At 64.5% G+C, this 57,671-nt stretch carries 48 protein-coding genes (1 of these 48 only partly in view); 18 read left to right on the forward strand and 30 right to left on the reverse strand.

Annotation, left to right across the window (positions count from 1 at the left end; genetic code table 11):
- Nucleotides 1–81: the start of a cytochrome ubiquinol oxidase subunit I gene (locus tag C41B8_RS04455; RefSeq protein WP_037334678.1), read on the reverse strand. 1,356 nt of this gene lie to the left of the window's left edge; only the first 81 of its 1,437 coding nucleotides appear in the window; it begins with the start codon at nucleotides 79–81; its stop codon lies off the left edge, out of view.
- 117 nt (nucleotides 82–198) lie between these two features.
- A complete protein-coding gene (locus C41B8_RS04460) occupies nucleotides 199–1,068 on the reverse strand; it encodes an MBL fold metallo-hydrolase (protein ID WP_037334681.1) in 870 nt (289 codons plus the stop codon).
- A gap of 146 nt (nucleotides 1,069–1,214) precedes the next feature.
- Here C41B8_RS04460 and C41B8_RS04465 point away from each other — a divergent pair, with 146 nt between their 5' ends.
- Genes C41B8_RS04465 through C41B8_RS04475 form a run of 3 tightly spaced genes read left to right on the forward strand, consistent with a single transcriptional unit; the run spans nucleotide 1,215 to nucleotide 3,324 of the window.
- Complete coding sequence (locus C41B8_RS04465; protein ID WP_037334682.1) at nucleotides 1,215–2,462, forward strand: NAD(P)/FAD-dependent oxidoreductase; 1,248 nt, start codon at nucleotides 1,215–1,217, stop codon at nucleotides 2,460–2,462.
- Complete coding sequence (locus C41B8_RS04470) at nucleotides 2,381–2,917, forward strand: YeeE/YedE family protein (RefSeq protein ID WP_232225990.1); 537 nt, start codon at nucleotides 2,381–2,383, stop codon at nucleotides 2,915–2,917. Before C41B8_RS04465 ends, C41B8_RS04470 begins: the two co-directional genes overlap by 82 nt.
- Nucleotides 2,914–3,324 (forward strand): YeeE/YedE family protein, encoded by a 411-nt coding sequence (locus C41B8_RS04475; RefSeq protein ID WP_037334685.1) that lies wholly within the window; start codon nucleotides 2,914–2,916, stop codon nucleotides 3,322–3,324. The genes C41B8_RS04470 and C41B8_RS04475 overlap by 4 nt, the downstream gene beginning before the upstream one ends.
- Here C41B8_RS04475 and C41B8_RS21000 read toward each other — a convergent pair.
- The 3 genes from C41B8_RS21000 to C41B8_RS04490 form a co-directional block, all read right to left on the reverse strand.
- Nucleotides 3,321–3,620 (reverse strand): metal-sensitive transcriptional regulator, encoded by a 300-nt coding sequence (locus tag C41B8_RS21000; RefSeq protein ID WP_037334962.1) that lies wholly within the window; start codon nucleotides 3,618–3,620, stop codon nucleotides 3,321–3,323. The genes C41B8_RS04475 and C41B8_RS21000 overlap by 4 nt on opposite strands.
- A 72-nt stretch (nucleotides 3,621–3,692) precedes the next feature.
- The gene (gene ssb / locus C41B8_RS04485; RefSeq protein WP_037334687.1) at nucleotides 3,693–4,226 is read right to left on the reverse strand and encodes a single-stranded DNA-binding protein; all 534 of its coding nucleotides are present in this window, start codon (nucleotides 4,224–4,226) and stop codon (nucleotides 3,693–3,695) included.
- A 212-nt stretch (nucleotides 4,227–4,438) separates the two neighbouring features.
- Nucleotides 4,439–5,809, reverse strand: a complete 1,371-nt coding sequence (locus tag C41B8_RS04490; RefSeq protein ID WP_051883053.1) for an MFS transporter — start codon at nucleotides 5,807–5,809, stop codon at nucleotides 4,439–4,441.
- Between the two features lie 280 nt (nucleotides 5,810–6,089).
- Between C41B8_RS04490 and uvrA the strand changes: the two genes are divergently transcribed.
- Nucleotides 6,090–9,038: an excinuclease ABC subunit UvrA gene (uvrA, locus tag C41B8_RS04495; RefSeq protein ID WP_037334966.1), complete on the forward strand. Its 2,949-nt coding sequence runs from the start codon at nucleotides 6,090–6,092 to the stop codon at nucleotides 9,036–9,038.
- A 61-nt stretch (nucleotides 9,039–9,099) separates the two neighbouring features.
- Here the strand turns inward: uvrA and C41B8_RS04500 are convergent, their stop codons facing one another.
- The 3 genes from C41B8_RS04500 to rluD form a co-directional block, all read right to left on the reverse strand.
- A complete protein-coding gene (locus tag C41B8_RS04500) occupies nucleotides 9,100–11,040 on the reverse strand; it encodes a PKD domain-containing protein (RefSeq protein ID WP_156962406.1) in 1,941 nt (646 codons plus the stop codon).
- A gap of 140 nt (nucleotides 11,041–11,180) precedes the next feature.
- Nucleotides 11,181–11,927, reverse strand: coding sequence for a peptidoglycan editing factor PgeF (gene pgeF / locus C41B8_RS04510; RefSeq protein WP_037334694.1), 747 nt, complete (start codon nucleotides 11,925–11,927; stop codon nucleotides 11,181–11,183).
- The gene (gene rluD / locus C41B8_RS04515) at nucleotides 11,924–12,898 is read right to left on the reverse strand and encodes a 23S rRNA pseudouridine(1911/1915/1917) synthase RluD (protein WP_037334695.1); all 975 of its coding nucleotides are present in this window, start codon (nucleotides 12,896–12,898) and stop codon (nucleotides 11,924–11,926) included. The genes pgeF and rluD overlap by 4 nt, the downstream gene beginning before the upstream one ends.
- A gap of 144 nt (nucleotides 12,899–13,042) precedes the next feature.
- Between rluD and C41B8_RS04520 the strand changes: the two genes are divergently transcribed.
- Nucleotides 13,043–13,957, forward strand: a complete 915-nt coding sequence (locus tag C41B8_RS04520; protein ID WP_051883057.1) for an outer membrane protein assembly factor BamD — start codon at nucleotides 13,043–13,045, stop codon at nucleotides 13,955–13,957.
- Between the two features lie 80 nt (nucleotides 13,958–14,037).
- On the opposite strand, the gene C41B8_RS04525 is transcribed toward C41B8_RS04520, so the two are convergent.
- The 4 genes from C41B8_RS04525 to sucC form a co-directional block, all read right to left on the reverse strand.
- Nucleotides 14,038–15,654, reverse strand: coding sequence for an NAD+ synthase (locus C41B8_RS04525; RefSeq protein WP_037334698.1), 1,617 nt, complete (start codon nucleotides 15,652–15,654; stop codon nucleotides 14,038–14,040).
- 13 nt (nucleotides 15,655–15,667) lie between these two features.
- A complete protein-coding gene (locus tag C41B8_RS20625; protein WP_051883059.1) occupies nucleotides 15,668–16,117 on the reverse strand; it encodes a GFA family protein in 450 nt (149 codons plus the stop codon).
- 594 nt (nucleotides 16,118–16,711) lie between these two features.
- On the reverse strand, nucleotides 16,712–17,584 hold the full coding sequence (sucD, locus tag C41B8_RS04535) for a succinate--CoA ligase subunit alpha (RefSeq protein WP_037334700.1): 873 nt from the start codon (nucleotides 17,582–17,584) through the stop codon (nucleotides 16,712–16,714).
- Between the two features lie 49 nt (nucleotides 17,585–17,633).
- The gene (gene sucC, locus C41B8_RS04540) at nucleotides 17,634–18,797 is read right to left on the reverse strand and encodes an ADP-forming succinate--CoA ligase subunit beta (protein ID WP_037334702.1); all 1,164 of its coding nucleotides are present in this window, start codon (nucleotides 18,795–18,797) and stop codon (nucleotides 17,634–17,636) included.
- A gap of 197 nt (nucleotides 18,798–18,994) precedes the next feature.
- Here sucC and C41B8_RS04545 point away from each other — a divergent pair, with 197 nt between their 5' ends.
- The 8 genes from C41B8_RS04545 (at nucleotide 18,995) to C41B8_RS04580 (ending at nucleotide 26,221) form a co-directional block, all read left to right on the forward strand.
- A complete protein-coding gene (locus C41B8_RS04545) occupies nucleotides 18,995–19,210 on the forward strand; it encodes a hypothetical protein (RefSeq protein WP_037334705.1) in 216 nt (71 codons plus the stop codon).
- Entirely contained in the window at nucleotides 19,207–20,808 is a 1,602-nt protein-coding gene (locus tag C41B8_RS04550) for a sensor histidine kinase (protein WP_051883062.1), read from the forward strand. The genes C41B8_RS04545 and C41B8_RS04550 overlap by 4 nt, the downstream gene beginning before the upstream one ends.
- Nucleotides 20,805–22,184 carry a sigma-54-dependent transcriptional regulator gene (locus tag C41B8_RS04555; protein WP_037334707.1) on the forward strand — a complete coding sequence of 460 codons (1,380 nt, stop codon included), beginning with the start codon at nucleotides 20,805–20,807 and terminating at the stop codon, nucleotides 22,182–22,184. The genes C41B8_RS04550 and C41B8_RS04555 overlap by 4 nt, the downstream gene beginning before the upstream one ends.
- Before the next feature lie 33 nt (nucleotides 22,185–22,217).
- The gene (locus C41B8_RS04560; protein WP_037334710.1) at nucleotides 22,218–23,444 is read left to right on the forward strand and encodes a type II secretion system F family protein; all 1,227 of its coding nucleotides are present in this window, start codon (nucleotides 22,218–22,220) and stop codon (nucleotides 23,442–23,444) included.
- Entirely contained in the window at nucleotides 23,444–24,319 is an 876-nt protein-coding gene (locus C41B8_RS21005) for a prepilin peptidase (protein ID WP_037334712.1), read from the forward strand. Before C41B8_RS04560 ends, C41B8_RS21005 begins: the two co-directional genes overlap by 1 nt.
- Before the next feature lie 94 nt (nucleotides 24,320–24,413).
- On the forward strand, nucleotides 24,414–25,055 hold the full coding sequence (gene coaE / locus C41B8_RS04570) for a dephospho-CoA kinase (protein ID WP_037334715.1): 642 nt from the start codon (nucleotides 24,414–24,416) through the stop codon (nucleotides 25,053–25,055).
- Between the two features lie 95 nt (nucleotides 25,056–25,150).
- The gene (zapD, locus tag C41B8_RS04575; protein WP_037334717.1) at nucleotides 25,151–25,921 is read left to right on the forward strand and encodes a cell division protein ZapD; all 771 of its coding nucleotides are present in this window, start codon (nucleotides 25,151–25,153) and stop codon (nucleotides 25,919–25,921) included.
- An 84-nt stretch (nucleotides 25,922–26,005) separates the two neighbouring features.
- Nucleotides 26,006–26,221 (forward strand): DNA gyrase inhibitor YacG, encoded by a 216-nt coding sequence (locus C41B8_RS04580; RefSeq protein WP_037334720.1) that lies wholly within the window; start codon nucleotides 26,006–26,008, stop codon nucleotides 26,219–26,221.
- Between the two features lie 155 nt (nucleotides 26,222–26,376).
- Here the strand turns inward: C41B8_RS04580 and C41B8_RS04585 are convergent, their stop codons facing one another.
- From C41B8_RS04585 to secA, 3 genes are read right to left on the reverse strand one after another with little or no spacing between them, the layout of a single operon-like run.
- The gene (locus tag C41B8_RS04585) at nucleotides 26,377–27,348 is read right to left on the reverse strand and encodes a Nudix family hydrolase (protein ID WP_037334724.1); all 972 of its coding nucleotides are present in this window, start codon (nucleotides 27,346–27,348) and stop codon (nucleotides 26,377–26,379) included.
- A gap of 1 nt (nucleotide 27,349) precedes the next feature.
- Entirely contained in the window at nucleotides 27,350–28,561 is a 1,212-nt protein-coding gene (gene argJ, locus C41B8_RS04590; RefSeq protein WP_037334726.1) for a bifunctional glutamate N-acetyltransferase/amino-acid acetyltransferase ArgJ, read from the reverse strand.
- Nucleotides 28,562–28,609: 48 nt separating this feature from the next.
- Nucleotides 28,610–31,423, reverse strand: a complete 2,814-nt coding sequence (secA, locus tag C41B8_RS04595) for a preprotein translocase subunit SecA (protein ID WP_037334729.1) — start codon at nucleotides 31,421–31,423, stop codon at nucleotides 28,610–28,612.
- 267 nt (nucleotides 31,424–31,690) lie between these two features.
- Here secA and C41B8_RS04600 point away from each other — a divergent pair, with 267 nt between their 5' ends.
- Nucleotides 31,691–32,107, forward strand: a complete 417-nt coding sequence (locus C41B8_RS04600; RefSeq protein ID WP_232225991.1) for a DUF721 domain-containing protein — start codon at nucleotides 31,691–31,693, stop codon at nucleotides 32,105–32,107.
- Between the two features lie 27 nt (nucleotides 32,108–32,134).
- On the opposite strand, the gene C41B8_RS04605 is transcribed toward C41B8_RS04600, so the two are convergent.
- From C41B8_RS04605 to C41B8_RS04675, 15 genes are all read right to left on the reverse strand, one after another.
- Nucleotides 32,135–33,847 carry an ABC transporter ATP-binding protein gene (locus tag C41B8_RS04605; protein WP_037334731.1) on the reverse strand — a complete coding sequence of 571 codons (1,713 nt, stop codon included), beginning with the start codon at nucleotides 33,845–33,847 and terminating at the stop codon, nucleotides 32,135–32,137.
- Between the two features lie 494 nt (nucleotides 33,848–34,341).
- Nucleotides 34,342–35,418: a polysialyltransferase family glycosyltransferase gene (locus C41B8_RS04610; protein ID WP_037334733.1), complete on the reverse strand. Its 1,077-nt coding sequence runs from the start codon at nucleotides 35,416–35,418 to the stop codon at nucleotides 34,342–34,344.
- A gap of 53 nt (nucleotides 35,419–35,471) precedes the next feature.
- Entirely contained in the window at nucleotides 35,472–36,320 is an 849-nt protein-coding gene (locus C41B8_RS04615; RefSeq protein WP_037334736.1) for a glycosyltransferase family protein, read from the reverse strand.
- Between the two features lie 56 nt (nucleotides 36,321–36,376).
- Nucleotides 36,377–38,287, reverse strand: coding sequence for an asparagine synthase (glutamine-hydrolyzing) (gene asnB, locus C41B8_RS04620; protein WP_037334739.1), 1,911 nt, complete (start codon nucleotides 38,285–38,287; stop codon nucleotides 36,377–36,379).
- Between the two features lie 5 nt (nucleotides 38,288–38,292).
- Complete coding sequence (locus tag C41B8_RS04625) at nucleotides 38,293–39,576, reverse strand: glycosyltransferase (protein WP_051883065.1); 1,284 nt, start codon at nucleotides 39,574–39,576, stop codon at nucleotides 38,293–38,295.
- Nucleotide 39,577: 1 nt separating this feature from the next.
- Entirely contained in the window at nucleotides 39,578–40,810 is a 1,233-nt protein-coding gene (locus tag C41B8_RS04630; RefSeq protein ID WP_051883068.1) for a glycosyltransferase, read from the reverse strand.
- Nucleotides 40,811–40,865: 55 nt separating this feature from the next.
- Nucleotides 40,866–41,882, reverse strand: a complete 1,017-nt coding sequence (locus C41B8_RS04635) for a sulfotransferase family protein (protein ID WP_037334741.1) — start codon at nucleotides 41,880–41,882, stop codon at nucleotides 40,866–40,868.
- Nucleotides 41,875–42,597, reverse strand: coding sequence for a hypothetical protein (locus C41B8_RS04640; protein WP_037334743.1), 723 nt, complete (start codon nucleotides 42,595–42,597; stop codon nucleotides 41,875–41,877). Before C41B8_RS04640 ends, C41B8_RS04635 begins: the two co-directional genes overlap by 8 nt.
- Before the next feature lie 56 nt (nucleotides 42,598–42,653).
- The gene (locus C41B8_RS04645) at nucleotides 42,654–43,715 is read right to left on the reverse strand and encodes a mitochondrial fission ELM1 family protein (RefSeq protein ID WP_051883070.1); all 1,062 of its coding nucleotides are present in this window, start codon (nucleotides 43,713–43,715) and stop codon (nucleotides 42,654–42,656) included.
- Nucleotides 43,681–46,089, reverse strand: coding sequence for an ELM1/GtrOC1 family putative glycosyltransferase (locus C41B8_RS04650; RefSeq protein WP_232225992.1), 2,409 nt, complete (start codon nucleotides 46,087–46,089; stop codon nucleotides 43,681–43,683). Before C41B8_RS04650 ends, C41B8_RS04645 begins: the two co-directional genes overlap by 35 nt.
- 83 nt (nucleotides 46,090–46,172) lie before the next feature.
- Nucleotides 46,173–47,111 carry a lysophospholipid acyltransferase family protein gene (locus C41B8_RS04655; RefSeq protein WP_037334748.1) on the reverse strand — a complete coding sequence of 313 codons (939 nt, stop codon included), beginning with the start codon at nucleotides 47,109–47,111 and terminating at the stop codon, nucleotides 46,173–46,175.
- 62 nt (nucleotides 47,112–47,173) lie between these two features.
- Nucleotides 47,174–47,935 carry an aspartyl/asparaginyl beta-hydroxylase domain-containing protein gene (locus tag C41B8_RS04660; protein WP_037334750.1) on the reverse strand — a complete coding sequence of 254 codons (762 nt, stop codon included), beginning with the start codon at nucleotides 47,933–47,935 and terminating at the stop codon, nucleotides 47,174–47,176.
- 33 nt (nucleotides 47,936–47,968) lie between these two features.
- On the reverse strand, nucleotides 47,969–48,742 hold the full coding sequence (locus C41B8_RS04665) for an SDR family NAD(P)-dependent oxidoreductase (protein WP_037334752.1): 774 nt from the start codon (nucleotides 48,740–48,742) through the stop codon (nucleotides 47,969–47,971).
- A 50-nt stretch (nucleotides 48,743–48,792) separates the two neighbouring features.
- Nucleotides 48,793–51,177 (reverse strand): serine palmitoyltransferase, encoded by a 2,385-nt coding sequence (spt, locus tag C41B8_RS21235; protein ID WP_198025047.1) that lies wholly within the window; start codon nucleotides 51,175–51,177, stop codon nucleotides 48,793–48,795.
- Between the two features lie 7 nt (nucleotides 51,178–51,184).
- Complete coding sequence (locus C41B8_RS04675; RefSeq protein ID WP_051883073.1) at nucleotides 51,185–52,972, reverse strand: fatty acyl-AMP ligase; 1,788 nt, start codon at nucleotides 52,970–52,972, stop codon at nucleotides 51,185–51,187.
- Nucleotides 52,973–53,507: 535 nt separating this feature from the next.
- Between C41B8_RS04675 and C41B8_RS04680 the strand changes: the two genes are divergently transcribed.
- From C41B8_RS04680 to C41B8_RS04695, 4 genes are all read left to right on the forward strand, one after another.
- Nucleotides 53,508–54,659: a hypothetical protein gene (locus C41B8_RS04680; protein WP_051883075.1), complete on the forward strand. Its 1,152-nt coding sequence runs from the start codon at nucleotides 53,508–53,510 to the stop codon at nucleotides 54,657–54,659.
- Entirely contained in the window at nucleotides 54,656–55,462 is an 807-nt protein-coding gene (locus C41B8_RS04685) for a nucleotidyltransferase family protein (protein WP_037334754.1), read from the forward strand. Before C41B8_RS04680 ends, C41B8_RS04685 begins: the two co-directional genes overlap by 4 nt.
- A gap of 77 nt (nucleotides 55,463–55,539) precedes the next feature.
- On the forward strand, nucleotides 55,540–56,544 hold the full coding sequence (locus tag C41B8_RS04690; RefSeq protein ID WP_084188500.1) for a diacylglycerol/lipid kinase family protein: 1,005 nt from the start codon (nucleotides 55,540–55,542) through the stop codon (nucleotides 56,542–56,544).
- A 7-nt stretch (nucleotides 56,545–56,551) separates the two neighbouring features.
- Nucleotides 56,552–57,502 carry a hypothetical protein gene (locus tag C41B8_RS04695; protein ID WP_051883077.1) on the forward strand — a complete coding sequence of 317 codons (951 nt, stop codon included), beginning with the start codon at nucleotides 56,552–56,554 and terminating at the stop codon, nucleotides 57,500–57,502.
- The last annotated feature ends 169 nt before the right edge of the window (nucleotides 57,503–57,671 follow it).

Raw genomic sequence — 57,671 nt, forward strand, 5'->3', positions numbered from 1 at the left:
GAGCGGCGGGTAAAGAAAGTGCATGCTCGCTACCCATGCAAAATCCAGACGGGACAGCAGGATCGCGGTTGCACTTTCCATGTCGCACCAACCTTATTCAGTTCTTGGCGGGGCCAGATAATACCATCGTCTAATGTTCATTACGGTGCGACCTCGTGTCGCAGTTGCACACTACAACGAACTTCGCCCGATCGCCGATCAGAACTGGTTCAATGGGATCTTGAGATACGAGCGCCCGTTGTCTTCCGGTTCCGGCAAACGTCCACCGCGGGTATTGACCTGAAGCGCCGCCAACATGAGCGCCGGCAGAGGCAGCGTGGCATCGCGGGATTCGCGCATGGCGACGTATTCGTCCTCAGACGGATCGTCGCGCAGGTGGGTATTGGTCGCTCTCTGCTCCGCCACGGTGGATTCCCAGCGCGCTTCGCGCCCGTCCGGCCGATAATCATGCCCCACAAAAATGCGCGTGGCGTCCGGCAGCTCTAAAATACGTTGTATCGAGCGAAACAGGGTTCGCGCATCGCCGCCCGGGAAATCGGCACGTGCCGTGCCGCTATCGGGCATGAACAGCGTGTCGTGCACGAACGCGGCGTCGCCGATGACATAAGTGATCGACGCCAGCGTATGACCGGGGGACAACATGACATGGGCATCGAGATTGCCAAGCTGGAACGTCTCGCCATCGGCGAACAGCCGGTCCCATTGCCGCCCGTCGGTGGGATAGTCGTCACCGAAGTTGTAGATACGCTTCCAGAGCTTCTGCACTTCGACGACTTTCTCGCCGATCGCGCGCGGCGCGCCGTAGCGCTCGCCCAGCAATACGCCCGCCGAAAAATGATCGGCGTGCGGATGCGTATCGAGAATCCATTCAACCGTCAGGCCACGCGCGTCAATGAAGGCGGTTATGGCATCGAACGACTCGGTGGAGGTTCGCGCGGCCGTTTCGTCGTAGTTCCAGACGGGATCGATGATCGCGCAGCGCGCGGTCGACGGGTCGACCACCACGTACTGAACGCTACCGGTCTTGTCGTCGTAGAAGCCGGTGACTTCGGACGTGACTGCCGCCATGGACTATTCCTCGGGTTTACGGCGCGCGCGGCTATGACCAGAGCGACGAGCCTTATTAATACTCATATATGCAATCTGGTTATTTGCATATTCCATTTCTTTAATTTATACCCTAAGGGGTATCGTTTCAACTCAACGGAGCGATCATGAGCGACGCCAGTCAGACCCACTACAAACATCGCGTCGTCATCGCGGGTGGCGGCACGGCCGGCATTCCGGTGGCCGCCGCGCTGCTGCATGCCGACCCGGCGACCGACGTCGCCATCATCGAGCCGAGCGAAACGCACTACTACCAGCCGGGTTGGACGCTGGTTGGCGGCGGTGACATGCGCGCCAAGGACACCAAAACGGACACGGCGAGCGTGATGCCCGAGGGCGCGACCTGGATCAAGGATGCGGTGACCGGTTTCGACCCGGAGCACAATCGCGTCACGCTCGTCTCCGGCAACATCCTGGAATACGACTATCTCGTGGTCGCCATGGGTCTGCAGATCGACTGGGACGCCATCGAAGGGCTGACCGAAACGCTGGGCAAGAACGGCGTGACCTCGAACTATCGCTACGATCTGGCGCCCTACACGAACGAGCTCGCGCAAAGCCTGGGCAATGGTGCGAACGCGTTGTTCACTCAGCCGGCCATGCCGATCAAATGCGCGGGCGCGCCCCAGAAAGCGCTGTATCTCACCGCCGACACCCTGCGCCGTCGTGGCGTGAAGGCGCACATCGGCTTCTACAATCAGGGCGGTGCCATGTTCGGTGTGCCGGCCTATGCGCGCGAGCTCGACAAAGTGATCGCCGGCTACGGTGCCACACCCTACTTCGGCCATAATCTCGTGGCGGTCGACGGCACAAAGAAACAGGCCACGTTCGAAACCCAGGACGGCCGTGTTACGGTCGATTTCGACATGCTCCACGTGGTGCCGCCGCAGTCCGCGCCGGATGTGATCAAGCACAGCCCGCTGGCCGGCGAGGCCGGCTGGGTGACGGTCGACAAGAACCGCCTTACGCACACGCGCTATGCCAATATCTTCGGGCTTGGCGATTGCACGGACACCCCCAACGCCAAGACGATGGCCGCCGTACGCCGACAGTTTCCGGTCGTGGTTGCAGCGCTGCGGCGCGCCATGGGCACCTTGGGTGCCACAGCAGCGCCACTCGAGTACGACGGCTACGGCGCCTGCCCGCTGACCGTCGCCCACGGCAAGGTGCTGCTGGCCGAGTTCCGCTACAACGGCGAAGTGGTCTCGAGCTTTCCGCTCGATCCGACCCAGCCGCGTCGTATCCACTGGCCGCTCAAGAAATATTTTTTCCCGTGGCTGTACTGGCACGTGATGCTCAAGGGCAAGGCATGGTCCCTGCCCGCCCCGAAACCGCGGCCGACTTCGACCGCCTGAACCCTGAGGACGCGATCGTGAGCTACATCACCGACTTCACACCGGCCGTCGCGCTCGGCGGCGGCCTGCTGATCGGCGCCGCCGCCGTGCTGCTCATGGCCGGGATCGGCCGCATCGCCGGCATATCGGGGATGTTGCACGGCCTGGTGTCAGACGGCGGCAACCGTGGCTGGCGTGCCAGCTTTCTCATCGGCCTGGTGGCCGGCGCTGCGTTGTATGTCCTGATCTGGCCGGGCGACATCCCGGCCCGCCACGGCTTTCCGACGCTGGCGCTGATCGTGGCAGGCCTGCTGGTCGGCGCCGGCACTCGGCTGGGCTCCGGCTGCACCAGCGGTCATGGTGTCTGTGGCATTGCCCGTCAATCGCCCCGCTCGATGACGGCAACGGGCATTTTCATGGCCTGCGGCGTCGTCACCGCGATCGTCGTCCGCCATCTGCTGGGGATCGGATCATGAAACGCCATATCCTTGCTGCCGCCGCCGGGGTGATCTTCGGCTTCGGCCTGTGCCTGTCGCATATGGCCGATCCACAGAAAGTCCTGGCCTTTCTCGATCCGGTCGGCCATTGGGACCCGAGCCTGGCGCTCGTCATGGGCGGCGCCCTGCTCGTGACCTTCCCAGGTTTTCTGGTGCTGCGTCGCTGGCAACGCCCATGGGCCGACAAGATCATGCACTGGCCAAGCGCCACACAGATCGACCGGCCGCTGGTGATCGGCGCCGCGCTGTTCGGGATCGGTTGGGGGATCGGCGGTTATTGCCCCGGTCCGGCGCTTGCCGCGCTGACGTTCAATCCGCGCGAAGCGATTATCTTTCTGATCGCGCTGATCGTCGGCGGGCTGGCGGCCGACCGGCTCGCACGCTAACCGTAGCGCGCGAGCAGCTCGGTGGCGTATTTAAGGCGCTCGCGCGCGTCTTCCCCATTCAGCTGGCTACAGCTGAGCTCACGCTCGATCACGCAGGACAACATGTTGTAGAACGTGCGATCGAGCGCCTTGCGCGCGGCCGACATCTGAACCGCGATGTCCTCGCATTCCGCCTCGCGCTCGATCATCGCCTGCAGACCGCGCACCTGCCCTTCGATGCGCTTGAGCCGGCGCACCAGCGCGGCCTTGTTGGATTCCCAGTCCGGATCGTTCGAGGTCTGTGCGGTATCGGCCATGGCAAGCTCCGGCACGGAAGCGGCGAGGACACCGGCGCGCTTATCGGGCGTCAACCGGCGCTCGGCAGCCCGCTAGAAGGGAATGTCGTCGTCCAGATCGTCGTCGAAACCCGGATCGCCGCCCGCCGGCTGCGGCTGCTGATACTGCGGCTGCCCGCCGCCGCGCTGCTGCTGGCCACCGCCATAGTTCTGGCCGCCGCCCTGGCCGCCCGAACTGCGCTGCTGACCGCCGCCGCCGAACGGAGCACTGCCGCCCTGGCCGCCGCCGCGCGAATCCAGCATCTGCATCTCATTGGCCACGATTTCCGTGGTGTAGCGGTCCTGGCCATCCTGACCCTGCCATTTGCGGGTCTGGATGCGGCCTTCGACATACACCTTGGAGCCCTTGCGCAGGTACTCGCCTGCGACTTCGGCCAGACGGGCAAAAAACACCACCCGATGCCATTCCGTCTTTTCCTGCATCTCGCCGGAAGACTTGTCGCGCCAGGTTTCCGAGGTGGCGATATTGACATTGGTCACCGCCGTGCCACCCGCGGTATAGCGCGTTTCCGGATCGGCTCCGAGATTGCCGACGATGATGGCCTTGTTGACGCCTCGACTTGCCATGGCGGGACTCCGTGCGTGTGCGATGTAGCGCTTAGAAAGTATCGATCCGCACCGATTCTACATGGGAGCGCACGATCGTGATGGCAGGCCGTGCCAAAGCCGCGACAACGCGCGACTTTCGTACAGACGCCGTCACGAGCCTGCGCAACGCGGCCCGCGTGCGCGGTGCGGCCAACTCGGCCCGGGCCCAACCGGCCGAGCCGAACAGACGGCTAAGAAGCAGCCGCCGCGTGCTGCGTGCCGAACGGCGTGAACGCCTCAGTATCGACGACCTTGCCGTCGTACTTGATATAGGCTACGCCGTCGTCGGGCACCACAACGGCCTCGAACACGCCCTCGATGGCCTCGATCTCGCCGGCCAGACGGCGTGCCTCGTCGTCGTTCACGTCACCAACGTGCACCATGTAGGTTCGCGCGAAGCGGGGCTTGGGCATGGTCGCGGCGACGAACAGCCAGACCAGCGCCGCCAGGGCACAGAAGCCGAACACGCCGGAATAGCCACCCATGCTGTAGGCCCAGCCGCCGACCGCGCCGCCGACAAAGATGCCGAAGAACTGCGCGCTGGAATACACGCCGAGCGCGGTGCCCTTGGCGTCGGCCGGCGCGACCTTGGAGATCAGCGAGGGCAGCGTCGCTTCCATCACGTTAAAGGCGGTGAAGAACACCACCATCATCACGATCAGCTCGACGAGGCTGGCGTGATAGAACGTCAGGATGATCTGACTCACAAGCAGCGCGGCGATGGAACCGACAAACACCGGCTTCATCTGACGCTTGGCCTCGGCGACGATGATCACGGGCAGCATGGCTGCGACCGAAACCGCCAGCACCGGCAAATAGACCACCCACTGGTAGTCCTCGTGCACGCCACCGACGTTGTGCAGCAACCGCGGCAGCACGATGAAGCTGGCGGTGAGAATGGTGTGCAGGATAAAGATGGCGAAATCCAGCCGCAGCAACTCGCCGTTGGACAGCACGCGCTTGAACAGCGCCGGGACGGCCTCGGCGTCGCGATGCGAGCGGGCGGCCTTGGGCTCCGGCGTGGCGCCGTAGAGCACGAACAGCCCCAGCAGCGACAGCAACGCAGTGAACCAGAAGATGCCGGGCACGCCGACCCAGCCGCTGATCAACGGCCCGACCACCATCGCCACGGCAAAGGCCAGGCCGATGCTGATGCCGATCATGGCCATGGCCTTGGTGCGCGTTTCCTCGCGGGTGAGATCGGCATTGAGCGCCAGAATGGTCGAGCCGACCGCCCCGGAGCCCTGCAGAATACGCCCGAAGATGACGCCGTAAATCGAGGTCGACAACGCAGCCACCACGCTGCCGATGGCCAGAATCACCAGCCCGCCGGCGATGATGTGCTTGCGCCCGAAGCGATCCGAGGCAAAGCCCAGCGGGATCTGCAGCAGCGCCTGGGTCAGCCCGTAGGCGCCCAGCGCCAGACCGACCAGCACGGGCGTCGAGCCCGTGAGCTGCTTCGAATAGAAGGTGAACACCGGATAGATCATGAACAGGCCGAGCATCCGCAGGGAGAAGATGCTCGCCAGCGCCATGGCTGCGCGTTTTTCGAACTGGTTCATACGTCGCCCGTGGTTTGGCCACGGCGCCCGTTCCCGATCCCCCTCGGGGAGGCGTCGCAGCACGGTTTGCATTCGGACCGCGGCGCGTCGTGCCCAACGCGTCCGGCGACAAGGCGCGCAAGATTATCACAGCCTCCGGGTTGGCCACGGAACCTCTGCCAGCGGTCGTATTCGCCACCCCGGACTCGACGTCAAGGATTCAGACAGCGATTCTCCGGATTACGATGCGCTTGCCGCGCTGGGTATACTCAGCGGTTGACCTTTTCCGATGCAGCCATTCATGGAAAGTCATATCCGCATCCGCGGTGCGCGGACGCACAATCTCGCCAATATCAACGTCGACCTGCCCCGCGATCAACTGATCGTCATCACCGGCCTGTCCGGGTCGGGCAAGTCGAGCCTGGCTTTCGACACGATCTATGCCGAGGGCCAGCGGCGCTATGTGGAATCGCTGTCGGCGTATGCCCGGCAGTTCCTGTCGATGATGGAAAAGCCGGATCTCGATTCCATCGAGGGGCTGTCGCCCGCGATCTCCATCGAACAGAAATCGACCTCGCACAATCCGCGCTCGACAGTCGGCACGGTCACCGAGATCCACGATTACCTGCGTCTGTTGTTCGCGCGCGCGGGCACGCCCTACTGCCCGCACCACGACGAGCCGCTGGCGGCGCAGAGCGTGTCGGAAATGGTGGACCAGACGCTCACCAAGGAAGCCGAGTCGGCCTGGATGCTGCTCGCGCCGGTGATCCGCTCGCGCAAGGGCGAGCATCGGGAGATCTTCGAACAGATGCGCGGTCAGGGCTTCGTGCGCATGCGGGTCGACGGCGCGATCATCGAGCTCGACGAAGGCGTGCCCGAGCTCGACCCGAAGAAGAAACACGATCTGGAAGTCGTGGTCGATCGCTTCAAGGTCCGCGACGGCATCCAGCAGCGCCTGGCCGAGTCGTTCGAGACCGCGCTGCGGCTGTCGGAAGGCATCGCCTGGATCATGCCCTGGCGCGGCGACGGCGAGCCGGAGGTGTTCTCCTCGCAGTTCGCCTGCCCGGTCTGCGGTTATTCCATCAACGATATGGAACCGCGGATGTTCTCGTTCAACTCGCCGCACGGCGCCTGCCCGACCTGCGACGGTCTCGGCTCGCAGAGCGTGTTCGACGTCGATCGCGTGATCACCGACGACACACTCAGCCTGGCCGGCGGCGCGGTACGCGGCTGGGATCGGCGCAACCCGTATTTCTTCGGCCTGATCGAGTCGCTGGCCGAGACCTATGACTTTGATGTCGATACGCCCTGGCGCGACCTGCCGGAGAAGGCCCGCAAGGTCATTCTGAACGGCTCCGGCGGCAAGAAGATCGAGTTCCGCTATGTCAACGCGCGCGGCCGCACGCGGGTGCGCAAGCATGCCTTCGAAGGCGTGCTCGACAACATGCAACGCCGCTATGCCGAGACCGACTCGCTGGCGGTGCGCGAGGAACTGGCCAAGTATCTGTCGGACAAGGCCTGCCCGACCTGCGACGGCGCGCGTCTGAACGAGGCGGCGCGGCATGTCCGGGTGGCTGACAAGACGCTGCCGGAGATCAACGCCGCCAGTATTTCCGGCGCCTACGAGATCGCCGAGAATCTCGACATTCCGGGCCATCGCGCCGAAATCGCCGCGCCGATTCTCAAGGAGGTGAACCAGCGGCTGAAGTTCCTGCTGGACGTTGGCCTCAATTACCTGACGCTGTCGCGCTCCGCCGAGACGCTATCCGGTGGCGAAGCCCAGCGTATTCGCCTGGCCAGCCAGATCGGCGCCGGCCTGGTGGGCGTGATGTATGTACTGGACGAACCGTCCATCGGCCTGCACCAGCGCGATAACCGGCGCCTGCTGAATACGCTGGAGCGTCTGCGCGATCTCGGCAATACCGTGATCGTGGTCGAACACGACGAAGACGCGATCCGCGAGGCCGACTATGTGGTCGACATGGGCCCCGGCGCCGGCGATCACGGCGGCCAGCTCATCGCCCAGGGCACAGCAGCCGAAATCGCCGCGCACGAAGATTCGCTGACCGGCAAGTATCTGTCGTCGCGGCTGACCATCCCGATTCCGGCCGATCGCGTCGCCTACGATCACGATCGCCAGATCCAGATTCGCGGCGCCCGCGGCAACAACCTCAAGAACGTGGATGCCGCGTTCTCCATGGGCCAGCTGACCTGCGTGACCGGCGTGTCCGGCTCGGGCAAATCGACCCTGATCAACGAAACGCTGTTTCCCGCTGCCGCGCGCCAGGTGAACCGGGCCGTGGCTCGCGCCGCCCCGGTGAAGGCGATCGACGGCCTGGAGCATCTGGACAAGGTCATCGATATCAACCAGGCCCCGATCGGGCGTACGCCGCGTTCCAATCCGGCCACCTATACCGGCTTGTTCGGCACCATCCGCGAGCTGTTCGCGAACACGCCGGAAGCCCGGGCCCGCGGTTACAAGCCGGGCCGGTTCTCGTTCAACGTCAAGGGCGGGCGCTGCGAAACCTGTCAGGGCGACGGCGTAATCAAGGTGGAAATGCATTTCCTGCCGGATATCTACGTCACCTGCGAGACCTGCCACGGCGCGCGCTACAACCGCGAGACGCTCGAGGTGCACTACAAGGGCAAGACGATCGCCGAGGTGCTGGACATGCGGGTGGAGGCCGCGGCCGAATTCTTCGCGCCGGTGCCGAGTCTCAAGCGCAAGCTGGATACGCTGATCGACGTCGGGCTGTCCTACGTCAAGCTCGGCCAGAACGCGACCACGCTGTCCGGCGGCGAAGCCCAGCGCATCAAGCTCGCGCGCGAGCTGTCCAAGCGCGATACCGGGCGTACGCTGTATCTGCTGGACGAGCCCACGACCGGCCTGCACTTCCACGACATCAAGCATCTGCTGGAAGTGCTGCTGCGTCTGCGTGAGGCCGGCAACGCCGTGGTCGTGATCGAACACAATCTGGACGTGATCAAGAGCGCCGACTGGATCATCGATCTTGGCCCCGAGGGCGGCTCGGGCGGCGGCGAGATCATCGCCACCGGCACACCGGAAGACGTGGCCGAAGTCGAAGCCTCGCACACCGGTCGTTTCCTCAAACCCATGCTGGGCGATACACGCCCGGGTACGGGCCACAACACGGCGGGCGACAAGCGCGATCTGGCGCTGCCGCCGAAGAAGGAAAAGAAAACGAGAAAGGCCGCATCTCGTTCGAAGAAGAACGTCACGGCGAGCTGAGCCCGTCCGCCGCCGGCCAAAATGGCCGGCGGCGAATCCGATCAGACCGTCGGCCGGTCTGCTACTGAATGTTCACATTGTAGGTGAACCGATACGTCTTGCCGCTCGGGCTCACGGTGAACTGCAGCTTCACCTGATACTGCCCCGGCGCATTCGGCACCGAGGTCAGGCGCGTGGCGAAATCGAGCTGGTCGCCGGCGGCAATCGTGTCACCTGACTGCAACCCATCAAAACGCGGTGTGATCGTCTGTCCACCGGCCGTCGTGGCCGACGTCGCTTGTACGTTCGTCACGGTAAAGTCGCTGCTGAGCGCCTCGATACGGAATTGGTCCAGCAACACGTCCTGGCCTCCAACCGGCACCTGGATCGAGGCGGTATCGCTGCTGCCGCCAACACTCTGATAGCCGCTGCTGCTGCCGATATAGAGTGCGAGCGTCGGGCTGGCCGTAATCACGACCAGGTCCGGCGCGCTGTCGACCTGCCCATCGTTAACCTGCAACGCCAGCACATAGAAGCCCACGGTATCCGCGGTGAAACTCGGGGTTACCGTATCGGCACCGCTGAGCGTCGCCGAACTGCCGGCGGGGCGCGAAATCAGCGTCCATCGATAAGTCAACGCGTTATTATCGGCGTCCGAGCTGCCGCTACCATCCAGGGTGACCTGGCTTGTCACCGCAACATTCCGGTCGTTTCCGGCATTCGCAACCGGCGCGCTGTTGGCCGAGGCGGCGGTCACCACCACCGTATCCGCCGGGCTCTCGGCCTGACCGTCGTCCACGACCAGCTGCACGACATACTCGCCGGCCACGTCCGGCGTGAACGACGGCGTGGTCGTCGAAGAGCCCACCAGTGCTGTCTGGCTACCGACCGGCATGGAGACGAAGGTCCAGTGATAGCTCAGGGCGCGGCCTTCCGGATCGCGGCTTCCACTGCCATCCAGATTCACCAACACGCCGGCCTGGACGTTCTGGTCGACACCGGCGTCGGCCACCGGGCGCGCGTTGTTCGACGCCGTAACGATGACCGTATCGGGCTGGCTTTGGTTCTGGCCGTTATCGACTGTCAGCGACGCGACATAGGTGCCGGCCACATCCGGCTGGAATATCGGCCGCGCCGTATCCGCCCCGGTAATGCTGGCATTGCTCCCGGCTGGCTTGGACACGAAATGCCAGGCATAGGTGATCAGTCGGTTTTCGGGATCGCGGCTGGCCGAGCCATCAAGTCGGACGACCGAATTCACGTCGACCGACTGGTCCGGCCCGGCGTCGGCCACCGGCAGGGCCGCGTCGCCCGCAGCCGCCACAACGGTGACGTCGGCGCGCTCGCTCGTGGCTTGGCCATCGTTGACGCGCAGCCCGACAACATAAGTGCCGGCCTTGTCCGCCGTAAAGCTCGGCGACACCGTGTTGGCGTCAGTCAGCTGCGCGCTGCTGCCGCTCGGGCGCGAAACGAACTGCCAGGCATAGGTCAGCGTGTTGCCGTCCGGATCGTGGCTTTGCGCGCCGCTGAGCGTCACGCGCGTCCCGATGTTCACGCTCTGGGCCGTGCCGGCGTCAGCTGTAGGTACGGCATTGGCACCGGCGGTTGTCGCCGTGATCGTGACGCTATCCGTCTGCGCGGCGCAGTCGTTCTTGCCATTGATCACGAGCTTCACCACATATTGCCCGGCCTGATCCGCAGTGAACTGCGGGGCCGCACTCGTGCTGCTGCTCAATCGGGCATTACTGCCATTGGGACGCGCGGTGAACGACCATTGATAGCTGGTGGGGGCGGCGCCGCCGGCGCCGCGGCTGGCGGTGCCGTCGAGCTGGACGAGTGCGCCCGTCTTGACGTTCTGATCGGCCCCGGCATCGTCCTTGAAACCAGCGGGCACTGTGCAGGCCGTACCCGGCGAACTACTGCCTCCGCTGCCGTTGTCGCCACCCCCACCACCGCCGCAGCCGGCAAGCACGCAAAATAACCCGAGGCAGGCCACCCAGCCTGCGATTCGATTCCATGACATCGTTATTCCCCCAAATCGGTCGCGGTCGCGCGACGCATATCGTGGTCGGCGCCGTCATCGTTGACTGGCGCTTGTGTCCCATGCGATCCGGAATTCGGCCGTGGCCCCCATCACCCTGCCGGCACGAACGCCGAAACAGGTCAACGAGTCGACCAGATCAAGGTCGCCATCCGTCCGGTCGCGCCGTCACGTCGGTACGAGTAGAAACGCACCGGCTCCGCTACCGTACACAACCCGCCCCCAAAGACGCGCGTAACACCCGCCTGTTCCAGTCGCAGGCGCGCGAGCCCGTAGATATCTGCTTGATACTTACCTGGTTTGGTGCCCGACGTAAACAGCGGGGCGTATAGCGTATCGTGCGCGACAAAGGCCTCGCGGACATCATCCCCGACCTCGAAATTGTCGCGACCGATGGCCGGCCCCATCCAGGCCAGCAAATCGCCCGGCGCCACTGCCATTTCCGCGACCGTGGCCTCCAGCACACCGGCGGCCAACCCCCGCCAGCCGGCGTGCGCGGCCGCCCAACGGGTACCGGCACTGTCGCAGAACACCACCGGCAGACAATCCGCCGTCAACACGGCCGCAACCCGGTTGGCGCGAGACGCCACGGCCGCGTCGGCCGGGCCATCGACAAGTCCGTTATCCAGGCCGGCAACCCTCGTGCCGTGCACCTGATCGAGCCAGAGCGGTTCGGCCGGCAGTGCCAGCGCGTTGGCCAGGCGCGCGCGGTTGGCGTCGACGGCAGCCGGCTCATCCCCGGTATGCGCACCGAGATTCAGCTGCTCGAACGGCGCAGCGCTGATGCCCCCGGTACGCAACGTGGTGCCAGCCCGGATATGCCCGGGCGCGGGCCAGTCGGCTGGCAGAAAATCACATTTCGGGTTCATAGACCGTGGGTCTTGGCATCATCCGCCAGCGCGGCGAGTAGTTGTTCAAAATCCGCCGGGCGCGGCGCGCTCCACTGCATGGCTTCGCCGGTGGCCGGGTGGGTCAGGCCCAGCGTGGCTGCATGCAACGCTTGGCGTTTGAAACCACGCAACGCGCCGGCGAATGCCTCGCTCGAGTCCTTGGGCACGCTGAGTCGTCGACCGTAGACCGGATCGCCCAGCAGAGGGTAGCGCGCGTAGGCCATATGCACGCGAATCTGATGCGTCCGTCCGGTTTCGAGCTGACAACGAATATGCGTGTGCGCTCGATAGCGGCTGATCACGCGGTAATGCGTGACCGCCTCACGGCCTTCCTCGCGCACCGCCATCTTCTTGCGATCCACCGGGTGGCGATCGATCGGCGCGTCCACATGCCCGCCAGCGGTCATTACACCCACGGCTACGGCTTCGTATTCTCGTTTGACGGTGCGCTCAGCCAGATCCTCGACCAATTGCTTGTGTGCGGCAAAGGTCTTGGCCACTACGAGAATGCCCGAGGTGTCCTTATCCAGCCGATGCACAATACCAGCGCGCGGAAGCGCCGCCAGCGCAGGATCGTGCGCCACAAGCGCGTTTTGCAGGGTCCCGTCGCGGTTACCCGCGCCGGGGTGCATGACCAGCCCGGCCGGCTTGTCGAGCACCAGAATCGAATCGTCCTCGTAAATGACGTCGAGCGCAATGCGCTCGGGCTCGACCTCGGCATCATGCGGGGTCTCGGGCACCGACAAGCGCACGGCCTCGCCGCCGGCGACCGCGGTCTTGGGCGCGGGCGAGCCACCGTCGACGGTCAGGTCGCCATTCGTGAGCCATTGCTTGAGCCGCGAACGCGAGTAATCGGGCAATAGCTCGGCCAGGGTCTTGTCCAATCGTGTGCCGGCATATTCCGGCGGAATGGTGATCTCGATGCGCCTCTCCGTGGATTCGTCAATCATGGCGATACCCGTCGTGTGCGCTCAAGCGGACGCCGGCGCGGGGCCGCCGTCCACATTCGTATGACTCATTAGAGGGTTCATAGGTATACTTCGGCCTTGTTTTGCATATCAAAAACGCGCGGTACCACGCGCTTCGGGGCTCGCATGCGAAAAATCGTTCTCGCGCTGGGCGTGATCGTTACCTTGGTGATGGCCGGCTGCGCCTCCGACAAGGGGATCAACGAAACCGGTTACAGCAAGACACCGCTGACCGACCGTCAAGGACACAAGCTGAAATCGGCGGACGCCAAACGGCTGTACAAGTCGGCGCGCGATTTTCTCATGCATGGGCAGCCCAGCCAGGCGTTGCCATTGTACGCCGAGGTCAGCGCCCGATTCCCCTTCTCCAAGTATGCATCCCAATCCGAGCTGGAAACGGTCACGGCGCATTACGAAGCGCATGACTACGACCAGGCCGTGGATGCTGCCGACCGTTTCATCAAGCAGCATCCCCGCAATGCGCATGTGGACTACGTCTATTATATGCGCGGGCTATCAAACTACGCGCGCAATAACCCGAGTCTGCTCGGTTCGGATCCCGACAAGCGCAACGTGCAGTATCTCAAGCAGGCGTTCAACGACTTCAGCCTGCTCCTGAAGAACTACCCGAACAGCGATTACGCCAAGGATGCGCAATTGCACATGATCAACATCCGCAATCGGGTCGCCGCACACGAGCTGCATATTGCGGAGTACTACTACACGCGGCGTGCCTACGTGGCCGCCAGCCGCCGCGCCGCGGATATCGTCAAGCATTATCAGGGCTCGGATTCAGTGCCACGCGCGCTGGAGATCATGGAGCAGTCCTACGCCAAGCTGAACCTGCCGGATCTGGCCGAGGACACCCGCGCCATCTTGCAAGTTTCATATCCGAACTACCTGCTGCACCGCAAGGAATTCTATCGCCAGCAGGCCGGCGACAAGCCCGACTACACACTGCCGGATCTGGGCGCGCCGCCTTCGATCGGCTCGCCGGCCGGCGACAACAAGTCGTCGTCGAACGATAACGGCGGCGACTGAGGCAGATCGCCAGCCAAAAAAAGGCCGCGTCGGCTTTCCGGCGCGGCCTTTTTTTCGTGCCCGGCACGATCCTGGCGTCGTTACAGATCGCCGTAGACGGCCGTGATCGGGTAGCGGCGATCGCGGCCGAAGGCGCGATGCGTGACCTTGGGCCCGGGCGCAGCCTGCCGGCGCTTGTATTCGTTGCGCCGAATCAGCCCGGCGGCCTGGCGGACATCGTCTTCGGCGAACCCCCGGCCCACGATGTCCTCGATCGAAGCACCATCCTCGACGTAGGCCTCGATAATCGGGTCGAGCACATCGTATTCCGGCAGCGTATCGGTATCGGCCTGGTCGGCCCGCAGTTCTGCTGACGGCGGGCGCGTGATGACGCGTTCGGGGATCACCTCGCTGCGGGTATTGCGGAATTTGGCCAGTCGATAGACCCAGGTCTTGTAGACGTCCTTGAGCGGCGCGAAGCCGCCGCACATGTCGCCGTAGAGCGTGGCATAGCCAACCGCCATCTCGGATTTGTTGCCCGTGGCCAGCACGACATGACCGAACTTGTTGGACATCGACATCAACAGCGCGCCGCGGATACGCGACTGCAGGTTCTCTTCGGCCGTATCCGGCGCGCGGTCGCCAAAGATCGGGCCCAGCGTCTCCAGCAGCGCGGCGAAGCCTTTCTCGATCGGCACTTCGTCGTAGCGCGCGCCCATCCGCTTGGCCTGGTCCGCAGCGTCCACATTACTGATGTCGGCGGTATAGCGCGACGGCATCGAGACCGCCCACACCCGGTCGCCGCCAAGCGCGTCCGCAGCGACCGCCAACGCGAGCGCCGAGTCGATCCCGCCCGAGGAGCCGATCAAGGCGCCCGGGAAACCATTGCGATCGACGTAATCGCGCGTGGCGCGTACCAGCGCGTCGTAGATCAATGCTTCGGGGCACGGCAACTCGGCGATATCGCCCCGCGCCTGAGCGGGTGACCACTCGACCTGAAACACCCCAGCCTCGAACGCCGGCGCGCGCGCGATGATCCGCCCGGTTGCGTCGACGGCACAGGAGCGGCCGTCGAAAACCAGCTCGTCCTGGCCGCCCACGCTGTTGATGTAACAGATCGCGAGATGATGCGCCCGGGCGCGCTCGGCCAACAGCGTCTCGCGTTCGCTCTGCTTGTCGACATGAAACGGCGAGGCATTGAGATTGACCAGAATCTCGGCGCCGGCCGCGGCAGCCTGCGCCGTAGGCCCCTCTTCCCAGAGATCCTCGCAGATGGTGACACCGACTTGGCGGCCCGCCAGCTCGAACACACAGGCCGAATCGCCCGGCACGTAGTGACGTCGATCGTCGAACACCCCGTAGTTGGGCAGACACTGCTTGCGGTAATGGCCGATGCGCTCGCCGTCACGCACGACCAGCGCGGCATTGTAGATCGCGTCGCCCTCGTATTCCGGATAGCCGATCACGACCGTGATGCCGGACAATTCCCGGGTTAGATGCTCGAGTGCGGCATTGATCGCCGCCGGCAGCCCGCGTCGCAGCAGCAAATCGTCCGGCGGATACCCCAGCAGCGCCAACTCTGGCGTGACGACGATATCCGCGCCATCGCGATCGCGCGCCGTTTCGGCGGCTTCGATGATCTGTCGGGCGTTGCCGTCGATGTCGCCCACCCAGACGTTGAGCTGGGCCATGGCCACGCGTAGCGATTCATCGCTCATGCTTGTCGGTCCTCTATCCCTCGGGCGTATCCGCGGGCGTATCGCCGCGGTTGTCGGCGGCATGTTTGGGCAGATCGTCGCCGATATCAAGCACGCGCTGGTTATAGAACCAGTGCGCCGCCGGCGCGACCGCATCCGGCAGACGGCCGCCGGCGGCTTCGCGAAAGCGTTCGTTGGGGATCACGATATCGCCATCGCGGTTGCGGCCGTGCATCAGCCGACCGCACTCCGAGCAGTGATAACGCCACATCCGCCGTCCGGCGAGGCGATGGCCGATCAACGTCGCCTCGCCCGAAACGGTACGTTTCACCGCATCGTTCGGCCAGGCGCTGGCCGACAGTACCTCCACGCCGTAAAGCTCGCGGCAGCTCTCACAATGACAATACGTGCTGCGAATAGGCGCATCGCGCGCGGTCAAGCGGATCGCACCACAGTCGCAGGATAGTTCGTAGACGGTCGCCAACAGAAGCTCCGGAATGGCATCGGGCCCCGATACACCAAGGGCTGGCCCGGCGCCGCGCCGGGCCCATCGGCCCGTGCCGAAATGACAGGCCCGCCATTCTACCGATGCAAACGCGCCCGTTGCGCCAGGACGGCGGCCCGATCGCTCGAACCGGCCAGCGCGAGGCGCCAACGCTTTAGGGTTTCGTTCAGCGAAAAAACAATCCGCAGATGACACAGATTGCACAGATGCAGTGGCACCTTCGCGGCGTAGACGATCCGGGGCGCTAAATCGCGACGGCATCAAGCGAATCTTGCAATTCAGATGAGTGGGTTGGGAACGAAGCGCATGCAGCCGTTCGCGCCCCGATCGAACGCACACCGCTGGCGATTAACCGCCATCTGCGTATATCTGCGTTGATCTGCGGACAAATGCCTTAAGAAACGAAGCGAAAGGACGGGCGGCGCCCGCAAGCATCAATGTCGCAAGCCGAGTACAGCATTCGCGTTTATCGGCGGACTGGCCGTTTAGATTGCACCACTGAAACGGACAGACACAAAAAAGCCGACACCGCGAAAACGCGATGCCGGCTCGATGCACGAGGATGGTGGCGGGTTAGGCACCCAGCACTTCCTGCATCTTGGTGCCGATTTCGGCAGTCGAGCGCACGGTGGCGACACCCGCGGCTTCGAGCGCGGCGAACTTGTCGTCCGCGGTGCCCTTGCCGCCGGAGATGATCGCGCCGGCATGGCCCATGCGCTTGCCCGGAGGCGCGGTCACGCCCGCGATGTAGGCGACGACCGGCTTGGTCATGTGGTTCTTGATGAACTCGGCGGCTTCTTCCTCGGCGGTGCCGCCGATTTCGCCGACCATGACCACACCTTCGGTCTGCGGGTCGTTCTCGAACATTTCGAGCACGTCGTCGAAGTCCAGGCCGTGGATCGGGTCGCCGCCGATGCCGACACAGGTGGACTGACCGAGGCCGTTGTGGGTGGTCTGGAAGACGGCTTCGTAGGTGAGCGTGCCGGAGCGCGACACGATGCCGATCTTGCCCTTCTGGTGAATATGCGCCGGCATGATGCCGATCTTGCACTCGCCCGGGGTGATCACGCCGGGGCAGTTCGGGCCGATCAGCACGGAATCCGAATCATCCAGCGCGGCACGCACACGCAGCATGTCCAGCACCGGAATGTGCTCGGTGATGCAGATGATGGTCTTGATGCCGGCATCAGCCGCCTCGAGGATGGCGTCGGCCGCGAACGGGGCCGGCACGTAGATCATCGTGGCATTGGCGCCGGTCTCGGCGACCGCTTCCTTGCAGGTATTGAACACCGGGCGATCCAGGTGGGTCTCGCCGCCGCGGCCCGGGGTCACACCGCCGACGATATTGGTGCCGTATTCGATGCACTGCTGGGAATGGAAGGTGCCCTGGCTGCCGGTGAAGCCCTGGACGATGAGTTTGGTGTCTTTGTTGACGAGAATGCTCATGAGTCGATCCTGATCTTGAATTCTGTCGGGATAGGCAATCGGGCGGCGCTTACTTGGCAGCCTCGGCGACGACCTTCTTGGCCGCGTCGGTCAGGTCCTGCGCGGCGATGAGGTCGTAGTCGGACTCGTCCAGCAGCTTGCGGCCTTCCTCGGCGTTGGTGCCTTCGAGACGCACGACGACCGGCACCTTGATGCCGACATCCTTGGCCGCGGTGATGATGCCTTCGGCGATCAGATCACAGCGCACGATGCCCCCGAAGATGTTGACCAGAATGGCCTTGACGCCTTCGCCGGCGGTGATCAGCTTGAACGCCTCGGTAACGCGTTCGGTGGTGGCGCCGCCGCCGACATCCAGGAAGTTGGCCGGCTCGCCGCCGTGCAGCTTGACCAGGTCCATGGTGCCCATGGCCAGGCCCGCACCGTTGACCATGCAGCCGATGTTGCCGTCGAGCTGGATGTAGTTGAGATCGTGCTCGGCCGCCTGGGCCTCGCGCTCGTTCTCCTGGGTGACGTCGCGCATGTCGGCGAATTCCTTATGCCGGAACAGCGCGTTGTCGTCGAAGTTCAGCTTGCCGTCCAGCGCAACCAAACCACCGTCACCGGTGGTGACCAGCGGGTTGATCTCGACCAGCGAGGCGTCGGTTTCCATGAACATGTCGTACAGGCCTTTCATGACCTTGACGAATTCACCGACCTGTTTCTTGTCCAGCCCCAGGAAAAAACCGAGCTCCCGGCCCTGGTAGGCCTGGAAACCCGCCGCGGGATGAATCGCGATCTGGGTGATCTTCTCCGGCGTGGCCTCGGCGACTTCCTCGATGTCCATGCCGCCTTCGGGCGAGGCAATGAACGTGACCTTGCGGGTCGCACGATCGACCAACACCGACAGGTACAGCTCGGACTGGATGTCGGCCGGCTTTTCCACGTAAACCGAATTGATCGGCAGGGCCACACCGCCCGACTGATGGGTGGTCAGGGTCGAGCCGATCATCTCGGAGGCGACTTTCTTCACGTCGTCCAGGCTGTCGACCAGCTTCACGCCGCCGGCTTTGCCGCGCCCGCCGGCGTGCACCTGGGCCTTGACCACCCAGCGCTCGCCGCCGAGCTGTTTGGCCACTGCCTCGGCTTCATCGGCCGAACGGGCAACCTTGCCCTCGCCGGCCGGCACGCCGTAGCGTGCGAAGATTTCCTTGGCCTGATACTCGTGAACGTTCATGACATCGCCTCGGTTGCAAACGAACTGAAATAAAAAAGATGAAAGCGGCGCGCATTGTCGCGTCTTGCGGGCCTGATCACAACTTGGCACGAGTTCGGGCCCACCCATGGAAACGCGCTCCGACCGCTGTAAAACGACTCGTGGCACGCGCGCCGTTTGCGTATGCTCGACATAGGGAGAATAAATAACCACCCATCATGGCCCGCCTGATTCTGATCATCTGCGCTATCGGCCTCGTCTGGCTGTTGCTGCGTCGCGCGCTGCCGCGGCGTGAAGCCGACGACCGGCCGGGCAAGCGCGAGCAATACACGCCGACGGTGCGCTGTCATATCTGTGGGGCTTATCTGGACCGACGCCTGGCGCGCCGGGATCAGACTGGCTACTGCTGCCAGAGTCACGACGACAACGCATGACCCCCGACGCACTACGCGTCCCGGTCGTGCATACCGGCGCGACTTGGCGGGCCGCGCTGACGCTATCGCTCTATCGCAGTGCGATCGCCTTCGGCCTGGTCGCGACACTGAGCGCGGGCGGCGGTCAGGGTCTGTTTTCGCCGGACTTTCCTGGCCTGTTCCGGGCCATCTGTCTGGCGTATCTGGCCCTGGCAGCTTGTCTGGCCGGCGCGGCACTGGTTCGCCGCCCACCGCTGGCGATCCACGTATTCGTCCAGATCCTGGTCGATGTCGTACTGATCGTGCTCGCCAGCTACGCCGGCAACGGTGCCTCGGGCGGAATCGCCATGCTGCTGCTGGCCCCATTGGCCGCCGCCGGCATCCTGCTGCCAGCCCGCCTATCCGGTTTGCTCACAGCCCTAGCCGCGCTCGGCATGATCGGCCAGGAGATCATGCGGCACTGGCAACTGGCCGATGCGCATACCGATTTCGTGCAATCCGGTATTTTGGGCGCGTTATATTTCGCCACGGCCTTCATGGCCTACGGTCTAGCCCGTCGTATCCGCGTCAGCGATGCGTCGGCGGCCAGCCACGCCAGCCAAGCCCGGGATCTAGCCGAGCTCAATCGCCATATCATCGATCGCATGCAGACCGGTGCGATCGTCATCGACGCCGACGACCGCATCCAGATCCTCAATCATGCGGCGTTGGAACTACTCGATCACGATGACGGTGTCGCGCCCCCGGCCGCACTGGCGGAACTGCCCCCGGCGCTGGGCGAGGCACTCGCGGCCTGGCGCAGGCGACGCATCCTTCCCGATATGATCGAAGTGGCCGGACGGCGGCTCCAGCCCCAGTTCGCGGCACTGGGCAACGACCAAGCCCCAACCTTGATATTTCTGGACGACGCGCGTCGGGCAAGCGAACAGGCGCAGCAGATGAAACTGATGGCGCTCGGCCGGCTTACCGCCAGCATCGCGCACGAAATCCGCAACCCGCTGGGCGCGATCAGCCATGCCGAGCAGCTGCTCGCCGAATCATCCGCTTTCGGCACGGACGATTCGCGCCTGCTGGCCATGATCCATCGTCATTGCCAGCGTATCGACCGCATCATCTCGGACGTCCTCGGCCTGGCCCGGCGGGCCGCTCAGCGCCCCCGTACCCTTGAGTTGTCGGCCTGGGTCGCCGAAGCCGTGGCCGACTATCGTGAAACCCAGGATGACCCACCGCGGTTCATCCAGACCGGCGACTGGCCCGCCGGCCATCTGCGCTTCGACCCCGGCCAGCTGCGCCAAGTGCTGTTCAACCTCTGGGACAACAGCAACCGTCATGCCCGCGGCACGATCGCTCCTGGCATTGAGCTGCACGCCCACCTGGATGCCAACCGCAATCTGGTGCTGGATATCATCGATGACGGCCCGGGCATCGCGCCCGAGCTGCTCGATCGCATCGCGGAACCGTTCTTCACCACCGCGGCCGACGGAACCGGACTGGGCCTGCATATCGCACGCGAACTGTGCGAGGCCAACGGCGCTCGTCTTATCCCAATGAACCACGCCCAGGGCGCGTGCTTTCGTATATTGTTGCCTCGCATGACCGCCGAAGGCCCGAGTCCATGAACGCCGCTGTCCAGACCACCGCACGCGCCTTGATCGTCGACGACGAGGCCGATATCCGCGAGTTGCTGGAAATCACGCTCGGGCGCATGGGCATTGAGACGGTCGCGGTCAGCGATCTGGCCTCGGCCCGGCGTACGTTCGATGCCCAGCCCTTCGATCTGTGCCTGACCGACATGCGTCTGCCGGACGGCGAGGGCATCGCGCTGGTGCGCCATATCAATGATCGTTCGCCGGCCTGCCCGGTGGCCGTAATCACGGCTTACGGCAGCGCGGAGGCGGCGGTGGCCAGCCTGAAGGCCGGCGCCTTCGACTTCGTCTCCAAGCCGATCGACGTCGCCGGGTTGCGAACGTTGGTCGCGCAGGCGCTCAAACTCGCGGGACTGGATCACGACGCGCCGCCCCACCCGTCGCTGGATGTCTCGCCACGGTTGGTCGGGCAGACCGAGGCGATGGCCGCACTGCGACGGACCATCGCCAAGCTGGCCCGCAGTCAGGCCCCGGTCTACGTCACGGGCGAATCGGGGACCGGCAAGGAGCTGGTGGCCCGCATGATTCACGCCGAAGGGCCGCGGGTTAACGGCGCGTTCGTGCCGGTCAACTGTGGCGCGATACCCGCGGAACTGATGGAGTCGGAATTCTTCGGCTACCTCCGCGGTGCGTTCACGGGTGCCACGCGCGACACCGCCGGGCTGTTCGCACGCGCCGACGGGGGCACGCTGTTCCTCGACGAGATCGCGGATCTGCCGATGTCGATGCAAGTCAAACTGCTGCGTGCGATCCAGGAACGCTCCATCCGCCCGGTCGGTGCAACCATGGAGACGGCGGTCGACGTACGTATTGTCAGCGCGAGCCATCGCGATCTGTCGGTCGAGGTTGCGCGCGGGCGATTCCGTGAGGACCTGTACTATCGACTCAACGTGATCGAGGTGAAAGTACCGCCGTTGCGCGATCGCATCGCGGACATTCCGATGCTCGCCGAGCGCATTCTCGCCGGGCTGGCGCGCAAGATGCGCCTGGAACGCGCGCCCGTGCTCTCGGACGACGCTCGTTCGGCGCTCATGGACTACAACTTCCCCGGCAACATTCGCGAACTGGAAAATATCCTCGAGCGCGCGGTTACCCTGGCAGAATCGCCGGTCATCGAACGTGGCTATTTACGGCTGTATTCACCGCTCGCCGAGGCCGCGGCGGCGAATCCGGCCGATGCGCTGGTCGACGAGTCCACCGATCTCGAGAGTCAGCTCGAGGCCTTGGAGCGCGAACGCATTCAAAGCGCGCTCGAAGCCTGCCGTTATAACAAGACCAAAGCTGCGCAACGGCTCGGCATTACGTTCCGGGCGTTGCGGTATCGTCTGGCCAAGCTGGGGATGGAATAGACGGCGGCCCGCAGGCCGCCCGATCGACGAGACATGGCAGAAACACGCACCGACAACCATACGTTCTTCTGGATCGGCACCGACCGGAACGGCACTCGGGTCAAAGGCCAGACCGAAGGCCCGAACGAGGCCATGGTGCGCGCCATGCTGCGGCGCCAGAACATCAATCCGCTGCATGTACGCAAGCAAACGAGGCTGTTCGGCATTGGCGGCCCGCGCAAGAAAAAAATCCGGACCGGCGATATCGCCATCCTCTCGCGTCAGCTGGCGACCATGCTCGGCGCCGGCGTGCCGCTGGTTCAGTCGCTGGATATCGTGGCCAAGGGCGCCTCGAATCCGAGCCTGGCCCGGCTGGTCGATACCATCCGCGACGATATCGAGTCCGGCCTGCCGATGGCCGAGGCGCTCGGCGAGCACCCCCGCTATTTCGACGATCTGTTCGTCAACCTGGTCGCGGCCGGCGAGCGTTCGGGCACGCTCGAATCACTGCTCGACAAGATCGCGACGTACAAAGAAAAAACCGAAGCGATCAAGACCAAGGTACGCAAGGCACTGTTCTACCCGTCCGCGGTGATCATCGTGGCGATTATCGTGATGGGTATCCTGCTGTATTTCGTCGTGCCCCAGTTCCAGTCGCTGTTCCGCGGTTTCGGCGCCGATCTGCCGGCCTTCACGTTGATGGTAATCGGCCTGTCGGAAACCGTTCAGCACTGGTGGTGGCTGATCCTCGGCATCGTGATCGGGGCCGGCTACGGCTTCGTGATAGCGCGCCGACGCTCACGCCGTTTTCGGCGTGCACTGGATCGCGTCGTGCTACGCGTACCGGTGGTGGGTACGATCGTAGATAACGCGGCCGTGGCGCGCTTTGCCCGCACATTGTCGACTATGTTCGCGGCCGGTGTGCCGCTGGTCGAAGCACTCGATTCGGTGGCTCGCGCGGCCGGCAACGTAGCCTTCGAGGAAGCGATCGACCAAATGCGCGGCCAGGTTGAATCCGGCCAGCGGCTGGAACTGGCCATGGCCAATACCGGACGCTTCCCGAGCATGGCCCATCAAATGGTCAAGATCGGCGAGGAGGCCGGCGCGCTGGATTCCATGTGCGGCCGCGTTGCCGATTTCTACGAGTCCGAGGTCGATGCCCAGGTCGACGGCCTGTCGTCACTGCTCGAACCGATGATCATGGCCGTCATCGGGGTGCTCGTGGGCGGTCTGGTCATCGCCATGTATCTGCCGATTTTCAAACTCGGATCGGTGGTCTGATGACATTGATCGGCCTGCCCCCCGTGTTCGTCTACGGCGCGGCGATCGTCATTGGGCTAGTGATCGGCAGCTTCCTGAATGTCGTCATTTTGCGGCTGCCGGCCATGATGGAGACGCGCTGGCGCGAAGACGCCGCCGACATTCTCGACATGGCCGAGCCCGACGACACCGGGGCACGCTTCGATCTTGCCACGCCCGGTTCCCATTGCCCGCATTGCCGAGCCCCGATCAAGCCTTGGCATAACCTGCCCGTACTGGGATATTTTTTGTTGCGCGGACGCTGCGACGCCTGTGGCACGCGGATATCTCTTCAATACCCGGCCATCGAGATCGCCGCGGCCGCGCTTGCCGTGATCGCAATCGCGCGCTTCGGCGCGACCGGCTGGGGTCTTTGCATGGTGGGGGTATCCTGGCTGCTACTCACCCTGGCCGCGATCGATTTTCGCACCCAGCTCCTGCCCGATGCGCTGACGCTGCCCCTGCTCTGGGCCGGCCTCGTCGCCAGTCTTTTTCACTTGGCGCCGGGCGCGCCCACGCCCAGCGACGCCATCATCGGTGCGGCCGCGGGTTACGGGGTGTTATGGATCGTCTTTCAAGGCTTCCGGCTGGCGACTGGCAAGATCGGCATGGGTCACGGCGACTTCAAACTGGCCGCCGCACTGGGCGCGTGGATCGGCTGGGCGCAATTGCCGCTGGCGCTATTGGCGGCCTCGCTTGGCGGCGCGATTGTCGGCGGCCTGTTGATCGCCTCGGGGCGCCTGTCTCGCGGTACACCGATGCCTTTCGGCCCCTGGTTGGTGTTCGGCGGCTGGCTGGCACTGGTCGCAGGCGATACAATCCTGCACGCCTACTTGACGCTTTCGGGATTGCGCTAGTGCCTGTGCTTGACGCTATCGGTCATCGACGACAGTTTGATGACAGTGCGGCCCCCGGCCGCGAATCGTTTCGATTCGCCTGTGGAGGCGCCGTATGAGTCGGAAACTCTGTATCGGTCTGACCGGTGGTATCGCCAGCGGCAAATCGGTCGTCGCCTCTGCCTTCGAGCGTCTGGGGGTGGCCATCATCGACGCCGACACCGTGGCGCGACAGATCGTCGAACCGGGCCAACCGGCACTCGACGAGATCGTGACACGCTTCGGCGCCGACATCGTGGACGACGACGGGCGGCTCAAGCGGCGCGCGCTGCGCGGCATCGTATTCGATGACGACGGTGCCCGCGCCGATCTCGAGGCGATTACGCATCCGCGCATCCGTGACGAACTGGCGGCCCAGCGCGATGCCGCCGACTCGGATTACTGCATCCTCGTCGTGCCGTTGCTGGTGAAGTCGAGCATGATCGACTTGGTCGACCGCGTACTCGTCATCGATGCCCCCGAGCAGGTCCAGCTGGAACGCTTGAAGGGCCGCGACGAGATCGACGACACCCTGGCGCGGAAAATGATCGCCGCCCAGGAATCGCGCGCCGAGCGCCTGGAGCATGCGGACGACGTGCTGGTTAATACCGGCCCGCGCAAGGACATCGCCGATCTCGCCGCGGCCCTGCACGCCGGTTATCAGCGTCTCGCGCACGGCGAGATCGCCGATCTGCCGCCGCTTCATCTGCCGGGCTAGCCCGACCGGGCTGATCCGAAGTGACGGCCCGCGTGCTTTGACGGCCGACGCACGCGGCATAGACTGTCGCCGATGCTTGAACACGGGAGGCCAGCGTGGCCGATGACGGTGTGCTCTGTTACGAACAGCCGCTCAACGAGCGTATCCGTACGTTCCTGCGCGTCGAACATCTGACCGCCCGCCTGCATCACCATCGCCGCGATACTGCGCTCTGGGGCCGACGCGCGGCGATGGATGCCCTGCTGGATATCCTCAACGTGATGTCGCGTCACGATATCCGCGGCCAGGTCAGCAAGGAGCTCGAACTGCGGCGCGCTAGTCTGCACCACCTGAACGAACGGGACGACGTCGATCAGGAGGCCCTGACCGGCATCCTCAGCGAGCTCGACGCCATCGCAAGCGAGATGGCACAAATTCCGCCGCAGTTCGCGTCCTACCAGCTACGCGACAACGAACTGCTCAACAGCCTCAACAATCGCCATGCCATTCCGGGGGGCACCTGCAGCTTCGATCTTCCGGCTTATCATCACTGGCTGGCGCAAAGCGACACATCTATCGATGCCGACTTCGATCGTTGGTTCCGTCGGGTGGCGCCGGTCGAACGCGGCGTGCGCCTGCTGCTGCGTCTGCTTCGCGACAGCGCCGAACCGACCAGCGAGATCGCCGAGAATGGCGTGCTCGTGCACAACACCGCCACCGGCACGCAGATGATCCGGGTTTTACTGGACGACCCCAGCGTTTTTCCGGAAATCAGCGGCGGGCGCCACCGGGCGACGGTGCGTTTCATGCGCTACCAGGACCCGCAGATGCATCTGCGGCAAACGGAAAACAGCATCGTCTTTCGCATGGCCTGCTGTCGTTTCTAGGAACTGTCGTTGCGGCGTCTCCGTTTCGCCCCCGAATCGCAGAGGGACTTACGGCGCGCCAAATTTCTTCGTTACGCTTGTGCCATGAATTCGAAACAACACGTGCCTTGCCCGCAATGCGGCGAACCGGTCGACATGACGCCCAACAACGCGTATCGGCCGTTCTGCTCGCGTCGCTGCAAGCTCATCGACCTAGGCGACTGGCTGGACGAGTCGAATCGCATACCGGATCCGGACGGCTCCGCCGACCCGACGTCGATGCCGCCGGCGGGCTATGGGAACGATGAGCCGACGCACTGAAACACGACCACGCTATCTCGGACACTGGGCCGTAACAGGACGCGACACGGCTTGATGGGCGGGCCCGATAGCCACTGGCGGCCGATCATGCCGTCTTCACGGCGCTTAGCATGTCGCCGTGCCGCTCAGCGGTCGGTCGGCGACATCAGCGCGCGTCAGGCGTCGGCCGCGCCCGGCCACAGACCGCGAATCGCCGCGATGCCCTGGGCATTGTGCGCCAGCGCATCGCTCTCGTCGGCGACCTCCAACCCGCCGAGCGCATAAACCGGGAGCGCCCGATCGTCGCGCTGGCTTTCGAAGCCGGGCCAGCCAAGCGGCCCCGCTTTGGGGTGGCTCGCGGTTACGGCGACCGGCGAGACTGTGGCAAAGTCCGCGTCGACCGCAATCGCCGCGTCCAGCTCGCGAGCATCGTGGGCGGAAGCCGCGAACCAGCGCTCGCGCGGTAACGGGCGGCGGCGGGCAGCGGCGATGCGTTCGGCGCTCCAGTGCAAGCCATCGGCGCCAACGGTCTCGACCATGTCCGCGTCTCGGTCCAGAAGAACCGCCGCCCCGTGACGATGCGCCTGCTCGACGACGACCTCGGCCAAACGCGCATAGCGTGCATCGGATAGATCCGGATCGCGCAGGCGCAGCAGCCGTGTGCCCCGCCCTAGCGCTTCTTCGAGCGCACCGAACCAGGCCTTGCGATCAGCGCCGCTGAGTCGCGGCGTGATCAGATAACGGCGTGGCAATGCCAGCGCGGCGAGGATGACGTCCGTCGCCGGCAACAGCTCGACCTCGTCGAGCGCGTCTCGAGCGATCCAGCGCACCGTCTGGCCCTCGCGTCCGCCCGGCTCCCCGGTCCAGCCATCGATGCGCCAGACGTGCAGCCGCACCGGGCGCGGCCCGCGATCGTGAGCGAACCGGATCAACGGCGCGCCGCGCAGATCGGTGACCCCGATCTCTTCGGCCAATTCGCGCCCCAGACAATCGAAGATGGCTTCGCCATCCTCGCGCTTGCCGCCGGGAAACTCCCAGAAGCCGGCGCCCGGCGTATCCGGCCGGCGCTGCGCGATCAAAAGACGCCCCTCGGCGTCGACCAGCACACCGACAGCAATATCCAGCACATCGTCCACATCGACGGTCATGTCAGCTTCGATATTCGGCGTTGATACGAACGTATTCGTAGGACAGATCCGATGTCCATATCGTGGCTGCGGCATCGCCGCGCCCCAGGCGAATATGCACCGTGAATTCGGGCTGGGCCATGACGGCGGCGGCATCCGCTTCCCGATAATCCGCGCGCGGCTGGCCGCCGGCGACGATGGGCACCGCGTCGAGCGCGATATCGACGCCGTCGATCGTCAGATCGGTGACGGGCGCGCGGCCCACCGCGGCCAGTATGCGGCCCCAGTTGGGGTCGCCCGCAAAAGCCGCGGTCTTGAACAACGGGGAATGCGCAACGGTGAAGGCGACGGCACGCGCCTCATCAACACTGGCCGCGCCTTCGACCGCCAGGGTGATAAAGCGGGTCGCGCCCTCGGCATCGCGCACGATGGCACAGGCCAGCGTCACCATAACGTCGCGAAGCGCGTCGACGAACGCCGACCAACCCGGCCGATCCGGGGCCAGCACCACACCGGCGCCGGTCGCGCAGAGCATGGCGGCGTCGTTGGTCGAAGTATCGCCATCGACGGTAATGCTGTTGAACGAGGTATTCACGGCCTCGCGCAAGGCATGATCCAGATCGGACGCCGCCACGGAGGCATCGGTCGCCACGAACGACAGCATGGTCGCCATGTCGGGCCGGATCATGCCCGAGCCTTTTGAAATGCCGGTGAGGGTTACCGGCGCGCCGTCGATCTCGATGCAACGCGTCACGCCCTTGGGCACGGTATCGGTGGTCATGATGGCGCGGGCAGCGCCAAGCCACGCGTCCTCGGCCAGCGCCCGAGCCAGATCGGGAAGCACCGGCTCGATCCGTGCCATCGGCAGCCGCTGGCCAATCACGCCGGTCGAAAACGGCAGGACCTGCTCGGTCTGAAGCCCCAGCGCCTCGGCTACTCGCCGGCAGCAGGTCAGCGCATCGGCCTCGCCTTCGACGCCGGTACCCGCATTGGCGTTACCACTGTTGATCAGCAGCGCCCGCGGCGCAGCCGTGGCCAAGTGACGCCGCGCCAGCACCACCGGCGCGGCAGCGAACACGTTGCGGGTAAATACGCCGGCCGCGGTCGCGCCCTCGTCGAGCACGAGCAGAGCCATGTCGTCGCCGCCGGGCTTCTTGATGGCGGCGTCCGCACTCGCCCAGCGGGCGCCGGCGATCGGGGCCAGCGCCCCGGGCTCGCGAAGATTGACCGGCATGTTCAGTGCTCGCAGTTCAGAAAGCGCCCGACCAGCGGGCCCGTGGACTCACGCATCGCGACCGTGGCAATGCTTGTATTTCTTGCCGGAGCCACAGGGACACGGCTCGTTGCGCCCGATCTTGCGCCCGTCGCGAACGAACGTGTCGGGGCGCAGTTCTTCGTCCTCGCCGACAGCCGGGCCAGAACCGGCTGGCTGGCCAGCACCCGGCAAATTGGCCTGAGCGGCCGCTTCGGGCGCGATCTCCGGCTGGGCGGCTGCATCGGCCTCGGCCTGAGCCTGAGCAACGGCCTGCTCGGCAGCCGAGGCGGCATCCTCGTGCTGGAACTGCAGGTCCGCCATCTGGCGCCGCCGGTCCTCGCGGGCCTCCTCGGTAATCTGGCTATCGATCCGGCCGCGGGCAAGCACGGTGACGGCTTCGTGTTTAAGGCGCGAGAGCATGTTGTTGAACATCTCGAACGCTTCGCGCTTGTACTCGTTCTTCGGGTCCTTCTGAGCATAGCCGCGCAGGTGAATGCCCTTGCGCAGGTAGTCCATCGCCGCGAGATGCTCGCGCCAGAGTGAATCCAGCACCTGAAGCACCACGGCCTTCTCGATCTGGGCCATGTTCTCGGCGCCGGCGGCCTGGCGTTTTTCCTCGTAGGCCGACTTCAGGTGCTCGCTGATGCGCTCGCGCAGACCTTCCTCGTCGAGATGGTCTTCGTCGTCGAGCCACTTCTGGATTGGCAGTTCGGCGCCGAAATCGCGCTCGATGGCCTGCTCCAGACCCTCGACGTCCCACTGCTCCTCGAGGCTGGCCGGCGGGATGTATTCCGATATCGCCTCGTCCACCACGTCGACCCAGATGTTCTCGACCAGGTCCGAGATGTCCTCGGCATCCATGATCTCGTTGCGCTGTTCATAGACGACCTGGCGCTGGTCGTTGGCGACGTTGTCGTATTCGAGCAACTGCTTGCGAATATCGAAATGGTGGCGCTCGACCTTCTGCTGGGCGTTCTCGATCGCCCGCGTGACCCATTTGTGCTCGATCGCCTCGCCGTCTTCCAGCCCGAGGTTCTGCAACATCGAGCGCAGCCGCGGCGGCGTGAAGATGCGCATGAGGCTGTCTTCGAGCGACAGATAGAACCGCGACGCGCCGGGGTCGCCCTGACGGCCGGAACGACCGCGCAGCTGGTTGTCCACGCGCCGCGATTCGTGGCGCTCCGAGCCGATCACATACAGCCCGCCGGCTTCGAGCACGGCTTCGTGAGTTTTCTGCCATTCGTCGCGCAGCCGCTGACGAGACGCCTCATCGTCTGCCTCGAGAGCCTCCAGCGCCTCCTCGATATTGCCGCCCAGCACGATGTCAGTACCGCGACCGGCCATGTTGGTGGCGATGGTTACCGCCCCCGGGCGGCCGGCCTGGGCGATGATCTCGGCCTCGCGCTCGTGCTGCTTGGCGTTGAGCACTTCGTGCCGGATGCCGCGCTGCTTCAGCAGCTGCGAGAGCACTTCGGAGGCATCGATCGACGCCGTACCGATGAGCACCGGCTGGCCGGTCTGGCTGGCCGAGACCGCTTCGTCGGCGATCGCTTCGAACTTCTCGCGGCCAGTCATGTAGATCTGATCAGGCAGATCCTTGCGCTGCAGCGGCCGGTTGGTGGGAATGACCACCACTTCCAGATCGTAGATCGACTGGAACTCGAAGGCCTCGGTATCGGCCGTGCCGGTCATACCCGCGAGCTTGTCGTAGAGCCGGAAGAAGTTCTGGAAGGTGATCGAGGCGAGCGTCTGGTTCTCTTTCTGGATCGGCACGCCTTCCTTAGCCTCGATGGCCTGATGCAGACCGTCCGACCAGCGCCGGCCGGGCATGGTGCGCCCGGTAAACTCGTCGACGATGACCACTTCACCGTCGGCGATGATGTATTCGATGTTCTTGGTATAGAGCGCGTGGGCACGCAACGCGGCGTTCATGTGGTGCATGAGCGCGACGTTGTTCGCGTCGTAGAGCGACTCGTCCTCGGCCAGCAGCCCGGCTTCGCGCATCAGCGCCTCGACCTTCTGATGCCCCTCCTCGGTGAGATGCACCTGCTTGTTCTTTTCTTCCTTGGAATAATCGCCGGGGCCGTCTTCTTCTTCCTGCTCGGTCAGATGCTTGACCAGCTTGTCGACACGCTGGGAGGTTTCCGGATCGTCGTCGGTCGGCCCGGAGATGATCAGCGGCGTGCGGGCTTCGTCGATCAGGATCGAGTCGACTTCGTCGATGATGCAGTAGTTGAGCTTGCGCTGGACCCGGTCCTCCGGCGTGAAGGCCATGTTGTCGCGCAGATAGTCGAAGCCGAATTCGTTGTTCGTCCCGTAGGTGATGTCGCAGGCGTAAGCCGCCCGCTTGGCCTCGGTATCCTGGCCCGAAAAGATCACGCCGACCGTCAGCCCGAGGAAGCGATACAGCCGCCCCATCCAATCGGCGTCGCGCGCGGCCAGATAATCGTTGACCGTGATGATGTGCACGCCCTTCTGTTCCAGGGCATTGAGATAGGTCGTGAGCGTGGCGACCAGCGTCTTGCCCTCACCGGTCTTCATCTCGGCGATCTTGCCCTGATGCAACACCTGGCCGCCGACCAACTGCACGTCGAAGTGGCGCATGCCGAGCACGCGCTTGGCGCCCTCGCGCACCACCGCGAACGCCTCCCCGAGCAGATCATCCAGGCTTTCGCCCTGGGCAAGCCGCTCGCGGAACTCGTCGGTCTTGGCCGTCAGCTGTTCGTCCGACAACCCTTCCAGGTCGGCCTCGCGGGCATTGATGGCGTCGACAGACTTGCGCATGCGCTTGACCACACGCTGGTTGCGACTGCCGATCAGTTTGGTCAGAAAATTGCTCATGAACCCTCGTGGTCTGGCCCGGGCCGGTGGCCGACGGATGGCCGGCAAAAGCCGGATGATAACGCAGCCGGTGCATTGCTTTAAGACACGGCGGCGCGCCGCGTCGTTCCAGCCGCTTTCTTGATGGACGTCTTATGCGTCGCCCCGGCGGGCTTGGCCCTTCGACGCGGCGCTCGCACAACGCCTCAACACGCCCTAACATTGCGCTGAAACGATCACTACAAGTGTCAAGACATGGGGTCGGCACCGCAATCAATCCAGTCCCTGTTGCATATTGCCGCACCGGATATGGCCGACATCCTGGGGCGGGCGCGTTTTCTCGCCCGCATCCGGGCGGCGCTGCTGGAGATTCTGCCGGACGCCGCGGCCCCGCATATCCAGGTCGCCGGCTACGACGATTATCAGCTGCGGCTCCATGTCGCCAGCGCCGCCTGGGCGACACGGCTGCGCTACATGGAAAAACAACTCACCCGCGCCTTGGCGCAGCGCATGCGCCTGCAGGTGGACGGAATCCGCATCAAGGTACGCCCCGTCAACCTCGGGCCGTTTCAGCCGGTACAGCGCGCTCGCTATCTGTCGATCGATACACGGCGCCACCTGGAGCAGACCGCGGCTTATATCGATGATCGATCGCTGGCGGACGCGCTGCGTCGTCTGGCGGCCGCCGGACGCGACAGCGAGTAGCGCCGCCGCGCCGATCGGGTACCCGAATCAGGCACTGGCGCGCGCCGGCACCTCGGTGAGGCGCGCCGTTCCCTGATCCAGCCGATAGACGCGGCTGGAGCGCTCGGTCAGCGCCGTTCGATGCGACACGGCCAGGACCGTGTAATCTTTGCCGAGATCCGCCAGCGTGGCGCTGACAGCGGCCTCGGTCTCGGGGTCCAGCGCGCTCGTCGCTTCGTCGAGAATGAGAAGCCGGGGCCGATGCACGAGCGCGCGCGCGATGACCACGCGCTGACGCTGGCCGCCGGACAACCGCCCGCCATGCTCTCCGACGTTGGTATGAATGCCCTGGGTCAGGCCGCTAATGAAGTCCCAGGCGCCGGCGCGCTTGAGCGCATCGATCGCCGCATCCTCGGACAGGTTTTCATCGCCCACCACGACGTTGTTGTAGATGCTGTCGTTCAACAGGATCGTATCCTGCGGCACGTAGCCAATCATCGAACGCCAGGCGCGGATATCGATATCGTCGATCGGCACGCCGTCGATCAGAATCCGTCCCTGCTCGGTGCGCAGCAGGCCGATGATCAAATCGATCAACGTGGTTTTGCCAGCGCCGGAGAAGCCGATCAACGTCGTGAACTCGCCGGCCGGAATCTCGATGTTCACGTCGCGCAGGACCGAGCGCCCTTCGTAACCGAAGCTCATGTGTTCGACGGTCACGCCCTTCTCGAGGGTGGGCTTGCGTTCGCCGAATTCCGCCTCGCGCGCGGCCCGGGCGTTCTGGATCTGCTCTTTCATCGCCCAGTAGAAGGCCTCGCGCGACGCCAGCTTCTGGTATTCCTGCTGCACCTTGCTCAGTCGCGTCAGCATACGCGCCAGCACGATCGTCAAGACCATGATTTCCGACAGCTGCAGGTTCCAGACCAGCAGCGAAGCCGCGACACCGACAATCAGCACGATGCCGATCAGCAGCTCCTGCAGTGCTTTCAGCGACTCCTGTGCGAGGACCCGCATGCGCAGCGCGCTGTTGAGTTCGCGCGTCTGACGCTCAAGCATGCGATCGATCTGCCCTTCCCGGGCCATGGATTTCAGCGGCTTGAGCGAGGAGAGCGAATCGGTCAGCAGGGCCATGAGCTGCTGAAAAGCGTTGCTTTGCCGACCGCCCGCCTCCCGCGAGATCGATACCATGATCTTGAGCACGCCGAACACAAGGCTGCCGACGACCATGGCCAACGCCGCGATCTTCCAGTTGATAAGTAGTGCGACGATCAGAAAAACCGTCGCCTGGGAGATCAGCGCGGCGAAATTCGCCATGCTCTGAAAAGCCTCGGCACTGTTGGTCGCCTCGGTCGAAATCGTGTTCGACAGCCGGCCAGTGCGCTGGCTCAGAAAATATTCCCAGCGGGAAGACGACAGCGCCCGCAGGAAGTTCAGCCGCCCGTCCGTCGCAATGGCTGCGACGGTGTAGCCCACCTGCCGATAGGCAAACAGGGTCAGCCCCGCCTTCAGCACCAGACCGACCGCCACGATGCTGATCATCGTGCCGATGGTCGGACTGATGGATAACCAATGCAGCCCTTCGCTGAGGAAATCCGAGGTCTTGTGGCTGACCAGGCTGGAACTACCGTTGGTGGCGATGGTCAGAAGCGGCAATAGCGTCGATATGCTGAGGCCTTCCGCAACGCTGGCCACCGTGAGGCTCACGCACACAAGCAGGCACTGCAACGGATATTGGTTGATGAACTCTTTGATCAGCCGCACGATATCAACTCTCGGCCAGGACGCCGCCTTTTATAACTAGCGACAAATTCTACCTTCCCGCATCCCGTTTTCATAAGCTGGTCACAACTCCCGCCGCGATCCCGAATGGGTGAACACGACACTGCGGCGATCTTCTGAACTCATATCGCACTATTCACGCCCCTCCCGGCCGGCGCACCATAACAGCGGATGCCGTCCCGGACGCCAGTCATTACATACTGACGTCGATTCATGAACGAACGCGCTTTCCGGGCGTTCGCGACCGGTATGCGAGTGGCACGCCACCAACCATGGAAGCCACAAGCCCGACATCCCACCCGTGAAGACACTCGGCTACGGAACGGACGACAACAGGCGCGGGGATTCGGCCTTCTGCCAACACGGCATCACACACGGTGCGCTCGGCTCGGGGCTGGCGACCCGTGCGGGATTCAATAACTGCATTATACCTACGTCTATATCACGATGCCGGATGCCGGCTTGTCTCGATAGATTCAACGCCGCTCGATATCGAGTGATTCGAACAATCCGGCCAGCTTGTCATCATGGATATCGAGAGAGCGCATGAGCGATACGGCGGGCGTATCGGGCAATATCCATTTCGCGGTGATCAGCGCGGTGCCGATATCCCCGTACACGCGCCGGATCGAACCGCGACCGGCGAGATACACGAGTTCCGACGGTACCGCATGCGGAATCAGCTTGGCGCCCAGCGCGGTCAGATCGAGCCAATCGGCCTCGCGCTCGCGCGGATGATAGCTCACGGCCACTTCATCCCCGGCCGCCGCATGCTCGGCGACCGCTTGTCTGATAACGCGGGCGTATCCGTCATGCCCTTTAAAATTGTTGCGATGAGCCAGCATGAACAGCACGTCGGCGCTCAGATCCTCGAGCGTCGCGCCGACTCGCTGCACATAGTCGGCCGGCCAGGCCATGGTATTGAAGAAATCCAGATCGGACGCCGGCAGACCGACAACGTGGCGTCGTAGTTCCGGCCGTACCCGCGCCGGGAACCGCGCATAGAAACGATCGATGTTCGACGACGCGCCCTCGACCTCGACGGCTTTTGTACGCGGGCCGAACAGCAACCGGCTTTTGAAGCGTTCGCTGGGGCTCGACGTCATGCGCTGGTCGATATAGGCAATGGCGCCGTCCTCGACCGCAATGATTTCGGCCTGGCGCCGACGCAGAATCCGCGCAGCGTATTGGTTCAGGTCGTCTTCGTTGAAGATGAAAAGCCGTCGAGGGCTCACGCCCTTCGCCACCCGTCGCATGCCGGCGGCGCGCGTCTTGTCGATCAGAGCGCGCCAGCGGCGCTTGTATTTCCGGCCCGGTCGGTCCAGGAAATACACCGCCTGAAACGGCACGCCGGGATCGGCCTGCACCGCGTCGTAGAGCTCGGGGAAGCTCGTCACCGGCTGATGCTTCATCAACAGCGCGCTGGTGCCCGGCGCGACTGCCGTATCGCGCGCCAGCAGATGCGCCAGGATCAGGTGATAGGCCGATGCCACCACGAACAGGTTATCGGCCTGAATCGGCCGACAACCTCTCGGATAAAGAAAAGCCGTCAAGTACTCTTCGCTCGCGTCGAGTGCCGCAGGGCCAGTCGAATTACCCTGCCCGACTAGGCGGGCCGCTCAGCTGATTCCGGCGCCGTTCGATATTCGCCGGGCACGTTGTTGTATTCACGCTGAGCGCAAGCCTCGATAAAGGCTTCGTCTGTCTTTTTGACGCTGTCCGGCAGACGGCGCGCATCGGCCAGGCGCTTTTCCAGCTGGTAATTCAGCGACGGACGCACCAACTCGGCCTGCACCGCCTGGTCGACCTCGTCCCCGGTGATATAGCCGTTGTCCACCGCTTGGAACAGATACTCGAACCAAAGCTTCGACAGCTTGTGGCGATGATGAATCCACGGCTGCGTCGACTTGCCCGTATAGTGAAGCATGCCGGTGAACGGCCAGCGATAGCGGTCGAGCGAATTCCATGTTCGCGGCAGATTCGGCGAGTAATCCTCGAGAGAGAACAACCGCTGATAGCTGTAGCGCTCTGCGTCCAGATCGCTCACGATCTGCGACATGCGCCAGTCCATGCGTTCGCAATCCAGCAGCATGAAGCTCGAGCGTAGCATCGGCCGCGCCTTGCGCCCCTTGTGCGTATCGCAGAAGGCCAGTGGCTGCTTGTCGAGCGGATGATCAAAAACCCGTGCAATATCCTTGAACACGATTTGATCGCAGTCCATGTAGATACCGCGACCCTTGAAGCCTGCGATTTCCGGAATCATGAAACGCTGGAAGGAAAACGGCGTCCCCGGGCGGTTCTGCGGCTTACTCGGCATCCGGAAGTCCACCGCGTGCGCATGCAGGTGATAGAACTGCACTGCACGGCTGGCATGCTTGCGCACGGACCACTCGAGAACCTTGGCGACCAGGGTCTGCGCCGGAGAACAACCGATATATATTTGGATATCCTGCATAGCTCATTCGTCTCCGAAGCGACGGGAATCATTTGAGCTGGCTTTCAATTGGCCGCTCAAGGGGATTGCGTGTGCTCGGTCATCCACGCCTGCAGCATGAGCAGCGCCCATATCTGTTTCTGCCAGGCCCGTTGATCCGTGTGCTGAGCCCGCCATGCCTGCTGCACGAGCTCCGGATCGAGCAACCCCTGGCGCGACAGGCGCTCCCGGCTCAGCAGGTCGCTGGCCCATTCCTTGAGCGGGCCGGCCAGCCATTGTCCGATCGGCGCCCCGAACCCTTGTTTGGGACGCTCGTACAGCGCACGCGGCATGTATTGAGCCAATAGTTCGCGCATCAGCCACTTGCCCTGGCCATCGCGATATTTCATCCGCATGGGCAGGCGCCACGATAATTCGGCCACATTAAAATCCAGTAGCGGGCTGCGCACTTCCAAACCACAGGCCATGCTGGTGCGATCCACTTTAGCGAGTATAACGTCCGGCAGATGCGTCGTCTGGTCAGCCAGTAGCAGACGTTCAATCGGGTCGGCCAACCCGGGCCACTGAGCGGTGGCCACGTAATACGCGCCGCGCTCGATACGGCCGTCTGCCAATAACGGGCTGTCGTACAGCCAGTGGCAAAATTCATAGTAATAAAGCTCATCGAGCGAGCCGGCACGCCGACGGGCGATCGATATGGGGTGACGACGCCCGCGCGGCAAGCGCTCTTGCACGGCCGCCGACATACGCCGCAGGCGATGCGGCACGCGCGCGAGTTTGCGCCAGCGCCGCGGCACACGATGAAATCGCGAGTAGCCGCAGAAGAACTCGTCTCCGCCATCGCCCGTCAGGGCCACCTTGATATGCGGCCTGGCCTGCTTTGCGATCAGATAATTGGGCACCTGCGCAAAATCCGCCGATGGCTCGTCGACGATCTCCGGCATGCGCGGCACCGTATCGATCGCTTCCTGATCGGTGATGTGCAGCTCCGTGTGCCGGGTGCCGAGGTGCTCGGCAATCGCCCGGGCATACTCGGTTTCGCCCTTGCCGTGCGCACCGAAGCCCAGGGCGTAGGAATGCACGGGCTGCGCGCTTTGCTGCTGCATGATGGCAAGAACCAAGGAGGAATCGATCCCGCCCGAAAGAAATGCCCCCAGGGGCACCTCCGATACCATGCGGTAATGGGTCGCACGATGCAGCGCTTCGTCGAGCGCCTGGACGGCCTGAGCATCGGTCCAGTCTGTACGCTGTGCCGCGGCGCGTTGTGCGACGTCGGCCATCGACCAATAAGCGACTGCGAGCGCCATCGGATCCTGCGGCCGGCGCGCGTCACGTGCATCGAGCGTGATGAAATGGCCGGCGGGCAACTTGTAGATGCCCTCATAGATGCTGTTCGGGCACGGCACGTGCCCGAGCTGGAGATAGCGCTGTATGGCCGTCGAATCGATTCGGGCCTCGAAATCGGGCAGGCTGTTCAAGGCCCGTAGCTCCGAGGCAAAGACGAACCCCGACCGGGTCCAGCCGAAAAACAGCGGTTTCTGCCCGATCCGATCCCGCGCCAGACTCAATCGGCGCTCGGCCCGATCCCAGAGGGCGATCGCGAACATGCCGTTCAGCCGGTCGAGGGTGGCCGACAGGCCCCAGCAGCCGATCGCGGCCAGCAACACTTCGGTATCCGAATGTCCCTTGAAGGGATAACCGCAAGGCTCGATTTCCGCCCGCAGCTCGGCAAAATTATAGATCTCGCCGTTGAAGACGATTACATATCGGTCGTCGGCGGACACCATCGGCTGGTGGCCCTGTGGCGACAGGTCGACGATCGACAACCGTCGATGGCTCAGGGCCAGACCGGTGTCGCTATCGGCCCAGACGCCGGCATCATCGGGGCCGCGGTGACGCAAGCGGTCCGCCATGCGCCGTGCGCAGGCCGCGATACCGTCGTCGCGAACCGTATCGCCCACTCGCCATAGCCCCGCAATTCCACACATTCGTCTTACTCCCGCTCCAGCCGGCCATCCGGCCACGTCTCGTAGTCCGAATCCGGCGCCAACAGTTCCGCCACGCAGGACAGATAACGCCGCACACTGGTCTCCACCGAAAAATCGCGGGCACGTGCGACAAGCTCGGCGCGCGGCGTCGGCGCATCGAGCATCTGATCGATCGCGGCGCTCAGGCCGGCCTCGTCGCCGACCTCGGCCAACGGTCCGAAACGACCGTCCGCCAGGATCTCGCGAGAACCACTCGGACAATCGGTCGAAACCACTGCGCAGCCGCTGCCCATCGCTTCGATCAGCGCGGTGCTCAATCCTTCCCAGGCCGAAGACAGCACGAATACCGCCGAGTACTGCATGTAGTCGTAAGGATTGTCTACCCAGCCCGGCAAACGTACGTCCTCGGCTACGCCCGATCGAACGGCCTCGGCTTCCAGATCATGACGAAGACCGCCTTCACCCAGGATGATCAAGCGAGCCAGGCGTTTTTTTCGTACCCGGGCAAAGGCCCGGATAAGCGTGGTGAAATCTTTCTGCGCTTCCAGCCGGCCCACGCCGAGAACGACCGGCGGCGCGCCCGTGGCGAACCAGTCGTCGGCCGGTGGCGCGCCCTCTCGATCCAGAACCTCCGGCGTACAGGACGGGTTGTAGAGCGTGATGACGCGATCGCGCGGCAACCCGGTCGTACGTGCCAAGTCATCGGCGGCGCCATCGGACACGGCCGCCACCCGATCCGCACTCATGTAAGCGCGCTTGAGCAATGCCGGCAAATGACGCCAGCGCCAGCCTTCGCCGCGCCTGGCCTGGCCATCTGCAATCAGCTGCGACACGCTGTTGTGCTGCGTCACGATCAGCCGGGTCTCGACCCCGGCCAGTCGCCGCGCCCAGATTGCACCGAGGTTGGCGTAGAACAGGGCGGAAATCAGTAAAGCGGGCCGTTCGCGGCGCAGATAGTCGGCCAGCGACGATACATAACGCAGCCCCATGATCGGCATTGGCGCTAGGAGTACCGGCCGCAACAGGACACCGATATCGCCGGGATTGGCGCGGGCGATGGACAGACGCGCCGCCCATTTATTCTGTCGGTTCAGTACGACCACCGACCGCAGATGCGGTGATATCGCCCCTGCATAGGCGCCCTGCTCGCGATTGACCACCAGATCGACCCGATGGCCACGGCGGGCGAACTCATCCGCCAGACGCAGCATGACGCGCTCCGCCCCGCCACCGGCGAGGGTCGGAATATAGAACGCGATATGGGTGGGCGGCAATTCGTCTGGCGGCATGTCAACCGGGCCCGACGCATAATTGCCGATAGCGTTGCATGCTCGACTCCAGCGAAAAGACATCGGCGCGTTGGCGCTGGCGCCCGGCATCCGCCGGCGTGGCGATCGCGTCGAGAATCCCCTCGGCCAGCGCTTCGACATCGCCGCACGGGACCAGCCGCCCGTACCGGCCGTCGTCGAGAATTTCACGAGGCCCACTCGGGCAGTCGGTGGAGACCACAGTGGCCCCGCAGGCCAGCGCCTCGATGAGCACGGTCGGCAGCCCTTCGTAATCGGAGGACAGCACAAAGACCGCGGCGCGTGCGAGATAGGCATACGGATTGCGGGCGAAGCCGGGCATGCGGACGTCTTGCGTCAGCCCGAGCCGGGCAATCTGCGCCTCAAGCTCGCCGCGATCACGCCCGTCGCCGAGCAACAGTAGACGCGCCGGACGATTACGACGCACTCGGGCGAAAGCCTCGATCAACAGATCGAAGCGTTTGGCTTTCGCGAATCGCCCCACGCCGACGATCAACGGCGGGCCGTCGTCGTCGATCCAGGGGTCGGACACGTCGGCCGCCGCCTGTGCATACAACTCCGGCGTCACCACCGGGTTGTACACGGTTTCGATGCACGCCGGAGACAGCCCGGTCGTAGCCGCTACGTCATGCGCCACACCGTGTGATACCGCAAGCACATGATCGGCGCACGGATACGCCGCTCGCAGCACCGCCGGCAGATGGCGCCAGCGCCACTTCGCGCCGGCCCGTTCCAGCGTCTTCGACAGCGTGTTGTGCTCAACCACGATGACCCGCGTATCCACCCCGGACAGGGTCCGCGCCCAGAGGGCCACCAGATTCGGATAGGACATGCCCGCCACCAGTGCCGCTGGCCGATGGCCGCGCAGATATTCGGCCAACGGCTCGATGTGACGCAAAATCCGGGACGCACGGAGCGGCGCCATTACAGGCCTCAGCAGTGTATTCCAACGCAAGCCCGAGCATTGGTGGGCAAGACGGCGTGCTGCAATCAACCCGCCGGGCTTGAGTACGTGCAATGTCACCCCCGGCGGCAGCGCGTCGGCATAGTCGCCACCCGACCGGGTCACCAGCAAATCTACCGGATGGCCTTCGCGGGCGAACGCGCCGGCCAGAACCAAGGCGATTCGCTGCACGCCGCCACCGGTCAGCGAAGGGACGAAAAACGCGATCCGCTCACGTTCCTCCGCTCGATCATGCTCGAACTGTTGCGACAAAGCCGTCTCGTTGTATTGATTCAGGATCGCCGGCTGGCGCGACGCCGGTCTGGTGCTAACGACTGCGCAGATCGCGCCAGACCTGGCGTACCTGATCGACCGGGCTGGCAGGGTTCCAGCCCGCGCTGACCAACTCGCCGCGCAGGTAGTCGAACTCGGCCAGCAACGGGCCGAGATCGGCGACGGCGGTCGCTACCTGCGCCCAGCGCTCGGTGAATTCGGGATCAGTCAGCCGCAGTTCGTCGCTCGCGACCCGATCCAGCAGCGTATAGCCTTCAGCCGTCCAGCGATTGACCTGCGGATCGGCCCACAGATCGTCCCGCGTGAAGCGCGTGCTCGGCTTGTCCTTCTGCAGGAAACGATGAGCGTACTCATCGACACCGGCGCGCCGCTCGGGCCCCATGGGCAGACCGAGATCACGGGCGACCCGCGACAGCTGGGCCTCCGGCTCGGCCATCAGGCGATCGAAATCGACCACGGCAACCGGGGCCCCGGCCAGACGATCGAAATACGGCACCACGTTGACCAGCCATTCCATGTCAGACCAGACCTGACGTCCGCGCTGCGGATTGATCTTGCCCCGGGAGCGGGCCACGCTCATCGGGTTGCGCAGCGCGATCAGATACCGGACATCGAGATTCAGCGCCTCGTGGATACCCGTCCAGAACGGCATCGTCCGCAACGTCCTGGAATACTTGTAGCCCCACAATGGCGCATGCCCGAAGCGCTGGCCCAGTTTTTCGATGGCATGCGCCTGAATCGCTTTGACGCGCGGCGTTTCGAATTCCGCGTCGTCGATCAGGCGCAGGCTGTGGCCGCGAATTCCAAGCGCCCGCTTGAGCAGCTTGCTGATCGCCAGCACGTCGCGGTCCTCGAAGAACCCGGTCGGATTCTTGCCGCTACCGGACCTCAGGTTGTCGCCGAGATCCACGCCCAATGCGGCCAGGCCGCGCGTGATGGCGCTCGTACCGCTGCGACCGGCGCCGAGCACCGCCACCACTGTGGAACGCTCGGCGTCCGGCGGCGGCACCGTGGAGCCCAGCTCATTATCGACATTGACCGCCTCAGACATCCCGTCGCACTTCTCCTGCCAGCCGCCCCTTGAGACGCCGGATACCGGCCCGCAGGCGATCATTGATCACAACGATGAACACCTTGCGGTACATGCCTTCCGGGCAGGTGATCTCGCGCACGCCGTGCCAGGATCGCTCCATGCGCTGGAACAGCAGGCTGTAGTTGCCGATGCTCTCGCCGGCGAACGCCTGGTCGAAATCCTCGAACTCGGGCGCGGACTTGCGGCTGAAACGCCCGTGGTCATCGAGAATCACGGTGTCGCCGCCCCATTCGGGCTTCCAGACGCCCGGCGGGCTGAAATAGAAGATGTGGGAGCCGAGCTTGCGCGTGGCATCACAGTGTGGCGATACCGAACTCCCGGTCGGCGCGTAATGCCAATGGAAATTCAGTTTGAAGCGACCGCGACCGAACATCCGTTTGATGAAGTCGTAATAACGGTCGCTCTTGAGCTCGGATACGAACGCATGCCATGCCGGATCGATGTCCAGGCTCTCGTCGTATTCCAGCGCATAGCGATCGTGGGGCTTCTGCCCGTGTGAGCGTTTCACGCCGAAGCTCGGCACCATCTGGTCGACCGTGGGCAAGGTCTCGTACAGCTTCTCGTAGGCCTCGTCGGTCAACAAGGATGCCGGATTGACCCACGGATAGGGATAGGCATTCTGGAACTGGCTGGTCTCGATTTCAGCCAGCCGATCAAAGTCAAGATATTGCATCGCTTACACGCCAAGTCGTGGCTGGAGGTGAAGAATAAGCCCGCATCGAACGGTATTCAATTGGCGAATAGCGCGCGTATGCGGGCGACAGTCGTGGCCATGTCATCCGGTGCCGCGGTCGTCGTTTCCGCATCGACCAGACCGGCCCGACGCAGCATGGCGTGAAACGCCGCGAAATCGCGGCGCGGCTTCAGCCATCCGGAATAAATCAGGCCGCGATACAGACGACCGGCCAGGCCCGTGGGCCGCCGTAGCGGCTTGTCTGCCGGCCACTCGAACAAGCGCACCGGCCGGCCCGTGGCTGCCGCCTCGGCCGGTAGCGAAGCACTGTCGCCGGTCACGATGAATCGGTCGGCGAGCGCCAGAAACGCCCCATAGGGGTTGTCGGGATCGTTCGACCGCCAACGATAGAACTCGGCCGGCGATTCGATCGCGTCGGCCAACGCATCGGCCGCAGCGCCGGGTGTGCGCCTGCTGGTCGTGACCAGCAGGCTGCCACCGGCCGCACGCGCGGCCGCATCGGCTTCCCGGCCGAGCCGGGCCGCCGTGGCGTTGTCCAGCGTATAGCTTGAACTATTGCCGCCAACCAGCACGGCGATCCACGGCCGCGGCAATACGTCGAGTCGCGCCCGCCAGCGCTCGGCCGAATCGGCCTTGTTCGCCGGATCGATCACATTCAGCGGCAGCGTATTGCGCAGTACGTTGGGCGCATCCGGAACACGGAACTGGGCCAGGGTGACGACCAGATCGAAATGATGCAGCGGCATCTGCGTATGCAGCAGATGCACGAGTTTCGTACGCCCGCCGGACTGCTTCTTGATCCAGCGCGCGATGGGCGCCGAGCGCCGCGACGCCGCAATCACCAGATCCGGCCACGGCGGCGTCAATACGTCCGCCATCCGATCGAGCGTGAAGGCGTGCGCTCCGATCAGCGGATTGGGCAGATAATTGAGTACGTTCCAGGACAGCTGCCGGGTCTCGTACGGCCAGCCGAGCGCCTCGGCCAACGCGATCATCTGCGCATTCCCGCCGGCCCCTTCACCCAGCAGGACCCAGACTCTCGGCAGACGGCTCGATGTCTCGCTATCCGGCACGAACGGCCGCGATCGGCTCGGCATCGACGTCCACTACCCGGCCCTCGGGATCGGGCAGACGCAGCATCGCGCGAATACGCTGGGCCAGCCATTCGGTTTCGTGCCAGGCCGGCGGACTCCACGACTCGAGCTCGCCGCCGAGCAGGCGCGCCACACCATGCGTTACCAATGCTTCGTGCAGTGCCGCCATGTCACGACGCGGCAACAGCACACGGCGGTCGACCAACCGCGCACAGGCATACTGCAGGCCTTCCTGGGGTCGACGCGACCCGCGGGCATTGAAGCGATCGTGTTCGGCCTGGGTGACGACCCAGTCGGCGATGCGCCGACGCAGGTTCGGCTTCGCCTCCGGCAGCGGCGCGATGTATACCGGCTTGCCGGTCGCCACGGCCTCGGCAATCATCGATTCCGACTCGCCGGTCACCACCAGAATATCGGCGGCCGCCAGATAACCGAGATACGGATTATCGCCCTGCTCCGCCGGCTCCCAGGGTACGAACGTCGATGCCGACGCCAATCGCTGCCGGATCGCCTCCGCGGCTTCCGTGCGCGTACGACGGCTGGTCAGCACGGCCAGCTCGCCGCCGGCCGCATCGGCCTGCGCCTGGACACGCCCCGTCAGCTCGCCGGCCGTCTCGGCATCGAGCGCATGCTGGGCGTTGTCCCCACCTACCAGCCACACGATGCGTCGCTCGGCCGCACTGGAGAACAGATCGGGCCAGCGTTCGCGCGCGGCCGCCAACTGGCTCGGAGCAACCTTGTTCGGCGGCAGGATGGTTTCGATCTGGCGCGGGTTCGGCGGCAGACGGAAATGCCGACAGACCACCGCGATATCCTGACTCTCACCCACGCGGCCGCCGCGGCGCCCCATCAACACCAGCCGGGACGCGGCCCCGCTGCGCTGGCTTATGGCCCGAGCTGCTATTGCCGGCAGCCAGCCGGAAGCCACGACGACATCCGGCCAGGGCGCCTTGAGATCGCCCGGCCAGGCAGCACTCCCCATCCCGAGGATGTCGCGCGCCATCGCCAGACCGTAACGCAGTGGCGCCCGTGCCACCTCTTTGCGTTCGACCTGCCAGCCGAGTGTTTCCGCAAGGCCCAGCGTCTGGCTGCGGTGGCCGGTCTTGTAGTGCAGCAGCGCCCATACCCGCGGCGTCGTCGACAACAACGCCCCGCCGGACCAACGCCAGACCTTGGGCCGCCGCCCGAGGCGCGGCTTGCGCACGACCAGACGCCAGTGCCGGGTCGGCGCCCGGCGCCCGGCCGCCTCGAGCTGCTGGTACCACCAGATTTGGTCGGCCGGCGTCGCGCGATGGGCGCTGTCGTCCATAGTGACCGCCACGATCACGGCACGCCGGGCCTGCGCGAACAGCGAATCCAGCACCCAGGCCACATCCGGGTCGGGCAGCTGGGCCAGACCATCGGCGGCCACGATATCCACCGGTTCTCGTTCGGCACCATCGGCCAGACTTTCCGGCCGCGCAATGATTCGAGGCGTATCGCCCAGTGCATACAGGCTCTCGGGCCGATCGTAGCCGTAGTAGGCCATCGACTCGGCGCCGGCATCATCGATCAGGCGCTTGAAGTCCGCCAATCGCGAGGCCGGCGGCGTTTCGAAGCGACGCTGCGACGCCCTGGCGGCAAAATCAGGTGTGGGATGCCGCGGGCCGAAGACCTGAAAACCGGCCGCATCGGCCTCGCGCTCGATGCTGGCCCAGATCTCGCCGGCCGGGTTGTCCCGATAAACGAAATCCTGCGGTGTCGGTCGCCACGGCTGACTGTGGATCGTGGTGTAGTGCACCAGATGCGATTCGCCCGGGACGTACTCGGCGTCGCGCGCGTTCCAGCCGTTGTCCAGATCCCCCCATAGCCCGGCATCGCGCATGCGTTTTTCCAGCTCGCGATTGCCGACCTTGCGGGCCGTCTGACCATTCCACAGGTCGATCATCTTCTCGCAATCGATCAGCATGACCGACGTATCGCGATCGTTGATCGAGAGCACGCCGGCGTCGCCCATGTCGAGATCGAAAAGTTCGGCCGGGTCGTGCAGATAGATCTGATCGGCATCGTTGTAGATGGCACGGCCACGCCCGCCCGCCAACTCGGGGATCAGAAAACGGTAGTTGGTGAATCCGGTCAGCCAGAGTCGACGCTCAAAGCCCGTGAAATCCTTCATCAGATAGATTTCATAGGTACGCGCCGGGTCCCGAACCCGCTCGATTGACCAAACGAAGGTCCGCTCGGCACGGAACTGGAAGGCTTCGGTGCCCAGGAAAATGCGGACGGGCGGCTTGTCGCTGGCCGTTACATCCGGCTTGGGCGGCAGAGTAAGGCAAAGTGGACGCGTCTGAGCCGACTCGGCATGGCGCAGATCCCCCGCCAGAAACGTTTCAATCACACGCTTGGTCCGGATCGCCACGTTCGCTACCTCTGCAATGCCGTTTGTGCCGTCTATTATGCCGCAGACCGGCACGATCGTGTCTATGCGTGTTGTTGATGCACCGTCTTCGGCCAGCGCCGCTTCAGGCACAGCCATTGATCGGGATGCCGCACGATCTCGGTCTCGAACAACGCGTTGATCTGGCGGCTCATGTCGAGCACCTTGGCATCGCGGCTCGCTTCCGGTTCGCTGGGCCTGATCGGTGGATGAATATTCACACGGAATCGGCCGTCGGGCAGGCGCTCGGCCAGCACTGGCACCACATCGCAATCGAAACGCAGCGCCAGGCGCGCCGGCGCGGTGTTGGTCATGGCGGGATGCCCGAAGAACGGGATCGCCTCGCCACTGTCCAGACGGGTGTCGACGGTCAGGCCGATCGACTCGCCCCGCCCCAGAGAGCGCATGAACATGCGCATGCCGCCGTCACGTGAAACCAGCGGGTTGGCAAAGACCCGGCGCAGCCGGTTCAACGTCCGGTCTACATAAGGGTTCTGTTCCGGCGCATAGATGACGGGCAGAGGCACATCGTAATAACGCCCTATCAACGGCGTGAGCTGCCACGGGCCGAAATGTGCGGTTACGAAAACGGTCTGTCGGTCGCGATGCGGCACGCTCGCACCCGGCATGACGTTGAACTCGACGCGCTCGCCGCGATGGCGCCACAGACGATCGAGATTGGCCAGTTCGGCCATGGCCACACCCACATTGGCGAACGAGGCCCGGGTGATGCGCTCGAGCTTGTCACGACCGGCATTGGGGAAGATCACGCGAAGATTGCGCCGAACCTTCTCCACGCGCGGCGACAAATGACCGAATGCCTCGCCCAGCAGGGCCCCGACCGAGAACGCCATCTTCAGCGGCAGAATACGAAGCAGGCCGATCATGCTCTTGAGCACGGCGGCTTCGGCCCACCACATCAGCCGCCGGCGCCATGCAGTCACTTCGTGACTACGGCGCCCCGAGAAGTAGAATCGCGCCATAAGATATGCCCTCGTCGGTCCATTGCTTTTATTGTGCTGACGAGCTTTTATTACCCTTCGATCTAACTGGTGGCCGCACGATAGCGTTCCTCCCAGGCACGCTGGTTCGCCATCGCATCGCGGAAATAGGCCGTGCGCTTGAGCGCGGCAATCATCGCCCGCGACACGGCCCGTCCCGGCAGCCCCATGGGCCGCTCGATATCGAACAGCAGCACCGCACGCTCGCCGTCGGTCTTGTTCCAGACCTCATGCGGATAGGTATCGTCGAAGAAGAACATGCCCCCTTCTTCCCAATGGCAGTCCACGTCGTCGACCTGAATCAGACACGGCTCCGGCGAATCGGGCACCCGCAGCCCGATGTGGCAGCGCACCAGCCCCTTGGTCACACCGCGATGCCGCGGAATATGCTTTCCCGGCCCGAGGATCGAGAAGAAGGCATTCGACAGGCCCGGGATCTGATCGAGCGCGGCCGAAGTCGCCGGGCACATCTGACGGCCGAACTCCATGCGCTCGCCGAAGCCGTGCAGCCAGAAGGTCTTCCATTGATCATCGGTGGAGATCCGCGACTGGTCCGGGCTGATCTCCTGGAAGCTCGGTAGCGCATTCCGGCGCTCGAGCAGCTGATCGAGCTCGTCGCGCATGGCTTTCCACTGCAGGCGAACCCCTTCGGCCCACGGAAACAGCGCATTATCGAGCACCGGCTCATCGGGAATTCGCGACTGCGCCGACAGGAAATCCATCAACGTGCCGCGAAACAGCTTCTTGCCGAAACGCTTGACGGTCTTGCGTCGGAATCCGGCGATGCCGGACGAATCAGCACTCATAATAGCCTCGCTGTTGCAGCCGAGTGGCGCCGTTCAGGCATCGGTGGCCCGCCCCTGTCCCGCCATCACTCGGCGATAAGCGGGAAACGGTAGCAATCGCAATATGTTGGCGGCAAACACCAGACTTGCGGGGCCCCGCCAGAGCCGCCGCCGCGCGATTATAGCGCTCGCCATCCGCCGGGTGGCAACGTCCATGGGCATGCGCATCCGGCGTTTCTTCGAATCAGGCTTGGCCACGAAACCGGGTTCGAGCAGCGTGACATCGATTCCCGTATCCCACAGATCGATGGCCAGGCTCTCCATGAAATTCGCGACCCCGGCCTTGGCGGCCGAATATGCCGCCGCCGTCGGCAACCCACGCAACGCCGCCAGACTGCCCATGGCCACGAGATGCCCCCGCCCCCGGGCGCGCATGTCGTCGAGCACCACGCCCACCGCATTCGCCGTACCGATCAGATTAAGCCGGATCGTGTCTTCCACGCACTCGGCGTCATATGCCGCGATATGCGTCGGTTGCCCACCGCCGGCATTGGCGACCAGGCGCGTGATCGGACCGAACTCCGAACGCACGCGCTCCGCCGCTTGGGCCAGCGCGGATCGGTCGGTCACGTCTGCCGTCACGGCCATCGCGCGTCCACCCTCGTCCGTGATGCGTGCAACGAGTGCTTCCAGCTCGGCCCGACGACGCGCCAGCACGGCTACGGCATCGCCGCGACGAGCCAATTCGAGAGCCAGATAGTAGCCGATACCCTGTGACGCGCCCGTAATGAGCGTCACTTCCGACCGGACTTCACCGGACCGATTCATGGCCTCGGAGACTCGCGCTCAACCAACGACGACAGATGGCACACGAAGTACTAACCGGCCTTGGCCAGCGGTGCCCCGATATCCTTGAACGCCGCCACGATATGATCGATCTGCTGGCGGCTGTGCGCTGCGCTCAGACTCGCCCGAATCAGGCACTTGCCACCCGGCGTCGCGGGCGGGAGCATGAGATTCACGTAGACGCCGCGATCGAGCAACCCCTGCCAGAAGGCGAGCGAGGTCTCGCGCGAGTCGAAGACCGCAGCCACGACCGGGCCGGGCGGCGCCGCAAGCGTGAAACCGGCGCGAGACAGCCCGCGGTGCAGGCGGTTCGCGTTGCCCCAGATACGATCGCGCAGGCTGTCGTCGTCACGCAGGCGCGCCAACGCCGCCCGCACCGAGGCGATGACCGAGGGCACCGGCGATGCCGTGAAGATATAGGGCCGACTGGCATAACGGATCATATCCAGTTCGGCATGCGGACTGACGCAGAATCCGCCGGCCGCACCCAGGCTTTTGCTGAAGGTTCCGACGACGAAATCGACCTGATCCATGACGCCGGCCGCCTCGACCACGCCGCGTCCGTGCTGACCGACGATGCCCATCGAATGAGCCTCGTCGACGAGGATCGCCGCCCCGTGTTTCTTCACCACCGCCACGATCTCGGCCAGCGGCGCCATATCGCCGAGCATACTGTAGATACCCTCGACCACCACCAGCGTGTGCTGCGCGGCTTCGCCAAGACGCCCGAGCCGCTTGTCCAGATCGGCCGGGTCGTTGTGCTTGAACAGCAGTGTCCGGGCGCCGCCGAGCTTGAGCCCGTCGTAGATGCTGGCATGACAATCCGCGTCCAGCATCACGGTGTCCCGCGGGCCGGCGAGCGCTGCCAGCATGCCCAGGTTGGCCTGATAGCCGGTGGAGAAGACCACCCCATGCCCGACGCCGTAAAATGCGGCGAGCTCGGCCTCGAGCGCCATGTGACCGTCGTAGGAGCCGTTCGCCATGCGCGAACCGGTGGTGCCGGTGCCCTGGGACCGCACGGCCGCAACCGCGGCTTCGACGCAGTCGTCATCGAAGGTCAGGCCCAGATAATTGTTCGTCCCGGCCAGAATCATGCGCCGGCCACCGATCACCCCCTCGGTCGCCGAAATGATGCGCTCGATCGGCACGCCCAGCGGATCGATGCCCGACGCCTCGATATCGCGCCGTATGCGAGCGATCGGCTCGAACTTGTCGAACAGGCTCAGGCGGCGAGGCTGTCCTCCATCGCCTTGACCAGATCGTCCATCGTCTCGACGTCCGGCAGGAAGTTCATCGGAATGGAGGCGTCCAGACGGTCCTCCAGCTCCATGAGCACTTCCATCACCTGCACCGAATCCAGACCCAGATCGTCCACCAGCTTGGTCTGCGGCTCGATCTTGGTGTCGGCCGGGACGTAGGGCCCGAGCAACTCGTGCAAATGGGTATAGATTTCGTCGTAGCGGTTGCTCATGGCGTGATCCGTTGTCGCTTGAGGCACCGGCCCAGTCGCAGGTCGCGGCCAGCCCGGCACGCAGATCCAGTCGCGGCTGCCATTCGATCGTACCGAGCAACGAGGCGTTGTCGGCGACCCAGTCGGCATGGCGCAGTTCTCGCAGCTTGCCCGGCGTCAACATCGGCGCCCGGCCGGCCAGCCGCGACCAACCGCTGTTGAGCACAGCCGTGGCACGCATGGCCGCTGCCGGCAGCACGAGTCGGCGAATCGGCGCGCCACGCAGTTCCTCGGCCGTCGCCACAACATCGTTCCAACTATAGCCGCCCGCGTGGCCGTCGTGTATCTCGTGAATGCCGGTCGCCCGCGCTCCGCCCTCGACCCAGGCCAGGATCGCGGCCGCGAGATCGTACACGTGAATCAGCGAGACACGTGCTTCCGGATTGCCCGGGATCGGCGCATACCCCCGCCCCATGGCATCGAACAATGGCGTGAGCTCGCGATCGCCGGGGCCATAGACGGCCGGCGGACGCAACACGAAGGCCGGCGCTGGCGCGTCGGGCTCGGCGAGCAGGCATTCCATCGTGCGTTTCGTCATCGCGTAGTGCGACAGCGAGGGTTCGCGCGCAGCAAGCGAGGACAGCGCCAACACCGCGCATCCCGCCCGGCGGGCGGCCGCGAACAACCGCGCGCTGCCAGCCACGTTGACCTTGGCGAAATCGCGATAACCGACACCGCGGACCTGGCCGGCGCAGTGAACCAGCGCATCGGCACGAGACACCAGCTCGCTCAGACGCGCCGGATCCGACAAATCCCCGCGGATCGGCACCGCACCCATGGCACGTACCCCGCCGGCCGCTTCCGGGGTACGCGCAAGAGCCTGAACGCGGTGTCCGGCAGCGACCAGAGCGGCGACCGTGGCGCGCCCGATGAAGCCGGTGGCGCCAGTGACTGCGACGACCGCCACGAACGGGCTAACCGGCTTGTCTGTCGCTTTCGACGACAGCGGCCTCACCGGCTGAAGCCGCTGCCGACTGCCGACGCTGCAGCTGCTCGGTCAACCGCTGAATATAGTCGCGACGGGCGCCGGCCCGCGACAGCTTGCCCGACGACGTGCGCGGCAGCGTATGCGGCGCCACGGCCTCGACCAGGCATTCAACGCCGCACTCGCGCCGCATCAAACCTTCAAGCCGCTTGATCAGCTCCTCGCGGGCGGCACCGTCGCGTACGCGACACTGGATGACCAGCACGGCGCCATCGCTGCCCGACTCCGAAGGCGCGGCGAACGCAAGCGCATCACCCGGGCGCAGCTCGGGCTGGGATTCGGCCAGCCATTCCAGATCCTGCGGCCAGATGTTGCGACCGTTGACGATGATCAGATCCTTGGCGCGCCCAGTAATGACGATCCGCCGCCCGATGCGATAACCCAGGTCACCGGTATTGAGCCAGCCATCTTCGGACAGCACACGCGCGCTCTCCTCGGGCCGCTCGAAGTAGCCGGACATCACGCTCGGCCCGCGCACATGCACGGTCCCGACTTCGCGCTCGTCCAGAATACGACCGTCGTCGCCGCGAATCTCGAAATCGTATTCGGGCAGCACTTCGCCGCATTCCACGAACCGCGCCGCCCGCTCGCTGCTATCGGCATCGGCCGGCTTGGCCACGCCTGTTTCGGCCAGCGATTCTGCGTCGACGTAATCCACCGCGAGACCTTGGTCAAGCGGCGCGAAACTGATCGCCAACGAACATTCCGCCATGCCATAACATGCGACGAATGCACGCCGATCGAACTTCCCCGGAGCCAGCGTATCGGCAAATCGGGCCAGCGAATCCGGGCGAATGGTTTCAGCACCGGCGCCGGCGATACGCCAGCTCGACAGATCGAAATCGTCGGCGTTGTGGCGAATACGGCGCGCGCACAGCTCGTACCCGAACGACGGGCTGAACGAAATTGTCCCGCGGTTGCGACTGATCAACGACAACCACTGACGCGGCCGCATCGCGAAGTCGCGCGTGGCGAGATAGTCCACCGAGCGCTGCGACGTCAGCGCGGCGAGCATGAAGCCGACCAGCCCCATGTCGTGATACAGCGGCAGCCAAGAGACCAAACGGTCGTCCGCGCGCATCTGCACACCAAGCTCCAGAATGCTCGACAGGTTTTGCATCACCTGCGCCTGCGAGATCACCACGCCGCGCGGGAACTGCGTGCTACCGGAGGTGTACTGCAGATAAGCAGTGCGCGTAACGTCCTGCGGCGGCAGATCGCCTTCGGCCGGCGCCAGATCGTCCAGCGAATCGTAGCTGCCGATATACGACAGCGTCATACCTTCGGCGGCCGACTCCAGAAAACTCATGAACGCTTCGGGGGCGAGCGCCACATCCGCGTCACACCCCTGAAGCAAGGAGCGCAGCTGACGCGTGTAGGCATCGCGACTGCCCAGACCCACGATCACCGGCAACGGCACCGGGACATAACCGGCGTATTGGCAAGCAAAGAAGCACACCATAAAACCCGGCACGGTATCGGCGACCAGCGCGACGCGGGCACCTTCGTCCAGGTTGAGCGACATGAGCCGCTGGGCAGTGTCGCGCGCCCGCTCACGCAAATCAGCGTAGCTAAGCACGTCCGACAGCTCGCCGCGGCCGGTGTAGAAATTGAACCCTGTCTCGCCTTCGCCCGCATAGTCGAGCGCATCGCCAAGCGTGGCGAAATCGGCCCGACGCATCGACAGCCAGTGTTCTGTGGGCGTTGGCTTGATCATCGATTTACCTGTTTTCTGAACGAACGCGGGGCAACCACAAACGTCAGTGGCGTTGTCGTATCGCAAGCGTGAGACGGGCCGACCGTTGCAGGCGTTATCGCCGCTACGGGTCGCCCGGCAACGTGGCTCGACGAGCCCAAAGCTCGGCCGACAGACATTCCAACCGACTCATTAATTATCGAGGACCGAATCCGCATCTCGCCTGAACAGTCCGGCCCCCGGTCGATCATTGTTGCACGTGCCATCAATCCTGAAATCCTACTGCAAACTGGCCGCTTTTGCACTAAGCAAAAGCAGCAACTCGCTTATTGGCAGGTGAAATTCGAGGGTGTCGCGTGTTGACGAAACGCCGGCGACTCGGCCGACTCCCCTCGACCGCGCGCGGATACTGCCAGAGCGCGCGTGTATGTTTCGTTAAGATCGGGATAAGAAAGCATGCGAAAGCCGTTACCAAGCCCGGCTCATCCGCACTATATTGGTCGCCCCGACCGTAGGTGGCGTATATTGCCCGCCCGAGACCGACCGGGACAACTCTATGGCCACGACCGCAGCAGCCTCCTCTTCCATCGAAATCACGCCCGTCAAGACGACTCGCGATCTCAAGCGATTCATTAGTTTACCGCATGAGATCTATGTTGGGCGCAAAGAGTGGCGCGCGCCGCTGCACGCCGAACGACGCATGCATCTGTCGGAAAAGCATAATCCCGCCTTCGAGCACCTGGAGTGGCAGGGCTGGATCGCCTGGGTCGACGGCCGCGCGGCGGGGCGGATCACCGCGCAGATCGACACGCTGCGCGAACGCGAACACGGCGACCGCGTCGGTTATTTCGGCATGCTCGAAGCCATCGACGATGCGCGCGTGTTCTCCGGACTGCTGGCCACCGCGGAGGCCTGGCTCGCCGAACGCGGGACGGACGCCATACATGGTCCGTTCAACCTCACCATCAACGATGAATGCGGACTGCTGGTGGACGGCTTCGATACCCCACCCATGATGATGATGGGCCACGGGCGCGATTATTATGCCGCTCACGTAGAGGCCGAGGGCTACAGCAAGGCCGTCGACATGCTGGCCTATTGGATCGATCTCGCCTTCGAACATCCGAAGGCGATGCAGCGTCTGCTAACGCGCTACGAATCGCGTATGCGGATTCGGCCGATCGACCGGTCGCGCTATACCGAAGAGCTCGACACGCTGCGCGATATCTTTAACGACGCCTGGGCAAACAACTGGGGCTTCGTCCCGTTTACCGAGGCCGAATTCCGAGACATGGGCAATACGCTCAAACTCCTGATCGCCGACGACCTGGTTCAGATCGCCGAAGTCGAAGGCCGGCCGGCCGCTTTCATCGTCGGCCTGCCCAACCTCAACGAAGCCGCGCGCGATCTTGACGGGCGTTTGTCGCCGGTCGGCATCGCGAAACTGCTGTGGCGCCTCAAGGTTCGTTTCCCCGAGACCTCGCGCGTGCCGCTGATGGGCGTCCGCCAGGCCTACCAGGACGGCCCGCTCGGCGCGGCCCTGGCCTTCGGCGTTATCGCGGCGATGCAGACCAGCCTACGCAAGCACGGGGCGACCGGGTGCGAACTGTCCTGGATTCTGGAGGGTAACAAGGGCATGCGCGACATCATCGAGCGGCTGGGCGCCTCCGCTTACAAAACATACCGGATTTATCGGAAGCCCCTGTGACATCGACCGCCGCCTCGGATCGCAACTGGGTCGCGGTCGTCCTGGCCGGCGATCGCGGCCCGAACGACCCGGTCGCGCGCGCAGCCGGGGCGCGCTGCAAGGCCATGGTCGACGTTGCCGGCCGACCGCTGCTGGGTCGGGTTCTAGACACACTTGCCGTCTGCGACGAGATCACTGAATGCCGCGTCGTCGGCCCGGGCGCCGATATCGTCGCGGCCAACCCGGCACTCGGCGCGTTAATCGAGGCGGCGGGCGCACGGTGGATCGAACCCGGCGCCTCCCCGGTGGCCAGCGCACTCGCCGCACTCGATACCGTCGAGCCCGGCCGGCCAGTTCTGATCACCACCGCCGATCATGCTCTGCTGACGCCGCGCATGGTGGCTACCATGTGCCGGTCCGGAGCGGGGCTCGATCTCGGGGTCGGTCTGATCGATTACGCCCGGGTGCATTCGGCATACCCGGATAGCCGACGCACCACCACGCGCCTCGGCGCGCGCGCCTTCTGCGGCTGCAACCTGTTCGCACTGTATCGGCCAGCCGGTCGAACGCTGGTCGAGCGCTGGCGGCGAGTAGAGAACGAGCGCAAGCATCCCGCGCGCATCGTGGCGGGCATGCTGGGCTGGACCGCACTCGCGCGCTACGCCCTGCGCGCACTACCGCTCGAGGCTGCCTTCGCCGGGCTATCCAAACGCCATGATTTGCGCGCCGGACCCGTGCTGCTCGACGAGCCCAACGCTGCCATTGACGTCGATTCCGTGGCGGATCTGCGTCAGGTCGAGGCGATTCTGCGCGACGGTCGCTGATATCGGATGGTCAAAGCACCCGGCCCGGGGTGGCAACTGCGATAGACTAGGCGTTTTTACCGACTGCCGATCTGCCGATGGCCGACCCCGAACGCTCGTCCGCGTCATGCCCGCAGCGCGCGCCGCGGCACCTGGGCATTATTTACAATTCCCAAAGTGGTCGTCATCGACGTCGCTGGGGACGACATCCCGTGCCCACCGATGTGCCCGCGATCGAGGCCAAACGGCCGGAAGAGATCGAGCGCGCGGTCACCGAACTCGCCGCGCTCGGTGTCGACACCCTGGCCGTTGCCGGCGGTGACGGCACCGTGCAGTGCGTCCTGAGCCATGTATTGCTCGGCGGGCTGTTCGAGACGCTGCCCACGTTGGCCCTCGTACCGACCGGCAGCACCAACATGACCGCGCGCGATGTGGGCTTTATTGATGTGCGACGCCGCGGCTGGCAGCCGCTGATCGACTGGGCCGCGGCCGGCGGCATGGTCGCTCAGGCCACGGTCGCCGACCACCCGGTCCTGCGTATCCAGGCCTCGGACAGCCAAGCGCCGATCTGCGGCATGTTCTTTGGCGTCGGCGCTGTTCACCACGCTGTTCAATACACGCAGGAAAATCTGCACAGCAAGGGACTGCGCGGCGAGGCCGGCCCAGGGCTGGCATTTCTGCGCTTTCTCAAATCGGTCGCCCTGCAGGATCAACGCCATTTCGCGCCTACCAAAATCCGGCTGACCGACGACGCCGGCCATGTCGTGGACGACGAGGCATTGCTGATGGTGGCATCGACACTCAACCGGCTCGTGCTGAGCTTTCATCCCTTCTGGGGTACCGAGGACGCCCCCCTGGCCTGGACTACCATCAGCCAGACCGCCTCGCGGTTCCTGTTACGCCTGCCGTTCGTGGCCCGCGGTTGGTCGCGGCGCCGACCCGACGCCATGGAATCCGCCGGCTACGTGAGCCATAACAGCCATGAACTGCAACTCGAATTCGATGACGGCTTTATCGTCGACGGCGAGTTTCATCGCAGCCGCCCGGGCGACGGGCCGGTCCGCTTGTCGGTCGCGGGACATGTTCCTTTTCTGAGCCTGTAGATTGCGTATGCAGCACGTACACGACGATCCAGCCGCGCGACAGGCCATTGCCGGCCCCTGCGATACAGATCAGGCTGCCGCGCTGGCGCCGTTGATTGAGGCCGTTCGACGCCGGCATCGGCACGCCGTGCGCGCTATCGTCTATTACGGCTCTTGCCTGCGCAGTGGCGACCCGACAGCCGGGCTGGTCGATTTCTATGTCATCGTTGATCGCTATCAGGCCGCACATGCCAGCACAGTGGCGGCCGCTGCGAACCGACTGCTGCCGCCCAACGTCTATTATCTGGAATGCGCGACCGACACGGTGACGCTGCGCTGCAAGTATGCCGTGATCACACTCGACGATCTGCAGCGCGGGGTGGCTCATGGGCGCCTATCGAGTCTTTGGGGCCGATTCGCGCAGCCCGTGGCCATTGTTTACGCCGCCAATCAGCACATCCGTGACACCGTGCGGGCCTGTTGCGGCCAGGCCGTGATCACCTTGCTCAACCAGAGCCTGCCGGCTATTGAATCGCCCATGCTTCCGGCTGAAGCGTTCGGCGCCGCGCTGACGCTCAGCTATGGCGGCGAATTGCGTACTGAAAGCGGCGAGCGCGGTCTGAGCATCGCCGAACACGATCGGCCGGAATATGCGCGGCGCCTACATGCCGCGCGACCGTACCTGACATTCGCCACAGAACAACACAGCGATGGGCGGATGGCTTGGTTTCCCGACACAGCGCAACGTCAACGCGCGCTGCGCGCCTGGCGCTTGCGCGCTCCGGCAGGCCACGCGGTGTCGGTTCTACGCCTGGCGAAAGCCTGCTTTACCTTCGACAACGCCATCGATTACGCGGCCTGGAAACTGGAACGCCATACCGGCGTGGCCATTGAAGTCACCCCCCGGCTGCGCCGCCATCCGCTGATCTATGCTTGGCCGGTCCTGTGGCGCTTATATCGCGACGGCGTATTGCGTTAGCCCGGAGCCCATCTCGCGCCGCGAAGCGAAGCCGCGATACAGACACGACGTTCCCGAATTGGGACGGGATCCGAAGACGGGGCAGTCGCCCCGTTACGGCGCGTTGGCGATCGAGCGTTGACGAACGCGCGCCGGCCGCTCAGTGAAGGCCATTCCGGACTCTGCCGGG

Source organism: Salinisphaera hydrothermalis C41B8, from assembly GCF_000732535.1.
Taxonomy (GTDB): domain Bacteria; phylum Pseudomonadota; class Gammaproteobacteria; order Nevskiales; family Salinisphaeraceae; genus Salinisphaera; species Salinisphaera hydrothermalis.

Bases quoted from the DNA above. Each gene is read 5' to 3' on its own strand.
- asnB (WP_037334739.1), bottom strand. From the start codon at position 38,287: ATGTGTGGAATTGCGGGGCTATGGCGAGTGGGCGATACGGTTCGCGAC.
- rluD (WP_037334695.1), bottom strand. From the start codon at position 12,898: ATGATTGACGAATCCACGGAGAGGCGCATCGAGATCACCATTCCGCCG.
- C41B8_RS04525 (WP_037334698.1), bottom strand. From the start codon at position 15,654: ATGAGCGATGAATCGCTACGCGTGGCCATGGCCCAGCTCAACGTCTGG.
- C41B8_RS04675 (WP_051883073.1), bottom strand. From the start codon at position 52,972: ATGATCAAGCCAACGCCCACAGAACACTGGCTGTCGATGCGTCGGGCC.
- C41B8_RS04615 (WP_037334736.1), bottom strand. From the start codon at position 36,320: ATGCAGGATATCCAAATATATATCGGTTGTTCTCCGGCGCAGACCCTG.
- C41B8_RS21005 (WP_037334712.1), top strand. From the start codon at position 23,444: ATGACATTGATCGGCCTGCCCCCCGTGTTCGTCTACGGCGCGGCGATC.
- C41B8_RS04680 (WP_051883075.1), top strand. From the start codon at position 53,508: ATGGCCACGACCGCAGCAGCCTCCTCTTCCATCGAAATCACGCCCGTC.
- C41B8_RS04555 (WP_037334707.1), top strand. From the start codon at position 20,805: ATGAACGCCGCTGTCCAGACCACCGCACGCGCCTTGATCGTCGACGAC.
- C41B8_RS04520 (WP_051883057.1), top strand. From the start codon at position 13,043: ATGCGAAAAATCGTTCTCGCGCTGGGCGTGATCGTTACCTTGGTGATG.
- uvrA (WP_037334966.1), top strand. From the start codon at position 6,090: ATGGAAAGTCATATCCGCATCCGCGGTGCGCGGACGCACAATCTCGCC.
- C41B8_RS04580 (WP_037334720.1), top strand. From the start codon at position 26,006: ATGAATTCGAAACAACACGTGCCTTGCCCGCAATGCGGCGAACCGGTC.
- C41B8_RS21000 (WP_037334962.1), bottom strand. From the start codon at position 3,620: ATGGCCGATACCGCACAGACCTCGAACGATCCGGACTGGGAATCCAAC.
- C41B8_RS04545 (WP_037334705.1), top strand. From the start codon at position 18,995: ATGGCCCGCCTGATTCTGATCATCTGCGCTATCGGCCTCGTCTGGCTG.
- C41B8_RS04660 (WP_037334750.1), bottom strand. From the start codon at position 47,935: ATGAGTGCTGATTCGTCCGGCATCGCCGGATTCCGACGCAAGACCGTC.
- C41B8_RS04500 (WP_156962406.1), bottom strand. From the start codon at position 11,040: ATGTCATGGAATCGAATCGCAGGCTGGGTGGCCTGCCTCGGGTTATTT.
- C41B8_RS04475 (WP_037334685.1), top strand. From the start codon at position 2,914: ATGAAACGCCATATCCTTGCTGCCGCCGCCGGGGTGATCTTCGGCTTC.
- sucD (WP_037334700.1), bottom strand. From the start codon at position 17,584: ATGAGCATTCTCGTCAACAAAGACACCAAACTCATCGTCCAGGGCTTC.
- C41B8_RS04585 (WP_037334724.1), bottom strand. From the start codon at position 27,348: ATGACCGTCGATGTGGACGATGTGCTGGATATTGCTGTCGGTGTGCTG.
- argJ (WP_037334726.1), bottom strand. From the start codon at position 28,561: ATGCCGGTCAATCTTCGCGAGCCCGGGGCGCTGGCCCCGATCGCCGGC.
- C41B8_RS04695 (WP_051883077.1), top strand. From the start codon at position 56,552: ATGCAGCACGTACACGACGATCCAGCCGCGCGACAGGCCATTGCCGGC.
- C41B8_RS04460 (WP_037334681.1), bottom strand. From the start codon at position 1,068: ATGGCGGCAGTCACGTCCGAAGTCACCGGCTTCTACGACGACAAGACC.
- C41B8_RS04490 (WP_051883053.1), bottom strand. From the start codon at position 5,809: ATGAACCAGTTCGAAAAACGCGCAGCCATGGCGCTGGCGAGCATCTTC.
- C41B8_RS04465 (WP_037334682.1), top strand. From the start codon at position 1,215: ATGAGCGACGCCAGTCAGACCCACTACAAACATCGCGTCGTCATCGCG.
- C41B8_RS04625 (WP_051883065.1), bottom strand. From the start codon at position 39,576: ATGCCGCCAGACGAATTGCCGCCCACCCATATCGCGTTCTATATTCCG.
- coaE (WP_037334715.1), top strand. From the start codon at position 24,414: ATGAGTCGGAAACTCTGTATCGGTCTGACCGGTGGTATCGCCAGCGGC.
- ssb (WP_037334687.1), bottom strand. From the start codon at position 4,226: ATGGCAAGTCGAGGCGTCAACAAGGCCATCATCGTCGGCAATCTCGGA.
- C41B8_RS04640 (WP_037334743.1), bottom strand. From the start codon at position 42,597: ATGCAATATCTTGACTTTGATCGGCTGGCTGAAATCGAGACCAGCCAG.
- sucC (WP_037334702.1), bottom strand. From the start codon at position 18,797: ATGAACGTTCACGAGTATCAGGCCAAGGAAATCTTCGCACGCTACGGC.
- C41B8_RS04635 (WP_037334741.1), bottom strand. From the start codon at position 41,882: ATGTCTGAGGCGGTCAATGTCGATAATGAGCTGGGCTCCACGGTGCCG.
- C41B8_RS04655 (WP_037334748.1), bottom strand. From the start codon at position 47,111: ATGGCGCGATTCTACTTCTCGGGGCGCCGTAGTCACGAAGTGACTGCA.
- pgeF (WP_037334694.1), bottom strand. From the start codon at position 11,927: ATGAACCCGAAATGTGATTTTCTGCCAGCCGACTGGCCCGCGCCCGGG.
- C41B8_RS04645 (WP_051883070.1), bottom strand. From the start codon at position 43,715: ATGCCGAGCCGATCGCGGCCGTTCGTGCCGGATAGCGAGACATCGAGC.
- C41B8_RS04690 (WP_084188500.1), top strand. From the start codon at position 55,540: ATGGCCGACCCCGAACGCTCGTCCGCGTCATGCCCGCAGCGCGCGCCG.
- C41B8_RS04560 (WP_037334710.1), top strand. From the start codon at position 22,218: ATGGCAGAAACACGCACCGACAACCATACGTTCTTCTGGATCGGCACC.
- secA (WP_037334729.1), bottom strand. From the start codon at position 31,423: ATGAGCAATTTTCTGACCAAACTGATCGGCAGTCGCAACCAGCGTGTG.
- C41B8_RS04665 (WP_037334752.1), bottom strand. From the start codon at position 48,742: ATGAATCGGTCCGGTGAAGTCCGGTCGGAAGTGACGCTCATTACGGGC.
- C41B8_RS04550 (WP_051883062.1), top strand. From the start codon at position 19,207: ATGACCCCCGACGCACTACGCGTCCCGGTCGTGCATACCGGCGCGACT.